We start from the raw sequence: 53,981 nt of genomic DNA, 5'->3' as shown, positions 1-53,981 counted from the left end.
CGGATGGGTCGGGCAGGAAGGCGCGCAGCGAAGGGGTGCGGTGGCGCTCCAGATCCTCACGCGGGACACCACGCGAAAGCAGGATCTGGGTGACGATGTCGTCCTCCAGCCCGCCCGGGAAGCCGGAGGAGGAATCCGAAATGTCCATGTTGCCACCTCGCCAGCGCCAGGATTTGCCGGTGAGGGAACGATCTATGCCGAGTACGGAAGGAACGGGTCGCGAAGCCATGCGAACCCGGTTAGACTAACAGCAGGGGCGCGGGAAGGCCGGCGGTTCGATAGTAAGTCGATCGGGACAGGAGAAGGTGCATGCTGGCGATAATCTGGCACAGCCGCACGGGCGCTTCGCGGGCGATGGCTGCGGCGATCGCGCAGGGTGGAGGCGATGGAGCCGTGCTGATCACGGCGGCCGAGGCGATGCCTGCGATCCTGCTGGGGGCCAAGGGCTATGTCTTCGTTTGCCCGGAAAACCTCGGCAGCATGTCCGGGCAGATGAAGGAAATGTTCGACCGCTGCTACTACCCGATGTTGGGCCGGGTCGAGGGGCGGCCCTATGCAACCGCGATTTCCGCCGGATCGGACGGGGTTGGCGCGCAGACCCAGATCGACCGAATCGTCACCGGATGGCGGCTGAAGCGCGTGGCCGAGCCGCTGATCGTGAACCTCGAGGCGCAGACACCCGAACGTATCCGCGCGGAGAAGACCGTGCCGGAAGCGCGCCTACAGGCCTGCCGCGATCTCGGAGCGGCCTTTGCCGAAGGCCTGCAACTCGGCATTTTCTGAAGATTGAACCGAACTGGTTGCACAAAGGACAAACGGGGCTCGACGTGCCGGACGAATTCGTGCCTAGTGGACGGGTGAGAACGCACGTCTCGGAGAATCTGGCTCTGCCCGGCAACTTGCTGCGTGAAAATGCGCCGCGCAACGGCGTGTCATTGCTGTTTCCCGCAGGGTTGCGGCCTTCCGCCGATAGAATAGCGGATTTGCTCGAAACGGCGGAGTCCGGCGGGGTAGCCGCCCGCGTCAGCTTTCGCCCACCCCCGGACGAAGGCTGGCTGGAACTGCTTTCCAGCGGGTTGACGTTCGATCTTCTGGGCCTGTCTCCCGCAGGCGCGGCTGCTGCGGTCGAGGCGCCGCACAGCTATGGTTTCGATGACATTCAGGCGCCCTGCGCGCTCGAAGCCGTGGACCTCGTGCCCGGCGGCCATATCGCTGGCGGCGCCGGATTGCTTCCGGTCGTGCGGACGCAGGTGGGTATCGCGGCGGCTTTGGCGCTTGAACTGCCGGTGGCTGCGGTCGCCTGGCAGTCTGCCGGCACGCTGATGGAGCCGCGCTATTTTGCGCGCGTCGTGATGAACTGGCTGGCCGGCGGGGCCTTCCCTGCGCTGGGGCTGACGGCGCTGGCTGCTGGCAGTGACGGAAGCATCGCAACGAAAGGGCTCTCCCGGTTCATCGGGCAGGAGATGCAACTAGAGGCGCGGGACGGGGAGCCGCCGGCTGATGCCATCAAGCTGGCGATCCGGGTGGTTGATTATCTGGTCCGCAATGGCCGCCTGACCGAACCGCGCGAGATCGAAGCGCCGGGCGGGAACCTGTTGGCCGAACCTTCGCAAGTGGGGCGGCAGATCTGGGTCTGGCGCGGCGGCTGACGGCGCGCGCTTCTGGGACAGTTCATTCCTTTCCGTGCGGTCAACCGCAAGGGGCTGCCTGACTATGACGCGGGGCTGCAACGCCACCACCTGCTGCCGAGACAGGTCCTTGTTCGCGGGGTTTTTTCGCCGATGTTCGGGGCGCTGGGCGAACGCAGGCGCTTCGCGGACTTTCGGGAGAACGGGTTGCTGCTGCCCTGTGATGAGCGGGCCGCACTGCGCATGGGCCTTCCGCTCCATCGGGGGCCGCACCGGCGCTACACCGAACTGGTGATAGAGCGGGTAGGGCTGATCGAGGCGGACTGGACGGTGCAGCGCCTGCGCGATCCGCGCGGCGCTGCAGTGCGTGCAACGATGAGGCTCGGGTTGTTGCGGCGGGCCTTGCGGCGCCTTCTGCTGGAGGACGGCAGGCGCAAGCCGCTGCTGAACCGGCACGATCCGCTGGGGCAGGGGGTGGACTTCTCCGAACTGGACGCGATGGCGGAGCGCCTGTGGAGCGGGACCGGCAGCGTGCTTGCCCCGCTCACAAACGATGACGTTCAGCCGATGCCCGCCCGGCCGCGCAGTTCTTCCTTCGCCGCACGGTACTGCGCGAGTAGTTCCTCGACCCGCGAAGAGACCGGTTCAACCGCCGAAATCGCGCCGATGCCCTGTCCCGATCCCCAGATGTCCTTCCAGGCCTTGGCCGCGGTATTGCCGCCCGAGCCGAAATCCATCTGGTTCTTGTCGCCCTCGGCAAGGTTGTCCGGGTCGAGCCCGGCCGCGATGATCGAGGGGCGCAGGTAATTGCCGTGAACGCCGGTGAACAGGCTGGAATAGACGATGTCCGCCGCGCTGCCCTCGACGATGGCCTGCTTGTAGCCTTCGATGGCGTTGGCTTCGGTGGTGGCGATGAAGGGCGTGCCGATATAGGCGAAGTCAGCGCCCATGGCCTGCGCCGCCAGGATCGAACGTCCGCAGGCGATTGCGCCGGACAGGGCCAGCGGTCCATCGAACCATGCGCGGATTTCCTGCATCAGTGCGAAAGGCGATTGCGGCCCGGCATGGCCACCGGCGCCCGCCGCGACCGCGATCAGCCCGTCGGCGCCTTTCTCCACCGCCTTGCGGGCGAAGCGATCGCTGATGACGTCGTGAAGCACCATTCCGCCCCATGAATGGACCGCGGCGTTCACTTCGGAAATTGCGCCAAGCGAAGTGATGACGAGCGGAACTTTATGCTTTTCCAGCACCTTGAGGTCCTCCTCAAGCCGGTTATTGCTTTTGTGGACGATCAGGTTGACTGCGAAAGGCGCCTCGCAACCTGCTGTTTTTTCTGAAATCTCATGAAGCCATTCGTCAAGCTGACTGGCCGGACGGGCATTGAGCGCGGGAAAGCTGCCGACGATCCCCGAGCGGACCTGCGCGACGACCAGTTCGGGGTTCGATACGATGAACATCGGGGCCGCGATCACGGGAAGGCGCAAGTTCGCGAAAGGCGCAGGCAGGGTCATGTGCGGTCCGTTTAAGTGGTCGATTAAACGGACATAGAGAGGCGCGGCGCGCCTGTCGAGAGGGGCGCCATACCGCCATGGCGTTGCAGCGCGCAGGCCTGCGGATAGCGCGTGACCTCCAAAAGCGGCGCATGTAATAGACAGCACTGTCGATCATAATAAGGCCGCCCGGCGGCCCGTACGAGAGGAAGTCTGCCATGTCCGATCAGGCCGCTGTGGAGTTTGATTGCTCCGATATCGATCAATATCTCGGCAAGGTCATCGATTCGTCGCCGATCCGGGAGCCGCTGGGCAACAACGATATCCGGCGCTGGGTCCAGGGCATGCACTACCCCAACCTGATCCATTTCGATCCGGCCTACGCCGCGGCAAGCCGCTATGGGCGCCTTGTCGCGCCGCAGAGCTTCCCGATCGTCATGGACGATGGTCACGGCACCTCGCCTTCCTGCGTGGGCTGCATTCCCAATTCGCACCTGCTCTTCGGCGGCGATGAGTTCTGGCACTATGGTCCGCGCGTCTTCGGCGGCGATACCATCACCAATGAACGCATTCCGTTCGACTATGTAGTGAAGAACACCGGCTTCGGGCCGACCTGCTTCCAGCGCGGCGACAATTTCTACCGCAACCAGCACGGCGAGCTGATCTCGAAGCAGCGCTCGACCGCGATCCGCTATCTCGCCCATGCCGGCGGCGATACCGTCAACACTGCCGAGTTCGAAGAGCCGGAATGGACTGACGAGGAACTGGAAAAGCTGGAAGAACGCAAGTTCGCGTGGATCCAGATGCTTCACGATCTCGGGCATGGCGAGCGCTGGTGGGATGACGTTCAGGTGGGTGACAACCTGCCCGAGCGTGTCTTTGGCCCTCATACCGTAGCCAGCTTCACCACCGAATGGCGCTCGTTCCTGTTCACCACCTGGGGCACGCTCGACCGCCGCGAACTGGATCTGGCCGCGCTCGGCTTCACGGCCGAAATGGCCGGGCACGAGAATGATCCTCACATGGAGCGGATCAACCCGGAACTGACCGATGGTGCCTACTTCGGCCCATCGCGCGGGCACCTGTTCCCCAAGTATGCCCGCAGGATCGGTATGCCGCGCGCTTATGGCTATGGTGCGTCGATGGGCGCCTGGGTGACCGACTATCTCGGCGGTTGGGCCGGTGAATGGGGCATGGTCGTCCACTCCACCGCCAATTATCGCGGCCCGGCCCTCTCGGGCGACGTCACGATCCAGACGGCCGAAGTCGTCGACAAGATGGTGGACGAGGAAGGCCGCCACCTCGTGCAGGTGAAGCACAAGATGATGAACCAGAAGGGCACTCTGATGTGCGCAGGCATCGCGGAAATCGCGCTGCCCAAGAAGCCGGACTGACCCGGGAAAAGGCGGGGCGGCTCAGGCTGCCCCGCCAACCGGCCGCGCGGGCCCGGCGCGCTTGCCCGGCCAGGCCAGCAACGCCAGGTATACGAGCCCGAAAGCCGGGAAGATCGCCCAGTCAACCCAGCTGACGATGTTCTCCACCGCGCTGCGCACGTTCCATCCGAAGGCGATCTGGAGACCTTCGAGCAGGAGTGCCCGCAATCCGCCGATGACGAGCGCCGCGCTCCACCAGCCGCTGCGACCGAAATCGTGCAAGCGTCGGATGGCGAGGGCTGGCGCGGGAACTGCGCAAACCAGACCGATGGCCAGCGCTGCCACGCCAGCGCTCCGGTCATCGACGAACCATGAGATGACTGTCGAAAGCAGCGCAGCGATCATGCTGGCGGCGAGCAGGTAGGCCCAGAGTTCGCCGCGTGATGCCTTGCCGGTGAAATCGAAGCTCGCTCGCAAGGTCGCGCCGATGCCGCGCAGATAGCTCGCCATCATGATACGTCCTCGCCATGACCGTGGTTCGAACGATCGAGACCGGCGCGTTCGGCATCTTCCGATACCCGCATCGGGAAGGCCAGCGAAGCCATGAGCGCGACGATGGCGGTTGCTGCAACGGACCAGGCAACCACCACACCAAGTCCGGACACCTGGGCAATAAGCTGTGAAATCATGGTGTTGCCGGGATAATATCCCACGCCTCCGAGGTCTACCGAGAGGAACGGCGCAAGCAGGAGCGCGCCGGCCATGCCGCTGAGCCCCGCCACGGCGAACACGTCCATCGCGTCGTCGATCTGCAGCGCGCGGCGAACGAAGCGCCGGGCCTGATAGCCGACCGCGGCGCCGACGATACCGAACAGGATCGCCGCTCCCGGCGAGACATAGCCTGCGGCAGGTGCGATCACGGCGATCCCGGCGAGCACGCCTTTACCGCTCGCCGCAGCGCTTACCCGGCCGGTGGCAAGGCGTTCGATCCCCAGCCACGTCAGCACGGCGGCCGCTATCGCGAGGTGAGCGGCGATGACGGCGGCTGCCGCATCGTCATTCGCGGAAAGCGCCCAGCCGCCGCACAGGCCGAATGCACCGGCCCACAGGAACGCGGTTCCGGCCAGAGCCATTACGGGATTGTGGGCTCGCCCGGTTTCGCGGGGAAAGCCGATGCGCCGGCCCATCATGACGGCGACGACCAGTGCAGAAACCCCGGCGCTGGTGAACATGGCGAGGCCGCCTGCCCAATCGAGCGTGCCCACCGTGCGCGAGAGCCAGCCGCCGCCCCAGATCCAATGGGCGATCGGTGCCTGAACGACCAGCGTCCAAAGCGCGCAGAACGCCACGACCCAACCGAAACGCGCGCGTTCGGCCCAGGCTCCGGCCATGAGTACCGGGGGCAGCGCGGCGACGGCGATCTGGAACAGCACGAACACGCTTTCCGGCAGTTGGGTGCCGCTACGCACATTCCCGAGGTCGATCAGCATCCAGGCGTTTCCGCCGCCGATCCAGCCACCCGAAAGGCCGCCGAAAGCCAGCGTATAGCCCACGACAGCCCAGAGCAGGGTAACGACCGCAACGATGGCGCCGGACTGGATCAGGACCGAAAGGGCATTGCGGGCGCGGACCGAGCCGGAATGAAGCAGCGCGAGGCCGGGGATCGCCATGAGCAGGACCAGTGCGCTTGCGGCCAGCATCCATGCGGTGTCGCCGCTATCGGCCACGTCGATCCGTCCAGCCTGCGCCATGGCCGGGCCGGGCAGCGCCGTGAGCGCGGCGAGAATGGGCAGCAGGCCCCGTCTGGTCATCGATTTTCCCCATGAGGCCGGGACCGCGCACCGGGCCGCCGTCGTCAGGGCGGGACTTAACGCAGTAAATCGGCCGGAGACAAGAATGGGATTAGGGAATTGCGCTTAGGTAAGCTCGGGAAGTACCTGATCGGGCGGACGGTGGCCGTCTACCCAGAAGCGGATATTGGCGATGATCCGCTCTCCCGCCGCGCCGCGTCCTTCGTGCGTGGCGCTGCCGAGATGAGGCAGGGCGACAACGTTGGGCAGGGCGAGCAGCCTGGGGTCCACTGCCGGTTCCTGTGCAAATACGTCGAGCCCGGCCCCGGCGATGCGGCCTGAGGACAGGGCGGCGATCAGGGCGTCTTCATCCACCAGCTTGCCGCGTCCGGTGTTGATGAGGCAGGCATTGGGTTTCATCAGGCCGAGCGTGCGGGCGTTGATCAGGTGATCGGTGCCGGGAACGGCAGGGCAGTGCAGGGTCACGACGTCGGATTCGGCGAAAAGCCGATCGAGATCGCCTTCGTAGCGTGCCGCGAACCCGCTCTCGATCGCGGCGGGCAGGCGGTGCCGGTTGTGATAGACGATCTCCATGCCGAAAGCTCTGGCACGGTGGGCGACCGCCTTTCCGATGCGGCCCATGCCGACGATGCCGAGTGTCTTGCCGGCAAGGCTTTGCCCCAGCATGGCGGAGGGGCCCCAACCGGTCCATTCTCCCCGGTAGAGCACTCTGGCACTTTCGCCAAAGCGGCGTGCCGTGAACAGGATGAGGGCAAGCGTCAGATCGGCGGTATCGTCGGTGAAGACGCCGGGCGTATTGGTGACCACGATATCGCGTGCCCGCGCGGCGGCGACGTCGATATGTTCGGTGCCCGCGCCGAAGCTGGCTATCAGCCCGAGTCGCGGACCGGCCTGTGCGATCAGTTCGGCATCGATCCGGTCGGTCACGGTTGGGACCAGCACTTCGCATTCGCTCATCGCCTGTGCGAGGGCGGCCCTGTCCATGGGCTTATCGTCCTCATTGAGAACGACATCGAAGAGTTCGGCCATGCGTGCTTCGACAGCAGGCAGGAGGCGCCGGGTGACGATCACGCGGGGGCGCTCGAACTGCGAATGGGCGAGGGGTGTTTCGGTAACCAGCGTCATTTCGGAAATGGGCTAGGCCTTCCACAGGCGGCCGGTCAAGAAACCTTGAAGAAGAGGCATTCGGCAGCGTATGAAATGGCGATGTTTCGCTGGAATATCCGACAGTCGATCGTTGCGGCCAGGTCCGTCATCAGGGGCCGTATCGTCACGGGAGCCGCAATTGCGTGCACCGCTGCCCTCTGCGGGGCGGTTGCGCCTGCCCATGCCGCCGATGACGACAAGGTTCCCTACTGGGCATCCATCGATACGGACCTGGCCAACCTGCGGGTGGGGCCGGGCGAATCGTACAGGATCGACTGGGTCTATCGCCGTCCACACCTGCCGGTGAAAGTGATCCGCCGCGAAGGCCCATGGCGCCTGATCGAGGACCCGGACGGCGACAAGGGCTGGATGCGTGACCTGTTGCTTTCCCGCCAACGCGCGGCGCTGGTCAAGGCGAAGGGGCTTGTGGAAATGCATGCCGAGCCCAATTCGTCGTCGCCGATGCTATGGCGGGTGCAACCGGGGGTGATCGGCCTGCTGGGCGACTGCAAGCAGGGATGGTGCCCGTTCGACGTGGAAGGGCACAAGGGCTTCGTCGATCAGGAAACGCTGTGGGGTGCAGGCGCGCCCTGAAGTATCTCCCGCAATAACCTGAACACAAAGAAAAACCCCGCCGGATTACGGCGGGGTTTTTCTTTTTCGGCCGAGTGGCGGTCCGGCCGGATCAGGCCAGTTCGATCGCCACCGCAGTCGCTTCGCCGCCGCCGATGCAGAGCGAGGCGACGCCCTTCTTCAGGCCCTTTTCCTTCAGGGCATTGATGAGGGTGACGATGATGCGCGTGCCGGAAGCGCCGATCGGATGGCCGAGCGCCGTCGCGCCGCCGTGAACGTTGACCTTGTCGTGCGGGATGCCGAGGTCGTGCATGGCGAACATGGCGACGCAGGCGAACGCCTCGTTCACTTCGAACAGGTCGACGTCCGAGAGTTGCCAGCCCACCTTGTCCATCAGCTTGGTGATCGCGCCGACGGGGGCGGTGGTGAACTTGGCGGGCTCCTGCGCATGGGCCGACACGCCCACCACCGTAGCGACGGGCGAGAGGCCCTTGTCGGCGGCGAAGCTGGCGCGGGTCATGACGACCGCGGCGGCGCCGTCGGAAATCGAGCTGGAGCTGGCGGCGGTGATCGTGCCGTCCTTGGCGAAGGCGGCGCGCAGGGTGCGGATCTTGTCGGGATTGCCCTTGGGCGGCTGTTCGTCGCTGTCGATCACGACTTCACCCTTGCGGGTCTTGACGGTGACGGGGACGACTTCGTTCCGGAACGCGCCGCTGGTGATCGCTTCCTGGGCGCGGCGCAGGGATTCGATCGAGTAATCGTCCTGGTTTTCGCGGGTGAGCTGGTACTCGTCGGCGGTCACTTGCGCGAAGGAGCCCATCGAGCCGCCTTCGTAAGCGTCTTCCAGGCCGTCGAGGAACATGTGATCGTAAAGCGTGTCGTGCCCGGCGCGCGCGCCCGAGCGGTGCTTCTTCGACAGGTACGGCGCATTGGTCATCGATTCCATGCCGCCGGCGATCACCACGTCGAGCGAACCGGACGCGAGCGCTTCCGCGCCCATGATGACAGTCTGCATGCCCGAGCCGCAGACCTTGTTTACCGTGGTGGCCTGGACCGACTTCGGCAGGCCGGCCTTGAGAGCGGCCTGACGGGCAGGGGCCTGGCCAAGACCGGCCGGCAGCACGCAGCCCATATAGATGCGTTCGATATCCTCACCGGCCACGCCGGCGCGTTCGACCGCGGCCTTCACCGCCGTTGCGCCGAGGTCGGTCGCCGAAACTTCGGCGAAAGCGCCCTGGAGGCCGCCCATCGGAGTACGAGCATAGGAAAGAATGACAATCGGGTCTGAAGCCGAGATTTGGGCCATTATTATGCCTTTCACGCTTGAAAATCAGGTATCCTTCGGAAGCGACGTAGTGTTGCACTGCACCAATTGCAATTGGTGACTCCTCCTCAGCGCAGGGCAAGCATGCTCCATCCCCATGGCGTTGGCCCAGCGCTTTGCAGGCCTTCGACAGCGGCGATTTTCGCAAGCTGGATGCTAAATCTTGCATCAATGAGGCGGCTTGCTGTTTTTGCTCCGAAATTGCCCAATCTCCCGACTTCTGCGGGTTTCGACTTGATGCGGCATCATGACGAACCGTGTCCCGCTCAGGGCTTGTTGCGAATGACTTGCAACACCGCAGAGTTCCGCCATTTATTCCCTTCGGACACCTTGCAGAGGGGGGAGGGCTGGCCTAAGAGCGCCCGCAACAACCGGGCACTGCCATTGGCATGAGTCCGGCTTGCCGTATCCGGTATGAAGGCCAGAACCATTGACTGATCTGTCACAATACCTGCCGATCCTGATCTTTCTCGCGATCGCGCTCGCGCTCTCGTCGGTGATCGTGCTGCTGCCGATGGGCGTCGCTCGCCTGACCGGCACCCACAACCCAAGCGCCGACAAGAACAGCGAGTACGAATGCGGCTTCCCCGCGTTCGAGGACCCGCGCAGCCAGTTCGATGTCCGCTTCTATCTCGTCGCGATCCTCTTCATCGTCTTCGACCTTGAAGCCGCGTTCCTGTTCCCCTGGGCCGTTTCGCTGAAGCTGACGGGCTGGGCCGGATGGCTGACGATGATGGTGTTCCTCGGCGAACTGGCCATCGGCCTCGCCTACGCATGGAAAAAGGGAGCTCTGGACTGGGAATGAGCACGCTCGTCAACTCCGCCGGCCAGCCCCTCGCTCCGGCACTCGCATCAGCCAACGTTCAGGGCGGCGCTATCACGCAGCCCGATCAGGCATTCTTCAAGGACCTCAACCAGGAAGTATCCGACAAGGGCTTCCTGGTCACCTCGACCGAGGAACTGTTCCAGTGGGCCCGTACCGGCTCGCTGTGGTGGATGACCTTCGGTCTCGCCTGCTGCGCGGTCGAGATGATCCACGTCAACATGCCTCGCTACGACATGGAGCGCTTCGGCGCCGCGCCGCGCGCTTCTCCGCGCCAGTCGGACGTGATGATCGTGGCCGGCACGCTGTGCAACAAGATGGCTCCGGCGCTCCGCAAGGTCTACGACCAGATGTCGGACCCGAAGTATGTCATCTCGATGGGCTCGTGTGCCAATGGCGGCGGCTACTATCACTACAGCTACAGCGTCGTGCGCGGCTGCGACCGCATCGTTCCGGTCGACATCTACGTGCCGGGCTGCCCTCCGACCGCCGAGGCGCTGCTCTATGGCGTGATGCAGTTGCAGCGCAAGATCCGCCGCGCCGGCACGCTCGAGAGGTAAGGGCACGATGACCGTTCTGCATTCCGCCCCCAAATTCGCCTCGAACGAAGGTGTGATCGAGACTCTCTCGGCCGCACTCGGTCCGGTGCTGACCGCTGCCCGCGAGGAGCACGGCGAAGTCGTGCTCACCGTCGCGCGCGACCAGATCGAGAACGCCCTGCGCCTGCTGCGTGACCATCACGAATACCAGCAGCTCATGGAAATGGCTGGCGTCGACTTCCCGTCGCGGCCCGAGCGTTTCGAAGTCGTCTACATGCTGCTTTCGGTGACGAAGAACCATCGCCTCATGGTGAAGGTTTCCGCGGCCGAGAACACGCCGGTTCCCACCGTGACCACGCTGTGGCCGAACGCGGGCTGGCTCGAACGCGAAGTGTTCGACATGTACGGCGTGATCTTCGCTGGCAACCCGGACCTGCGCCGCATCCTGACCGACTACGGTTTCGAAGGCCATCCGTTCCGCAAGGACTTCCCGCTGACCGGCTACGTGGAACTGCGCTATTCCGAAGAGGACAAGCGCGTCGTCTACGAACCGGTCAAGCTTGCGCAGGACCTGCGCCAGTTCGACTTCATGAGCCCGTGGGAAGGCGCCGAATACGTTCTTCCCGGCGACGAGAAGGCTGCGCAGCAGCCTGCGCCGCCGCCGGTCGAGAAACCGAAGACTACCGACAGCAAGGCTGATACCGGCGCCGGTGACAAGGCGAACGACAAGGCTGCCGAGAAGTCCGGCGATTCCGCGAAGGGAGACGACAAGTGAGCATCCAGCTCGAGCAGTCGCCGACCACCGGCGATGAAGTCATCACCAACTACACGATCAACTTCGGCCCGCAGCACCCTGCGGCGCACGGCGTTCTGCGCATGGTCATGGAACTCGATGGCGAGATCATCGAGCGCATCGATCCGCACGTCGGCCTGCTGCATCGCGGCACCGAAAAGCTGATCGAGCACAAGACCTACCTCCAGGCGCTGCCGTATTTCGACCGTCTGGACTACTGCTCGCCGCTGGGGATGGAGCATTCCTACGTCCTGGCGATCGAGAAGCTGCTCAACCTCGAAGTGCCGATCCGCGCGCAGTACCTTCGCGTGCTGTTCGCCGAGCTGACGCGCATCTGCAACCACATGCTCAACATCGGCTCCCACGTCATGGACGTGGGCGCGATGACCCCGAACCTGTGGCTGTTCGAAATCCGCGAGGATTGCCTCAACTTCTTCGAACGCGCTTCGGGCGCGCGCATGCACTCCGCGTGGTTCCGTCCAGGCGGCGTTCATCAGGACGTGCCGCTCAAGCTGCTGACCGACATCGCCGACTGGCTCGATACCCGCCTGCCGACGCTGTTCGAGGACGCGATGAGCCTCGTGGTCGACAACCGCATCTTCAAGCAGCGCAATGTCGACATCGCGCTGGTGAGCAAGGAAGACGCGCTGGCATGGGGCTTCTCCGGCCCGATGATCCGCGGCGCGGGCATTCCCTGGGATCTGCGCAAGTCGCAGCCCTACGACGTCTACGACCGCATGGACTTCGAGATCCCCGTCGGCACCAACTCTGACTGCTACGACCGCTTCATGGTCCGCGTCGAGGAAGTGCGTCAGTCGGCCCGGATCATGAAGCAGTGCCTCGCCGAGATGCCGGAAGGTCCGATCGCCTCCTCCGACCGCAAGGTTTCGCCGCCGAAGCGCGGCGAGATGAAGCAGTCGATGGAATCGCTGATCCATCACTTCAAGCTCTACACCGAAGGCTTCCATGTGCCTGCCGGTGAAGTCTACGTCGCCACCGAGAGCCCGAAGGGCGAATTCGGCGTCTATCTCGTCTCGGACGGCTCCAACAAGCCGTATCGCTGCAAGATCCGCCCGACCGCCTTCTCGCACCTCCAGGCGATGGACTTCATGTCGAAGGGCCACATGCTTCCTGACGCGACCGCCATCCTCGGCGCCATCGACGTCGTGTTCGGGGAGTGCGACCGTTGAGCCGCCTCGCAATCGCCGAAGCCATGATCGCGGCCTACAACGCGCAGGATGCCGATCTCTACGTGACCTACATGACCGACGAAGCCAGCGAAGCGAACTATCGCGGCGCTGTGGTTCGCGAGGGCAAGGAGGGCACGCGCTCGGGTCTCAAGGCGGCTTTCGCCAGGTGGCCCGAGAACAAGGCCGAGATCGTTTCGCGTGAAGAAACCGACAACTATGTCGTTTTCCGTGAACACGTGACGCGCGGTCCGGCAACGGACGGTTCCGATCTTGTCGAGCCTTTCGACGTTCTCGCGGTCTACAGCTTCGAGGGTGACAAGTGCTCGCGGGTTGAGTTCATCCGATGAAATTCAACACGCTCGAACTGACCCGCATCTGGGCCGCCGTCACCGGCGTGGCCCTTGCGGTTTGGTACTTTGCTGCCGTCTATATCGGTCTCCAGCCCACGGCCGTGCTGCCGATGCTGGTAACCGCGATCGGCGGTTTCGAATTGTTTCTTTTCGGCCAGGACCAGTGGCTGAAGCGCAGGGGTAAGCATGGCTGACCGCTATATCGAACCCGACTCGCCCGAACTTCGGGCCCGTTGGGGCAATTTCGCCTGGACCGCCGAAAACGCCGAAAAGGCGAAGGAAGTCGTGTCCCGCTATCCCGACGGGCGCCAGCGCTCGGCGGTGATGCCGCTTCTCGACCTCGCCCAGCGCCAGGTCGGTGCAGAGCTGAACACGCAGGGCTGGCTGCCGATCCCGGTGATGGAATACATCGCCGCCTATCTCGACATGCCGGTAATCCGCGTCGTCGAGGTCGCGACGTTCTACACGATGTACAACATCGCGCCGATCGGCCGCTTTCACGTGCAGGTCTGCGGCACGACGCCGTGCATGCTGCGTGGTTCGGACGACCTTCTCGCCACGTGCAAGTCGCGCGGCATGAAGAAGGGCCACATTTCGGAAGACGGCCTCTGGTCGTTCACCGAGGTCGAATGCATGGGCAACTGCGCCTCGGCTCCGATGGTCCAGATCAACGACGACAACTACGAAGACCTCACGTCGGACCGTCTGAACGCGGTGCTCGACGCGCTGGCGCGTGGTGAAACGCCGAAGGCCGGGACGCAGGATCCTGCCCGACACACCGTCGAGCCCGTCGGTGAGCCGACTAACCTGGCCGCGATGATCACGGCCAATCATGACTATCGGAGTGAGTGGTAATGGCTCTCGCCGACAAGGATCGCATCTTCACCAACCTCTACGGCTATCAGCCGTGGAACCTGAAGGAAGCGCAGGCGCGCGGCGCCTGGGACAACACCAAGGCGCTGATCGAGCGCGGCCGTGACGCCATCATCGACGAGATGAAGGCATCGGGTCTGCGCGGTCGCGGCGGTGCGGGCTTCCCCACCGGCATGAAGTGGTCCTTCATGCCCAAGCAGCCGCCGCTCGACCAGGCCGGCAACCCGAAGCCCAGCTTCCTCGTCATCAATGCCGACGAATCCGAGCCCGGTTCGTGCAAGGATCGCGAGATCATGCGCCACGACCCGCATCTCCTGTTCGAAGGTGCGCTGGTCGCCGGCTTCGCCATGGGTGCGCGCGCGGCCTACATCTACATTCGCGGCGAATACATCCGTGAAGCCGAGACGCTGTTCAAGGCGCGTGAAGAGGCTTACGCAGCCGGCCTGCTGGGCAAGAACGCCTGCGGTTCGGGCTACGATTTCGACGTCTTCGTCCACCGCGGCGCCGGCGCTTACATCTGCGGCGAAGAAACCGCGATGATCGAAAGCCTCGAAGGCAAGAAGGGCCAGCCCCGCCTGAAGCCGCCGTTCCCGGCCGGCGCAGGCCTCTACGGCTGCCCGACCACGGTCAACAACGTGGAATCGATCGCTGTTGCGCCCACCATCCTGCGTCGCGGCGCAGCCTGGTTCTCCAGCTTCGGCCGAGAGAACAACAAGGGCACCAAGCTCTTCCAGATCAGCGGGCACGTGAACCGTCCCTGCGTGGTCGAGGAAGAGATGTCGATCCCGTTCAGCGAACTGATCGAGCGTCATTGCGGCGGCATTCGCGGCGGCAAGGACAACCTGCTGGCGGTGATTCCCGGCGGTTCGTCGGTTCCGCTGGTTCCGGCCGCCGATATCTGGGACGCCCCGATGGACTTCGACGGCCTGAAGGCTGTCGGCTCGGGCCTCGGCACCGCTGCCGTCATCGTCATGGACAAGTCCACCGACATCGTCCGCGCCATCAGCCGGATCTCGTACTTCTACAAGCACGAGTCCTGCGGCCAGTGCACCCCCTGCCGCGAAGGCACGGGGTGGATGTGGCGCGTGATGGAGCGCCTGCGCACCGGCGACGCGGAAGTCGAGGAAATCGACATGCTGCAGCAGGTGACCAAGCAGGTCGAAGGCCACACCATCTGCGCTCTGGGCGACGCTGCGGCGTGGCCGATCCAGGGCCTGATCCGTCATTTCCGTCCGGAGCTTGAGCGCCGGATCGCCGAAAACGTCCGCGAGGCTGCCGAGTAATGCCCAAGGTCAAAGTCGACGGCGTCGAGATCGACGTCCCCAACGGCGCAACCGTGCTGCAGGCCTGCGAGCTTGCCGGCAAGGAAATCCCGCGCTTCTGTTATCACGAGCGCCTGAGCATCGCCGGCAATTGCCGCATGTGCCTGGTCGAAGTGAAGCCCGGACCGCCCAAGCCCCAGGCTTCGTGCGCGCTTCCGGCTACCGAAGGCCAGGAAATCCGCACGGATTCCGAAATGGTCAAGAAGGCGCGGGAAGGGGTGATGGAGTTCCTCCTCATCAACCACCCGCTCGATTGCCCGATCTGCGATCAGGGCGGCGAGTGCGACCTTCAGGACCAGTCCGTCGCTTACGGTCGCGGCGCTTCGCGCTACGACGAGAACAAGCGCGCGGTCACTGAAAAGTACATGGGCCCGCTCATCAAGACGACGATGACGCGCTGCATCCACTGCACCCGCTGCGTGCGCTTCTCGGAAGAGATCGCCGGTGTGGACGAGATCGGCGCGCTCTATCGCGGCGAGTCCATGCAGATCACCACCTATCTCGAACATGCTGCCAAGCACGAGATGTCGGCCAACGTGATCGATCTCTGCCCGGTTGGCGCACTTACCTCGCGTCCCTACGCCTTCGAGGCCCGCCCCTGGGAACTCAAGAAGACGCTGGGCATCGACGTGTCGGACGCCACCGGCGCCAACATCCGCATCGATGCGCGCGGCCGCGAAGTGCTGCGCGTGCTTCCTCGTAACAACGACGACGTCAACGAGGAATGGATCAGCGACAAGGCGCGCTACATGGTCGACGGCCTTACCAAGCGCCGTCTCGACAAGCCGTTCCTGCGCCGTGACGGCAAGCTCGTCGCGGTCAGCTGGAACGAGGCCTTCGCTGCCATCGCCACGTTGAACCCGGGCAACTCGATCGCTGCGGTCGCCGGCGACATGGTCGATTGCGAAACGATGTTCGCCGCCAAGAAGCTGGTCGGCGCGCTCGGTTCGACGCTCATCGAAGGTCGCCAGACCGGGATGGACTATGCAACCGACAGCCTCGCCGCCGTCAACTTCAACACCACGTTCGCAGGGATCGAGACCGCCGACGCGATCCTGATCGCCGGCAGCCACGTGCGCTGGGAAGCGCCGCTTCTCAACGTCCGCCTGCGCAAGGCGGTGAAGCGGGGCGCCAAGGTGTTCCTCGTCGGTCCCGAGTGGGAAACCACCTTCGGCGGCGAATTCCTCGGCGAAGACCTCTCGGTCCTCGGCAACCTTCCGCAGAACGTCGCCGATGCGCTGTCGAACGCGAAGCGTCCGGCGGTCATCCTTGGCGGTGCGGCGCTCGGCCGTGGCGGTCTGGAAGCGGGCCTCGCGCTCGCCGCCCAGTTCAACCTGGTTCGCGACCTTGAAGACGGCACCAACTGGAACGGCTTCAACGTCCTCCACATGGCAGCGGCCCGCATGGGCGGCCTGATGCTCGGTTACGCGCAGAAGGGCGGCATTGCCGATCTCGTCGCCGCCAAGCCCAAGGTTCTGCTCGCGCTCGGCGCCGACGAAGTGGACTTCACCCAGTTCGCCGGTTCGATGATCGTCTACATCGGTCACCACGGCGACAAGGGCGCTCATGCCGCTGACGTCATCCTGCCGGCTTCGGCCTATACCGAAAAGGCCGGCACTTACGTCAACACCGAAGGCCGCGTGCAGTGGTCCGACAAGGGCGTGTTCGCTCCGGGCGATGCCCGCGAGGACTGGACGATCCTTCGCGCCCTTGCCGACGCTTTCGGCGTCTCGGTCGGGTTCGACAGCTTCGATCAGTTGCGAAACGCAATGATCGAGGAAGTTCCTGCACTTGGCAGCGAAGGCCTCGCCGACTACGGGAGCGTTCTGCCTGCCGGGGGCGGTTCCGCTGCCGGCCAGATCGCCTATCCGATCAAGGACTTCTACATGACCAACCCGATCGCCCGCGCGAGCGCCGTCATGCAGCGTTGCTCGGCCGAACTGCTTCACGGTGAAGACCTGGCGGAGGCCGCGGAATGACCGCTTTCTTCCAGAATCTCGGGATGAGCTACGAGTGGGCATGGTTCGTGTCCACCGTCTGCGGCATCCTGCTCATAGCGCTGCCGCTGATGCTGGCCGTCGCCATGATCATCTATGTCGACCGCAAGATCTGGGCTGCCATGGCGCTGCGCCGCGGCCCCAACGTGGTCGGCCCGTTCGGCCTGCTTCAGTCCTTCGCGGACGGCCTGAAGGTCTTCCTTCAGGAAACCATCGTTCCCTCGGCTGCGAACAAGGGCCTGTTCCTGATCGCGCCGATCGTGACCTTCACGCTGGCGCTGCTGTCCTGGGCGGTGATCCCGTTCAATTCGGGCGCGATCCTGGCCAATATCAACATCGGCCTGCTCTACATCCTCGCGATCAGTTCGCTGGGTGTCTACGGCACGATCATGGCGGGCTGGGCTTCGAACTCGAAGTACCCGTTCTTCTCGGCGATGCGCGCTTCGGCGCAGATGATCTCGTATGAAGTCTCGATCGGCTTCATCCTGATCTGCGTCGTGCTGTGGGCGGGCACGTTCAACATGAACGACATCGTCTGGGCGCAGAAGGGCCACGTCTTCGGCATCATCAACGGTTTCGTCGCTAACCCGCTGCTGTTCCCGATGTGGGTCATGTTCCTGATTTCGAGCCTTGCGGAAACGCAGCGCGCGCCCTTCGACCTTGCCGAAGCGGAATCGGAACTCGTCGCCGGTTACCAGACCGAATATTCGTCGATGGCATTCGCCGCATACTGGCTGGGCGAATATGCCAACGTGCTCCTGATGTGCGCGCTCAATGCGACGCTGTTCTGGGGCGGATGGCTGCCGCCGCTCGACATCCCCGTTCTCTACCTCGTGCCGGGCTTCGTATGGTTCCTGCTCAAGGTCTTCTTCTTCTTCTTCGTGTTCAGCTGGATCAAGGCTACCGTTCCCCGGTACCGCTATGACCAGTTGATGCGCCTGGGCTGGAAGGTCTTCCTGCCCGTATCGCTGCTGTTCGTCGTACTCGTCAGCGGCTACCTCATGGCTACCGGACACTTCCAATGACCGTCGGACAACTCATAAAGAGCTTCACGCTCTGGGAGTTCGTGAAGGCGCACTGGCTGACCTTGAAGTATTTCTTCAAGCCCAAGGCGACGATCAACTACCCCTTCGAGAAGAACCCGCTTTCGCCCCGCTTCCGTGGTGAGCACGCCCTTCGCCGTTATCCCAACGGCGAGGAACGCTGCATCGCCTGCAAGCTTTGCGAGGCGATCTGCCCGGCGCAGGCGATCACGATCGAAGCCGCGCCGCGCGATGACGGTTCGCGCCGTACCACGCGCTACGACATCGACATGACGAAGTGCATCTACTGCGGCTTCTGCCAGGAAGCCTGCCCGGTGGACGCCATCGTCGAGGGGCCGAACTTCGAATATGCGACCGAAACGCGCGAAGAACTGCTTTATGACAAAGCCAAGCTGCTGGCGAACGGGGACAAGTGGGAGCGTGCTATCGCCGCTAACCTTGAAGCCGACGCACCGTACCGATAGGGGGCCGCGGACATGATCCAGACTTTCGCCTTCTACCTTTTTGCGGTGCTGACGATCGCTTCGGCGGCCGCCACCATCCTTTCCCGTAACCCGGTCCATTCGGTGCTGTTCCTGATCCTGGCGTTCTTCAACGCCGCCGGGCTCATGATGCTCACCGGTGCCGAGTTCATCGCCATGCTGCTCGTCATCGTCTACGTCGGCGCGGTCGCGGTGCTCTTCCTGTTCGTCGTCATGATGCTCGACATCGACTTCGCCGAACTGCGGGCAGGGTTCGTCAAGAACTTCCCGCTCGGGATGCTTGTAGCCGTGGTGCTGCTTGCCGAGATGGTGCTGGGCCTTGGTGCCTACAAGGCCGGCGCCCTGAACCTCGGCACGCCTGACGGTACGGCAGCGACGCCGACCGGTGCATCCAACATCGAGGCCATCGGCGGACTGCTCTACAGCCGCTATCTGTTCCTGTTCGAAGCGGCCGGCCTGATCCTGCTCGTCGCGATGGTTGGCGCCATTGTCCTGACTCACCGTCAGCGCGGTGACACGCGCGGCCAGAAGGTCAGCAAGCAGATCGCGCGTCGCCCTGATGAGGCGACCGTCAACGTCAAGCCGGAAGTCGGCAAGGGGGTTTCGCTGTGATCGGCGTCGAACATTACGTGGTCGTGAGCTCGATCCTCTTCGTGCTCGGCGTCCTCGGCATTTTCCTGAACCGCAAGAACGTCATCGTTCTGCTCATGGCGATCGAACTGATCCTGCTTGCGGTCAACATCAACCTCGTCGCGTTCAGCGCGTTCCTGCACGACCTCACGGGCCAGATCTTTGCGATGTTCGTGCTGACGGTCGCTGCCGGCGAGGCCGCAGTGGGGCTTGCTATCCTCGTGATCTATTTCCGTGGCCGCGGCAGCATCGCCGTCGACGACGTCAACCGGATGAAGGGATAAGGCCTTGCACCCGATCCTGATCATCGTCTTCCTGCCGTTACTGGCAGCGATCATCGCCGGGCTGGGCAACAAGCAGCTCGGCCACGTCCCCGCAAAGGTCCTGACGACCGGCGCGCTGTTTGTCGCCTGTGCGTTGAGCTGGCCGATCTTCATCGGTTTCCTGACCGGAAACGCCGAAGCTGCCGTTGTCCCGGTGCTCAAGTGGGTCCAGTCGGGCGCGATGACCTTCGACTGGTCGCTGCGCGTGGACTCGCTGACTGCGGTCATGCTCGTCGTCGTGACTTCCGTTTCCGCGCTCGTTCACCTCTATTCCTGGGGCTACATGAGCGAGGAGCCGGATCAGCCGCGCTTCTTCGCGTACCTGTCGCTCTTCACGTTCGCCATGCTCATGCTGGTGACCGCTGACAACCTGGTGCAGATGTTCTTCGGTTGGGAAGGCGTGGGTCTTGCCTCGTATCTCCTGATCGGCTTCTGGTTCCGCAAGCCTTCGGCCGGTGCCGCCGCGATCAAGGCCTTCGTGGTCAACCGCGTGGGTGACCTTGGCTTCATGCTCGGCATCTTCGCCACCTTCCTGGTGTTCGGCACGGTCTCGATCCCCGAGATCCTGCACGCGGCGCCCGGCATGGCCGGTTCGACCATCGGGTTCCTCGGCTATCGCTTCGACACGATGACCGTGATCTGCCTCCTGCTGTTCGTGGGCGCGATGGGCAAGTCGGCGCAGCTCGGCCTGCACACCTGGCTTCCGGACGCGATGGAAGGCCCGACCCCGGTGTCGGCGCTGATCCACGCGGCCACCATGGTCACCGCGGGCGTCTTCATGGTCTGCCGCCTGTCCCCGATGTTCGAGACCAGCGAAACGGCGATGCACGTCATGGCTTTCGTCGGCGCCTGCACCTGCTTCTTCGCGGCCACCGTCGGCTGCACGCAGTGGGACATCAAGCGCGTCATCGCCTATTCGACCTGTTCGCAGCTCGGCTACATGTTCTTCGCCGCCGGCGTCGGCGCCTATGGCGCGGCCATGTTCCACCTGTTCACGCACGCCTTCTTCAAGGCACTGCTGTTCCTCGGTGCGGGCTCGGTGATCCATGCGATGCACCATGAGCAGGACATGCGCTTCTACGGCGCTCTGCGTAAGCACATCCCGATCACCTTCTGGACGATGACGGCGGGTACGCTGGCCATCACCGGCGTTGGTATCGCGGGCTTCGTCGGCTTCGCAGGGTTCTACTCGAAGGACGCCATCCTTGAGGCGGCGTTCGGTTCGGGCACGGCAGTTGGCGGTTTCGCCTTCTGGATGGGCATCGCCGCTGCGCTGATGACCAGCTTCTACTCCTGGCGCCTGGTCTTCCTGACCTTCTTCGGAAAGCCGCGCTGGATCCAGTCGGAGCATATCCAGCACGCGGTGCATGATGCGCACGGCCACGGTCACGACGACCATGGTCATGACGATCACGCACATGACGACCATGCCGATGATGCACATGCTCACGCGGCTCCCGAACTCGGTTCGCGCGGTCCGGACTACACGGCGCATGGCGACGGTACGGGTGGCTATCACCCGCACGAGAGCCCGCCGGTCATGCTGTTGCCGCTGCTGATCCTGGCAACGGGCGCGGTACTTGCCGGCTTCGTCTTCCAGCATGCCTTCGTCTCGGAAGGGACGGGTGAGTTCTGGAAGGGTGCGCTGGTCTTCCACGAACACCTGATCCACGCCATGCACGGCGTGCCGACCTGGGTGAAGTGGGCGCCGTTCACCGTGATGTCGCTGGGCCTGCTGACCGCATGGTACGGTTACATCAAGAACATCTCGTTCCCCAAGGCAGTCGCCGAACAGCTCGGGCCGGTCTACACCTTCGTGTACCGCAAGTGGATGTTCGACGAGCTCTACAACATCATCTTCGTCCGTCCCGCATTCTGGCTCGGCAAGGTGTTCTGGAAGATCCTGGATATCGGCGTGATCGACAAGTTCGGTCCCGACGGTGCGGCCTGGGTCGTCGCCAGGGGTTCGACTTACGCGCAGAAGGTCCAGTCGGGCTATCTGTACAGCTACGCTCTTGTCATGCTGCTGGGCCTTGTCGGCGCCATCAGCTGGGTGATCGCGGGATAAGATGATGAGTGGTTTTCCGATCCTCAGTCTGATGTTGCTGGTGCCGCTCGCGGCGGCGCTGGCATGTCTCTACCTTGATGCCAAATCGGCACGCATGGTGGCGCTTCTCGCCACCCTTGCGAACCTTGCCCTTGGTGTCGTCCTCTGGCTGAACTTCGACGTCGGCGGTGCGCAGTGGCAGTTCCAGGAACGGCACGAGCTGTTCTCGGGCTTCTCCTACGCCCTCGGCATCGACGGTATCGCGCTGCTCCTGATCGAGCTTTCCGTCTTCCTCATGCCGATCTGCATCGGCGCGAGCTGGAACTCGATCGAGAAGCGCGTGGGCGAATACATGGCGGCGTTCCTGCTCGTCGAAACGCTGATGATCGGCGTCTTCACGGCCCAGGATATCTTCCTGTTCTACATGTTCTTCGAAGCCGGCCTCATTCCGATGTACCTGATCATCGGCATCTGGGGTGGCGCGGATCGCATCTACGCCTCCTACAAGTTCTTCCTCTACACGCTGCTCGGCTCGGTGCTGATGCTCGTGGCGATGCTGTGGATGGTCCACACCGCCGGCACGACCTTCATCCCCACGTTGATGACCTATGACTTCGATCCGCAGGTCCAGACCTGGCTGTGGCTCGCCTTCTTCGCCAGCTTCGCGGTGAAGATGCCGATGTGGCCGGTCCACACCTGGCTCCCGGCGGCGCACGTTCAGGCGCCGACCGCGGGCTCGGTGATCCTGGCAGGCGTGCTGCTGAAGATGGGCGGCTACGGTTTCATCCGCTTCTCGCTGCCGATGTTCCCGGAAGCTTCGGCCTACTTCGCGCCGCTGGTCTGGGGCCTGTCGATGGCCGCTGTCGTCATCACCTCGCTCATCGCGCTGGTGCAGGACGACATGAAGAAGCTGATCGCCTATTCGTCGGTCGCGCACATGGCGATCGTGACCATCGGTCTCTTCGCCTTCAATCCGCAGGGCCTCGAAGGCTCGATGCTGGTCATGCTGAGCCACGGTCTCGTCTCGGGCGCGCTGTTCCTCAGCGTCGGCATCATCTACGATCGCCTGCACACCCGTGAGATCAGCCGCTACGGCGGTCTTGCCATCAACATGCCGCGTTATGCGCTGTTCTTCCTGCTCTTCACGATGGCCTCGATCGGCCTTCCGGGCACCAGCGGTTTCGTCGGCGAATTCTTGAGCCTCGGCGGTATCTACCAGGCATCGAGCTGGACGGCGCTGATCTGCACCACCGGCATCATCCTGGGTGCCGCCTACATGCTCTACCTCTATCGCCGTGTCGTCTTTGGCGACCAGAAGAATGCCGATGCCGCCGCCATGGCCGACCTCGACCTGCGTGAATACCTGATGGTGATCCCGCTCGGCCTCGCGGTCCTGTGGATGGGCGTCTATCCCGAGAGCTTCATCGCTCCGATGCGCGCAGATATTGCCGCACTCGACGCCCGGCTCGCTCGCGCAAAGCCGGAAGGAGACGCCAAGTTGGTCATGGGCAAGGAAAAGCCTGCACATGAAGAAGCAGCCGCGCATGAGGGGGCACACTGATGGACTGGTCACAGTCGCTGCGCCTTATCGCGCCGGAAGAAACGCTTAGCGTCGCAAGCCTCGTCTTGCTCCTCATTGCCGCCTGGGGCGGTGACAAGGCAGCCAGGCTGATCTCCGTTCTCGCCGTGGCGGCGCTCGTCGCCGCCGGCATCCTGGTCGCCCCCGCGCTTTGCGGCGGCGCCATGGGTGCCGAAACCTCGGCCTTCTTCGGCCAGTTCCGTGCCGACGCCTTCGCGTCCTATGCCAAGATCCTGATCTACCTCTCGGCCGCCGTGTCGCTGGTGATCGCCCCGGCCTACTTCGACCGCTTCAAGGCGATGCGTGCGGAGTATCCGGTTCTCGTGCTCCTCGCCTCGCTGGGCATGGGCATGATGGTCTCGGCTACCGACCTGCTGACGCTCTACATCGGCCTCGAAATGAACTCGCTGGCCGCTTACGTCCTCGCGGCGTTCCTGCGCACTGACGGTCGTTCGGCCGAAGCCGGCCTCAAGTACTTCGTGCTGGGCGCGCTGGCTTCGGGTATCATGCTCTTCGGCATGAGCCTGACCTATGGCTTCGCCGGAACCACCTCGTTTGCCGGTATCAGTGCCTCGATGGTGCACGGTCTCTCGAACGGCGCGCTGTTCGGCATCGTCTTCGTCTTCGCCGGCCTTGCCTTCAAGATCAGTGCCGTTCCGTTCCACATGTGGACGCCGGACGTCTATGAAGGCGCGCCGACCCCGGTTACCGCGCTCTTCGCCACGGCCCCCAAGGTCGCAGCGCTCGGCCTGACCATGCGCGTTGCCGTCGAAGCCTTTGGCGACCAGGCGGCTGCCTGGCAGCAGATCGTGGTCTTCGCCGCGCTCGCCTCGATCGTCGTGGGTGCCCTTGGCGCCATCGGCCAGTCGAACATCAAGCGACTGATGGCCTATTCGTCGATCAACAACGTCGGCTTCATGCTCGTCGGCCTTGCCGTGGCAACCCCGCAGGGCATTTCGGCCATGCTGTTCTACCTCGCAATCTACGTTGCGATGACGGTGGGCGGCTTCGTCGTGATCCTCATGCTCAAAGATGCCGACGGTAACCCGGTCGAGGACATCGCCAAGATGGCCGGCCTTTCGCGCAGCCGTCCGGGCCTGTCCCTGGCGCTGGCGATGATCATGTTCAGCCTTGCCGGTATTCCGCCGCTCTTCGGGTTCTGGGGCAAGTTCCTGGTGTTCAAGGCGGCTGTGGACGGCGGCATGATTGCGCTTGCCGCCATCGGCTTCGCGGCCTCGGTGATCGGCGCTTTCTACTACCTCAAGGTCGTCAAGGTCGTTTACTTCGACGAACCTGCCGACGTGGTGCAGGGAGAGAGCGACATCTGGCACAAGCTGATCCTCGTGGGTTCGTGCGTGTTTATCTCGCCGCTCGGCTTCCTGCTCACCAAGTGGCTCGGCCACCTGACTGAAACGGCTTCGGCCGCTCTGTTCACCGGCCTTTGATCGAGGTCGTCGAAGAGACCGCTTCCACCAACGCGGACCTTTCCCGGCGCCTCGGCGCCGGGGAGGGGCTTGCGGAAGGTTTCTGGCTGCGTGCGGTCAGGCAGAGCGCCGGACGCGGCCGCCGCGGTCGCCAATGGTCTTCGCCTGAGGGCAATCTCTACGCCAGCACCGTTATCGCGCTGAGAGCCGATGACCCTCCCGTCCACACGCTGGCTTTCGTCGCCGCGCTTGCCGTGCGCGATCTCATGGCCCTGCGGCTTCGCGGGGGCACGGATTGCCAGTTGAAGTGGCCGAACGACGTACTGGTCGGCGGCGCCAAGATCTGCGGCATCCTGTTGGAGCGCACGGGCGATCATGTGATCGCCGGCATCGGCGTCAACGTGGTAAGCGCGCCTCGGCTGCCGGACCGGGCAACCACTTCGATCCTTTCGGAAAACCCTGCCCATAGCGGCGATGCACAGGCCGTCCTGGGCGATCTGGCGTCCTGCTTTGCCGCACGTCTGGTGCGGTGGCGATCCGAAGGACTGGCATCCACGCTGGCCGAATGGACCCGCCACGCCCATCCGCAGGGCACTCCACTGTTGGTGGCCATGGATGAGGAAGGGATGGTCCCGGGCGCCTTTGCCGGGCTTGACCCGGATGGAGCATTGCGCTTGCGTCTTGCCGACGGGTCCCTACGTGTCGCCCACGCCGGTGACGTCTCGCTCGCCTGAAGGAAATTCCATGCTGCTTGCCATCGATGCCGGCAACACCAATGTCGTCTTCGCGCTGTTCGAGGGCCGCACCTTGCGCGGTCGCTGGCGCATCGCCACCGATCCGCGCCGCACGGGTGATGAATATGCGGTCTGGCTGATGCAGCTTCTCTCGATCCGCGGCGTTGCCGCCGATGAGATCGACAGCATCATCATTTCCACCGTGGTTCCGCGTGCGCTGCACAACCTCGAAATTCTCTGCCGGCATTACTTCGATGTCGAACCGCTGGTCGCAGGCGTTGGCAAGGCGGACTATGCGATCGACATCGATGTCGATCAGCCCAAGTCGCTCGGCGCAGACCGCGCGGTCAATGCCATCGCCGCGCATGAACGCCATGGCGGCGATCTCATCGTCGTCGATTTCGGCACCGCGACGACTTTCGACGTGGTAGACTATCGCGGCGCCTACAAGGGCGGCATCATCGCGCCGGGCATCAATCTCTCGCTTGATGCTCTGGTGGGGAATACGGCCAAGCTGCCGCGTATCGCCATCGCGGTGCCTGCGACGAAGAGCGTGATCGGCCGTAATACCGAGGACCAGATGCTGATCGGCGTGTTCTGGGGTTACGTGGCGATGATGGAGGGCCTGATCGCCCGCATGCGCGCCGAAATCGGGCGCCCCGCCAAGGTCATAGCGACCGGCGGGCTAGCCGTATTGTTCGACGAGGCTTCCAGTATTTTCGACGCGGTCGATCCCGACCTGACGCTCGAAGGCCTCGCAATTCTTGCCGAAAGGGCATCCAAGAAGTGATTCCAGGTAACGAACTGCTGTTTTGTGCGCTCGGTGGGTCGGGCGAGATTGGCATGAACGTCAATCTCTACGGCTGCCAGGGCAAGTGGCTGATGGTCGACCTGGGCATGACCTTCGGGATGAACGAATACCCGGGGGTGGACCTCGTCTTCGCCGATCTCGACTTTATCGAAGGCGAGCGCGAGAACCTTCTGGGCATCGTTCTCACGCACGCGCACGAGGATCATATCGGCGCGGTTCCCTATTTCGCGCAGGAACTCGATGTTCCGATCTATGCGACGCCTTTCACCGCGCGCCTCGTCGCTGCCAAGCTGGAAGAAGCAGGTATCCTCGGCGAAGTCGAACTGATCGTGATCGATCACCTCGACGCGTTCCAGATCGGTCCTTTCGGTATCCGCTACGTTCCGCTGGCCCATTCGATCGCCGAAGGCAACGCGCTGCTGATCGATACGCCGTTCGGCCGCATCTTCCACACGGGCGACTGGAAGCTGGACGATGAACCGCAAGTCGGCACGCCTGCGACCAAGGCCGAACTCACGGCGATTGGCGATGACGGCGTTCTCGCGCTTGTCTGCGATTCTACCAACGTGTTCAATCCGCAGGCGTCCGGTTCCGAAGGCGATGTCTATCGCGGGCTGCTGGAGGAAGTGAAGATGCATCGCGGCAGGCGTGTCCTGGTCACTACGTTCGCCTCGAACGTGGCCCGTTTGCAGACGCTGGGCGAAGTCGCGCGCAAGACCAATCGCAAGCTTTGCGTGGCCGGGCGCTCGCTGGACCGCATAATCGAGACCGGTCAGGCCAGCGGCTATCTCAAGAAGCTGCCCGAACTGATCGACGTGGAAACCGCGATGGATCTTCCGCGCGGCGAAGTGCTTATCGTGGCCACGGGCGGGCAGGGCGAGCCGCGTGCGGCGCTCTCGCGTATCTCCGACGGCAATCATCCGATCAAGCTTGAGAAGGGCGACGTCGTCCTGTTCTCAAGCCGCCAGATTCCCGGCAATGAAATCTCCATCGGTCGTATCCAGAACCGCCTTTCGGACGCAGGCATCGTGATCGTCACGGACCGGCAGAGCATGATCCACGTTTCGGGTCATCCCGGACGGCCGGAGCTGGTCGCGCTCTATGGTTGGATACGTCCTGAAATCCTGCTGCCCGTTCACGGCGAAATCCGCCACATGCGCGAACAGGCCCGGCTTGGGCTTGAAAGCGGAATTCCCAAGGCGGTCTTCCAGAAGAACGGCGATCTGGTTCGGCTTGCTCCCGGAAATCCGGGCAAGTTCGGCGAAGTGCGCGCTGGGCGGCTGATCCTCGACGGCGACATCATTGCCCCGGCTGACGGCGATGCCATGATCATGCGCCGCCGGATCGCGTCCAACGGCGTGGTCTCGGTGGCTGCGGACCGGCGCGGGCATGTGAAGGTTGCGGCTATCGGCCTTCCGCTTGACGAGGACTATCCCAAGTTCGTCGAGGAAGCGCAGCGCGACGTTGCCGATGCACTCGGCCGCGCCAAGAAATCCGATCGCGAAGTGCGTGTCGAGGCTGCGCGCCTTGCCGCCCGGCGTGCCGCTACCCGCTGGTCGGGCAAGAAGCCGCAAGTGCAGGTGATGCTGCTGGAGGACTGACGATATGGCGATGCAGTGGACTTCGATGGTGGCGATCTACGGCCTGTTCTGGGTCCTGAGCGCCTTCCTCGTCATGCCTTTCGGCCTGCGCACGCCGAACGAAGTCGAGGGATATCGGGTTGAGAAGGGTCATGCGGACAGTGCGCCCGTGAACTTCCGCCCTCGCTTGATCGCGAAGCGCGCCACGGTTCTCGCCATGGTGCTGTTCGGCCTCTACTACGTCAATTATGCGCAGCAATGGATCACTGTCAGTGATCTTAATTTCTTCGGTAAGCCGCCGGTTCAGGACCTCGGTTACTAAGGAAATGGGCGGCTGAGCCAGCTCCAGCCGCCTTGACCTTTCAGCTCCGCAGCCGCTCGATGCCCTGGGCCAGCGCTACGTAGAGCTTGCCCATGTCGGACGAGAGCAGGGTAACGCCCAGTGCGTTGCCGTCGCGAGTGGACAGTATCTGCCGCAGGATCGACTCGAAATCGTGAATGTAGCGGCTCACATGCTCGCGGAAGGCATCGTCACGTTCGAAGAGCTGCTGGATCGACTTGACCTCGCCCGCGTCGAGCAGGGAAACCGCGCGGCGCGTGAAGATCCCGCGATCACCGCGAAGATAGGATGCCCAGGCCGTATCGGAAACTTCGCTGGACAGGGCTGAGGCGATGTCGATCGCATTGGAATTGAGCGATTCGGTGATGAGCGCGACACGACGTGCGAAGTCATTGTCCACCTGCTCCTCGGCACGCTCGCGCGCATGGGTGACGCGGCTTTCGAGATTGCCGACCAGTTCGTCGACCTTGGTGAGTTGGTCGCGAAGCTGGATCGTGGCCTCACGAGCGGCGCCGGAGGCATGCGCTACGGCTTGATCGAGCTGGCCGGTCACTTCCGCTACGCGGGTCCGCATGGACTTGTCGATGGCGCTGGCGCTTTCGGCTCCGAGCTCGTCAGCGACTTTTGCAATTCGCGCAGCCGCGTCGGTTTCGATATTCGCAACGACTTCGTGGATCGTCTTGTCCAGCGCGGCCAGTGCATTGCTCAACTCGCCGCTGGCCTTACCGGCAGCGTTCTGTGTCGCACTGTCGATATCGGCTATCGTGGTGCGAAGGACGTCCAGCAACTTTCCGTGGGCCACGCCGTGCTCTGAAAGCTCGGAGTGCATCGCCGAGAGTTCGTCTGCAAGCGACTTGAGGTTTTCGCCCGATTGTTCGACGCCGCCGGCCAGTTCCGCACCGCTCTGCGCGGATTGGCGAAGCGCTTCGAGCACGGTGGCGACGCCGGCCTGAAGCCGGTTGAGCCGATCTTCCGAAACTGCAAGAGCTTCGGGCAAGTCATGATGGGCGTACCGGGCGCTGCCCTGGATCAGTTCGAGCAGCCGCACGCTAGTCTCGGTCAGTTTCTCTGCATCGCCGTCTGTGGCGAGAAGCGTGGCACGGGCGGCAGTCAGCCGTTCGGTAAGCGAAGTCAGGCTACCGCGCAGACGGTTTTCCAGAGCCTCGCTGCTGGTGGCGATGGCGCCGAAGCGCGCCTCGTAAGTGCCCAGTTCCCCGGTGATGGCGGCAGCACGTTCGCCGAGAGTGGCCGCCTGCAGGCGTTGGCGTTCGAGCCTTTCGGACATGGCATTGTCGAGTTCGCCGAGCATGTGTTCGATGCGGGTAATGGCGCGGCGTTCCTGCTCGGCCTGGCGCAACTGGCGCTCGCTGGTGTCTTTGTCGAGCTGCTCGCGGCGCTCGGCAATCGCACGGTCAAGCGCCTGGGCATCATTGCCGATGGCGGCGACGGAGCCGCGCAAGGCGGAAACGGCGGCATCCTGGGTAAGAGCGATGCCGCGCGCGACTTCCCCCTGTTCCTCATGCAATTCGTCGAGAGCCTGGCGCCAGGCCGCTGCGGCGCGTCCTTCGCCGTCGCGCAGGGCTCGCGAAACCACATCGCTTTCCTCGCGCAGGGCGACGAGGCGGGCACGGAGAGAGGTCAGGCTTTCCGCTTCATGCAGATCAAGCTGTGCGCGGGACTGGGAAATCTCGTCTTCCAAGGCAGCAGCGCGAGTGCGGATCGAGGCGAGGGCTTCGACTTCGTGACGGTCCAGATCGAGGCGGAAGGTCTGGCCGCGTTCGGTAAGTGCGGCAAAGCGTTCATCGGCGAGGGCGCCGACCTGCTCGCAGCGCGCGGCGATCTCGCCCAGTGCACCATCGACCGCTTCTCGCAAGTTTGCGACCTGCCGTTCGCTTGCAGATCCATATTCGTTGAGGCGGTTGAAGCCGTTTATCATGTCTTCGAGCTGCACATGTGCTGCGCGCCCGGCATTGCCGATATTGTTCGTGACGTCCTTGGCCGAACTGGCGATGACGGGCAATTGCCCGCGGAGCTTCTCCATGTTGTCGAGCGCGGCCTGGCTGACGCCGCTGATCGAATCGACACGGGCGCCGTTATCGCGGATCAGGTCCTGGAGCCGTTCGGCATTGCTGGAGAGCCGTTCGGCGGCGATGCGGCCGAGCGCTTCGAGATCGCGGGACTGGGCGGCTATGAATTCGCGTGCGAGGCTAAGTTCGCGGTTCACGGCGGTGAGGCGTGTCTCAAGCTGCGCGGATTCGGTGGAAAGCATGCGCGCCACGTCGCCGAAGCGCTGCCCTTCGCGGGTGCTGTGACGCAGCGCCAGCAGCCAGCCTACCGCAATGAGAAGCAGCGGAACCGTCAACTGGACCATCAGCGGCGGAACCGCGTCGGCGGTGATCCCTGCACGCAGGACCGGCCACTGGGCATAGAGGAAGAATGCTGTCCAGCCGATCGCGGCTGCGCCGGCGAGTGCCGGCACGGTCCAGTCGAACCTGTGCGGCGGCGATGCCTCGCCTTCGGAGGCAACCCAGGCTTCGTGCCAGGCCTCTTCCGGGACGGTCATCTCGCCGTGCGCCTCGGAGGAAGGGGGAGCCCCTTCGGTCCGGTCCGGATTGCCTTCGACAGAATTGCCGTCATTGCCGTTCGCGCCGAACGCGATGATCCTGTTTTCCCCAGCCATGGCCGCAGGATACCACGCGCGAAGCTGCGATAAACCCTCCTTTCATCGGCTTTGGCGGTTTTCTGCGGGAAAGTGGCGAACCGAACGGAAAACTGCGGCGAATTGCGCCAAGCAGTTAGGCATGCTGGTTCAAACCGCGTTTCCCGCTCAGCCGTCTTCGCGATCGATGTTTCGGAGGCGGCGGTATGACCCGGATCCGCAACCTCACGACAAACGAGATCTTGGAGGCCATCGGCACCGGCAGCATGACCTTCCGCATTCTCCAACGGATCGAGAAGAAGCTGACCAAGCACCAGGGCGAGCACCTTCTGCTCGCGCAGCTGCGTCGTCGCCTGCGCGTCATGGAGCGTGATGGCCTGATCCGCATCAGCCCGCGCTTGGGCGCCGATAACTGCCTTTTCTGGGAGCCTGTACCATGACCATGCCTGAGACCACCCAGAGCGATCTTGTCGAGCGGCGCTTCCTGCTGGTGAAGCGCGGCCTCTACTACGCGCCGGACAACCACGGATACACTGGCTTCAAGGATAAGGCCGGCCGGTATCTCGAATCAGATGCCTACGAGGGCGTGCGGGCTATCCACGTGGATCAGGCCGAAGAATTCGCGCCCGCGTGCTTCGTCGACCTCAAGGTCGATTGTCTCACCAAGCAGCGCGACGATGCACGCGGCGAAATCACCCGCCTCCGCGCCCACTGCGAGGCCATGGCGAAGGCGCTGGAGACGACGCACAGCCTTCTCGAATGCATCGAGCAGCGTTCGGCCGACAACATGTGGCGGGTCAACGCCGACGATCCAGAGACCGCCTGCGGAGATACATATCATGCGGTGGGCACAGTCCTCACCGCCTATCGGAAGGGGAACACGGCATGACCCATAACCCCGAGCAATCAGAGAGGCTTCTTGGGCTGGCGGCGCGTGTCGAGGCGACGGAGGGGCCGGATCGAGAGTTGGATGCGCTGATCGTAACCACGCTTTGCCCCGGCGCGACTGTCTCCGAGTACATCGCAGGCGAAGGTGACGATATCGTATTCCACGCCGAAACCTTGGGCATTCGTAACAAGGATTGCTGCCCTTGGTACACACATTCCCTCGACGCGGCGATGACGCTGATCCCGATCGACCTGTTCCCAACGATCGATTTCGTCACGAAGCGGGTCTGGATCCGCGATGCAAAGGGGTTCGACGTGGCATGGGGTGAGGCTCACGGCTTTGCGGCGACAGTGCCTTTGTCGATCTGCGTCGCCGCCCTCCGCGCCCGCACCGGCCAATCCACCCCACACACGGGAGAGGAATGATGAGCCGGAGGCGCAGGCTCCGGCTCATCCCAAGCTTATGCGGCTCGCATCAGCTGTTGCGGATCGTCGCCGTAAAGTTCTCGCATCCATCTGTGAATTTGCTCATTCACGATCCGATGTAGCACCTTCAGACGCTTCACGTCGGATGGATGCGCCTTTTCGGCTTCTGCTTTCACTATCGCCTGCTCCAAGCGCTTGCGCTCTTGGCGCAGAAGTGTGAACAGCCTTTCCTGCATGATCAGACCTCCCGGGCATCAAGGCTGCGCATGGCAGACATTATGTCGACGAGACGGATTGGTTCGGACGCGCCAGGCGGTCGCCTCAGATCGGGACGATCTTCGACTGCACGGGCGTCGGAAGCCCACGACGCCAAGATTGCGCGTTTGACTTCCGGCTCAAGCTGGGGGCGTTCCATGAACTCGAATGGATGATGAAATTTGGAGAGGGACATACGTTGCCTCCTTTCTTCCAACTCTCCTCACATTGGCGGTGATTCCGCCGCCCAAAATATTTGTATTCTGGATCTCGAGGTCAAGGTCCTTTGCGCAGTTCCTGCAATCTGCCCGTAGCAAGTTCTGCGCGGAGGTGCCCAGAATGATCGTCACCACTTACAAGAGCGATGGCGTAGCCGGTGGCGCCTCTCCTTGGCGCATGAACCAACGCTCCAGCGTCCGATCAACAATCAACGGCCCGGTCCATGTCCGGCAGAGCGCAAAGGCCTCGTCTGGCGATCCATCGGTCCACGCTGCCCAGTCCGTCGCCGCGAGGATCGTCGGCATGCGGTCGTGCACGTCGGCCATCTGATCGCAGCCATCGACCATGACCATGGAATAAGCGTTGCCCCATTCGTCGGTCGGCCGCCAGATGCCGGCGACGGCGAATAGCTCTTGATCGGGCAGGGAGTACCAGGTGCGCGTCATCTGCCCGGTAGCGCCCTCAGCCTCCGCCCAGGCGGTGACGGGAATCAGGCAGCGACGATCGCGGAAACTATCCCGCCACATCGGGTTGCCGCGCAGCTTGTCGTCACGCGCATTGTTCGTTGCGGTGGGCTTCAGCGGCTTACCGGTCTTCTTGCTCACGGCATGCCGGGGGAAGCCCCACGTCATGGCGCGCACTTCGCCCTCGGCGACCACCAGCCCGGTGTATTTCGGATAGACCTCGGCGGCGAAGTTCGGCGCTCCGGCGCTCTTAGCGCGGAACAGGCGAGCTACCGCATCAGCGGGCTTCGTCAGCCGGTAAAGATTGCACACGCCCGGATGCTGCGCTTGGTGGGCGCCAACGTCAACCGTCGACTGGAGGGGGAGTTACCGCTAGGTGACGCAGTGTTCTCACCATGAACGCGGAGCAGTGTTCGCATTGTCCCATATTCGTCCGCGCGCAGAAGTTTGCTTTTCATAAATATTTTTAGCGGTATGAAGCCATCATGGCAGTAAATGTACGCAAGGGCGCTAAGCGCATTTTAATTCTCGTGCTTGTCGGGTGGTGGTTGCGTTGCGCTTACCACTTCGCCGATGGCTGCTGGCTACGAACCGGAGCCCCAATGACGTTCGACCAGTGTGCGACTTCTGACTGGTTGGACTTATTGTTTGGTGGGATTGCCATTCCAATAGGCTTGCTGATCGTGTTTGTCATTGCGAACATTATCGTGAATTGGCTGATCGAGGGCTTCACTTCGCCTGGAAAGTAACTTGAGAAGCAGGCCGTCCGCTCAGGTTCGTGAAGGACGGTATTCTCTGACGTTTATGCTCCGGCGTTGACAGAATTTTCGACGGAAGGCGAATTCGTCGTCCTTCCATTGGGGGGTGCTGCGTCTAACCATGATGCGAACATATAGAGAACATGCTATAGCGAGTCATTCGATTCGTGAGAGGGCCACCCCATGGCAAACGACCAATTGACACTCCCCCTGACCGATGAGGACCTGCTCAGGCTGGCCCGGCACCGGTATGCCCAGGCTGACAGGGAAGGGGCGACGATCGACGATTACGTGCAGCTCGTGGACATCTTCCCCGCCGTGCTCCAGCGGTTGCGGGAGAAGGCTGAGATCACTCGCGATCTGGTGACGATCAAACGCCTCGATCTGAACGGCCCCGAACCCTGGCAGCATCTGTTGTCAGAAGCCGCCGAGTGAGGCGGGCGCCGTCATGACGGATATCCAGAAGAGCACGCCCGAAGATCTCCGCCGAGAAATCACCCGCCTGCTGGGCAGCAAGGGGCATTTTGCCGGCGCCGATTACCGCGCGTTCACGCCGGCCCCGCCCGACACCCGCCTGCGCGAAAGCGGCAGGACGCTGCCACCGGCCGAGCGCGGCGCCTTCGGCCGATGGCTCCTTCGCCAGACCGAGGCCACAGGCCTGCTGGCGAACCTCGTGAAGGCCGCCCGGGCTGATCGCCAGTTCCCTCTCGACGGCGATCCCGAAGCGGTTCGAAAGCGGCTCAGGGACTGCGGCGCCGATGGGGATATGTTCGAGGCCGTCGAGGAAACTGAACTCGACTGGCTGAGCTACTGAGCAGCGAGCCCAGGCGTTACCGGCCATGCGCTACAACAAGGACGGATACCATGAGCCGTCATCGATCAAGGAAGCCGCCTTGTTCTGCTACGCGGTGGTTCCCGTGTGCAAATGCGGGCACCGCTGTTCCTTCGATCCGTGGGGCCTCTGGTATCATTTCGAGCGTTACCGATGGGACGGCCAATTCTCGGCCGCCAAGGCTCGCTTCTGGTGCAGGGTATGTGCATCCAGGGAAAAGTCGAGCGCCGCAAAGAAGCGAGTTCGGCCGATCCGCTTCGATCTAGAACGGCCGCAGAAACCCGATGTCTGCCTGCCCACGCCACCCGATCATGAATGGCGGCGGGTAGTCAGTCGCACACGCTGCTAATGGAGCAGTAAGGCCGCCCTGCATGCTGCAGGACGGCCTTTGGTACCAAGGGACCTATCGGGGGAGGACAGGCCCTTGGGGGAATCGCCGCATCTGTGTGCGTTCAAAGTGATAATCTGCTGGCGATAACAGGTCCCGTTCATTTGGAATACATGGGTTAACGCGTTTTAATGGGGCTTCTCCTTATGAGAAGCCCGGGGGGCGTATTATGACGTTAGTGCCGCAGCCGCTTCGCTGCCTGTTCAACAGGCACGCCGTTGCCAAAGATCAAGTTCAATGGGATGGCACCCACTATCACAGCCATTGCTTGCAATGCAGGCGAGCGGTCCGACGTGAAAAGCGGGGCATTTGGAAAAGAGATTGGCTGAGGCCGAAAAGCTAGGCTGCCCGTTCCGCCCTCGCGAGCATCGCTGTTGCACGACCAAGGCTCCGTTTAATTGCGGAGGCGACAACTGGCTCCCAAAATTTTGCAATCGCCCAAGCCAAAGCAATTGCTGTCGCTGACCCTATCAGGAAGGCATACAGAACACTGAACCCCAGAATTATCAATCCGTAAGTTACAGCGCCCGCGACGGTCGTATGGCAAAGGTAAAGAGGATATGTCAGTCTCCCAAGGTTTGTCATCCAGCCAGAACGAATGGCCGCAGCATTGGCAAGGGAGTAAATCATAACGAAGAAAGAGGCGATCCAAATGGCAATTGGAGCGACGCTATCGTAATTTATACTCTTGTAAACTTCAGTTTTGAGAATCAATTCCGCTATACATAGGCATAGGGCGAATGGCCCTGCCATCCATGTCAATCTCGTCGCACGCTTCTCGGACCAAAGCCACATCAAAATTCCGAGAGCAAAAAAGGCAGCAAAACGTAGCAATGAGATGCGCTCTATTGAAGAACTAAATTCCACCCCTGAAAGCGTCAGAAATACCCAAACGCCCGACCATGCCGTCAAAAGTACTGCTACAACCTCTATGCTAACACGCTTTTGCAAGGTCCACATAGTTATTACTACATAGAATATAGTTTCCACCCCCAATGTCCAGAACACTGGATCTATCCAGGGCCCTTTAGGCAGAAGAACCATCGATTTCAGGAAACCGGCCTGCCACCCCGATTCAAGCGCTCCAGTCAAGACTAGCAGAAACAACGCCAAGGGCGCGCAAACCCAAACCGAAGGGTACAGGCGCGAGGCGCGACCAATTACAAACTGTGTTGCAGTGCGGTCGAAGGCCGAATTAGCAATCACGATGCCGGAGATAACAAAAAATATTTCAACTCCAACCCAGCCAGGCTGACCGAAATTGGAAAAAAATGGCACCGGCTCAGGCAAATGGGTTATAAGGCCAGGGAAGCTGCCGGGGTGATGCCAAGCTTTGGAAGCGACGTGATGAACCAGCACCAAGGTCGCCGCGACAAATCGCAGAAGGTCTATCAGATTGTAGTATTTTTTCATGCGATCTCGCTAGCAATCCCACAACGTCATCGCGGGGATATGCATAGATACCTACCAAAGACGCAACCCCTTGCGTCCGCCCTCCGACATATTGCGCGCAACGAAGTAGCGGCCGTCTACCACGCTTAGGGCGTTGTGGGATCTGCCATTCTAGCGTAATGATCAGGAATGCCCCTCCTGCTTTTAATCCGCAAAATCTGGTCGGACCTTGTCCGAAGAAACCAGACCGTTTGCCAAAACGGGAATGCGCGATGCTCTTGGCAAAACGAGTGTACCGACTGTTTCCTCGATAGGCAGTACTAGCGACGACGCTCTTAGGAAATCAGCGCCAAGTTATTGCATCATACTCGGAAGTAGCATCAATTTCAGTCGCGAAATCTTCAAGCGCGGCTTTATGGTGACTATGGCTTTCCACGAAGCAGCCCGTCGTTATCGGCAGATCTGGCTCGGCGATTTACGCATAACCGATCATAAACTTGGTTGTGACCGACGATCTCGGCAAAGGTTTCTTCCGTATCGAACCTGTTCCCGGTATCATCCTGTCCGGCCGCCGGCGCAGGCTCAGCGGTCAGTCGCTTGCTCACGAGGCAGAAATCGCTCGCAGTTCGCGGGGGTTCGAGCTGTCCGCAGGCACTGGTCATAGACAGCAGCGCTGCGGCCATCGCCGCGGTTGAAGGCATCCTGGATTTCCACACGCGCCGCATTTCCTTGCTCCGCCCGATTGATGATTTCGCGCAGGTCACCCTCGCGCTGGGCGGAAGCACCCGCCGCCTGTTGCTTTTCGTCATGAGATCGCGCCCAGAGCCACAGTAGCGCGAGACAGGCTGCCCCAAGCGCGAACACTAAGAGGACGCGATGAACGCGCCCAGTGAGGCCCAGGCGGGTCAGGAGCGCAATCATACCGCTTGCTCTGCCGTCGTGGCACCGGATGCCTTGTCGATCGAGCGCGCCGTGGCAACGTTGCGATCCTTTACCGCCACCGCCACCGCCGTACCGCCGGCGACGATCGCCAGCCCGGCCGGGAACAGCGTGCAGTATCCGGCAAGGTCGAATTCGCGCTGGTGGGCCAGCATGTCCCAGGCGATGAACACATGGGCGCCGGCAATGTAGGCCATGCCCCCGATGAAGCCGACCACGCGGTTCAGCTCGATCTGGCCGCCGGCACCGCGAAGGGCATTGGTCCAGCTCACGCCGCACCCCCGGCATAAAGCGCCGCCTCATCCGCGCGGCGACGCTTCAGCCCCTCCATCACCGCACCGTCGTTGTAGATCCACTTGCCGAACTCGACCGCCGCCCCGGCATAGTCGCCGGCAATGTGGCGCTTCGTCAGCGTGGCCTTGCCGATCGCGCCGGTATTGTAGTGGAACGAAACCAGCGCATCGAACTGCGCCTGCGTGGTGGGAGAACTGCCGATCGCCGCGCGCACTTCCTTTTCGTATCGCACCAGGTCGTTCACGAACCGCGCATCGCACTGCGCCTGAGACCAGACCGTGCCCGGGCCGATATCGCTGCCGGTGGAACCCCACCCGATCGTCCAGGGCTCGCCATCCTTGCTTCCGGGATCGGGATAGGCCTCGAACTGGCCATCGCCGCGCTTGCGCGCGCAGCCCTCCCACTTGTGCATCAGGGCGATGCCGGCCGCGCTGGTGCGAAGCCCGGTCGCAACCGGCCGCGCCACGCCGAACGCATCCAGCAGGTTGTCCAGCGCCAGCACATTGCTGGCATCATTGAAAAGTCCTTTCGGCGCCGCACCGCGCACGGCATCGAAGATCGGCTTACGAACGTCCATCTCAGTTCCCCTGTTGCCGCGCCGCGACCCGCTCGGCCGAGACGATCAGTTGTGCATGTTCGCGCGCTTCGCCGAGGCCCTGCCGCTGGGCGAGCAACTGGATCACTTTCGCTTCGGCGCTCGCGTGCGCCTGCCGGCATTCCGCCACTTCGGTTTCCAGCGTGGTCACGCGGTCGAACAGGCGGGCGACCTCGGCCTTCAGGTTCTCGATCACGAAGCGCGTGTCCTGGTCCAGCGCAGCCTCCCGCGCGTCCGTCCGCCCGGCGATGAATTCCAGCAGCCATTTCACGGCAAAGAACCCGCCGCCGGCACCGAACCCACCGGCGGCCCAACCGCCAAATGCTTCGAGGATATTCGCCATGATCCGCGTCAATCCTATCTCAGCGTGCGAGCTGCTTCTGCATCAATGCTACGGCTTCGGCGCGGAGCGCATCGTTCGTTCCATCGAGCGAGGCAGTGAGCATCAAGGCTTCAGCGACGGTCCCTTTCCACCTTGAAGCAACGGCAGCAGCGGCGACATTGCCGACAGAGAAGTGACCAGTGATCGCCACAGAGCCGGCTGTCAGCGCACCGCTTTGTGTTCCCGTCAGCTTCGTCGCTGCGCCAGTCTTCCCGGCCAGATAGAGATTGAGCGTAAGCGCGTCAGTCCCACTGGCGTTCAGGTTCATCGTCCCGATGACGATCGACTCATCAGACGTTGGCCATGGGGTGGTCGTCGATAGAGTGATCGACGCATCCGCATTGGCGCGTTTGCCAACCAGGGTAATCATCCCTGTATCCGAGCGCTGAAGCGCAAGAACACTATACCCCGTAGATGTATTGCTCAGCTGTTGAAGAGGCACTTCCAGAGCGCCAACTGCACCCTGAGACTGCCCGGAAACGGCAATAGTCAAGCCGGCACCACTTACTGTCTGAGCCCGCCGGACGCTCGCCTGGTCAAGGCTTGCGTCCCCGCCATTCCAGAAATCGAACACCTTGCGACCGCTGCCAAGCGATCGCTGAAGCGGCTTTTCCGTGACGTATGAGAGCGCCCCTCCCCCATCTACACCATATGCCGTCGAGATCAGGTTGGATCCATCCGCGTTGACGAAAGCAGGACGCACCCAGGTCAGCAATGCCGCCTTCAACGCAGCCGAGGCAGCTCCATAGTCATCCAGCATTTCCAGTGTGGCGTCGCGATCGAAGTTAACGCCTGCAGCAATAGCCGCTCGCAGTGTCGCAACACCAGGCGCTGAATAGGAACCAACATTGAGAAAGTGAACCTTGGGGTTGCCGTTAGCGTCAACGTCAGGGAGCAAGTTCGGATAAGGATAAACGATCATCAGGAGTACTCCAAAACCCAAGCGTCATTGAATTCGATAAAGAGCAACACGAAGTATTGCCCCACGGTCCCATCTTTGCGGACGACCTGCGCTTCGATCAGAAGCCCAGTCTTCCCGGGACCTGTGCTCCACATGACCCCGTAGTCGGTACGGTGAGTGAGTGAGACCGGTGCAGCCAACGGAACGCCTTCGAAATCGGTGGTCACGTCTTCGGTCAGCGTCGGATAGATCAGCCGCGAAGCGGCATATGACTTGAAGCCATCCAGCGAAAAACGGATCGTCGCGTTCTGTCGATCATTCGGATCGGCAACGTTGTAGTAGAGCCCTCGGCCCGCCTTTCCATCGCCCGGCAACGACAAGCGCAACAGGCTTTCGAACACCGCTGGAGTGGGATAGGTCGTATCTCGGTAACCGCCAATCCAGCTACGCCCTTGATCGAAAGACGTGGCAATTACCCGGCCGCCCCCCGTCGTGGTTCGGCAGTTGATCCGCAGGCTCCCATCGTCATTTTCGGCCACGGTGGCCTCATTGAGGTTCACGACACCCGATGGGTAAGGGACAGCGCCACCTGCGCTCCAGGAGCGGGACATTCGGTCGTACCGAAGCGCGATACTGTATGACAGGCCATCCGCGCCGCGCACCCAACCGGGCGCAATCAGGAAGCCGTCCGACATGCAAATGCCTGTTCCAGGGCCGGAGTAGAAAAGGTTCCAGGCAGCCTTGCGACCCTGCAAGACCTCATCGCAATCTGATGCCTTGAACGGCAAGGTCAGCACTGCGTTGTTGGAAGGTTTCCGCCAGGCGCCATCGCGATAGACGACATGCATCATCCGGCCAGCCTTGGCCGGGTCGCCAGCCTCTTCTGCCTCGGTGACCCCGCCAGTCACCGCCCCCCACAGCAAGTGAAGGTCCCCTGTGATCTGGTCGTAGATCGGGCAAGGATTATGATAGTCCATACCGGCCTCGTCGGCGAGCAAGGTGGTCGCCCCCCACACGCCGCCAGTCCGCTTGGCCCACGCAAGACTGATGTATCCCGTGTCACTGGCGCTGTTGCGCCGCGCTTCTGCGAATGCATGATCGTCGCCGCGCACGTTCACGCCTGCGGGAATTCGGAAGTACCGAGACACGCCTGCCCTGGCGGCTCCGATCTCCAGCGTACTGACGAACAATGGGGTTACAGCAAAAGAGGGGGCTATCCGGGATAGCCGCTCCTTTTCGGCTGCAAGCGCAACCGCGCCTTTCCCATCACTGCTCCCGCCAAAGGTAGAGGAAACATATCCACGCGCGTCTAATACAGCGCCGGAAGGCACTCCGGTTCCCGTTATGTACGGGTAGGTCCTTGGAGTTCGCATCTCCAGATCTCGAATGGATTCACTGTAATTCAGCCCTAAGCCGTCTATCACCGCGCCACCGTTGTTCTGAGCGACGAGGTATCCGCGAGGATCCAAGGTCACCTGGGTCGAGGGAGAAAAATTGCTGTACCACTTGGGCAGCAGGCCAAGCGTTGGCCTCCCCAGCTCATCGAGCGTCGCCTCGACTTCAGTGGCTGCTTCCGTCGCTGAAGCGGCAGATATCGCTGCGCTGGCCGCGTATCCCTCAGCCTCATCGACAAGGGGCTGAACCACACTGGCGACGCCGGCGTAAAAGCTCGCAGCCAAGCGAGCCGAGCCTCCAGCGTACTCGTAAACGCCGTTCGCCGGATCGGTGGCGGATCCATTGTTGTTGTTGACGTAGACCAGCTTCGCCTGGTTCGCTGGCACGGCAAAGAAGGCATCGCGCGCGGCGATGTTTGAAACAGTCGTAAGCCCGGCCTGTGCGGCATTGATCGCGCGTTCGATCAGGTAACCGATCGGGCGGATTTCCGCTTTGTTCGGATCGTTTTCGCCAGTGGCAGGGATACCGTCCGTCGCAAAGTCGCGCCATGCCGAGTTCCAGCGTTCGGTGATATCGCCCATCAGGCATAGCTCCCGGTCATATCTTCGACGAAGCGGATTGGCTGTCCTTCGGCGAAACCCATGGTCCGTGGGGCTCGCATGTCGCCCTCGATACGCATGACGCAGCGTGGGGACGCGAAATCCAGGGTGGCACCGGCGGCAGCGGCCTCGCGTAGAGGAGGGCGGATGGAAATCGTTGCCGTTGTCTGGGTCTGCTCTAGGATTTCGGCGACCTTGTAACAGCGGTGGCGCCATGCATCGTGATCGATGCTGAACCAGCCCAGTGGATTGCCATTCAGGGCGGCGATATCGATTTGGATCAGCGTCGCCCGCAGAGCTGCGTCTGCCGCTAGTGTCACCGCAGTGCCGGGTGTCTGGTAAAGCGTCTCATCGGAGAATGGTGTGCCGTCGCTGTGCGGAGTGCCTGCATAGTTGAAAGCAGGCTGATGAACTGCGTCGCACAGCGGCACGATCATCGCCCGAAGGCCGCCGTCCATGTACGCGTCGATCGCGTCCCAAGCTCTGGCGATCTCGGGATCGTCCAGATCGAAATCTTCGAACTCCGCGGCGACCCGGCCGCCGCCGTCCGTACCAATCAGCGTTTCATCGCCGCTAAGCGCGGTCCCGCCGCTGATTGTCCGACGCTCAATGTAAGCCTCGGTGCCATTGGGCGCGAACAAACAGGTGGGGAAGACCTTCATGCGCGTCAGCATGGGGCGCCAAGCACGCGCGCATTACCGTCGTCAGGTCACAGTCACCTCGATCGGGCCGGTGCGTGCCGACGCCGTGTCGCTGGTATTGAACGCGATCGACCAGACGTAATATGTGCCAGTGGTGAGCAACTCGTCGAACGCCTCGCTCACACCCGGGCCACCGGTAAAGTCGGAGCCAACCTGCGATGCGCTGCCAAAGCTGGTTGTCGTGCCGATCCAGAGTTCAGAGTGGCCGAAGTTCGATGAAGTGCTGTTCGACCAACCGCCAGCCGCGTGGCCGATGTCTCCAGCGGCGGTGAAGGCTGTGTTGGGCTCCGGCGCTAGATTCGCCGTGCTGGTGCTGATAGTCGACGATGCCGACCATGGCGATACGCGCCCGTCACCGACGGAGTAGGCTACCGCGACGTCTACTGCGATCTCTACCGGCACAACGCTGGTGACCAGCAGGGCAGCAGGGCCTGCGTCGATATCGGTGTATTCCTGCTCATTCCACGAGGCATCGGTAGTGGAGCGCCATCTGGCATACCAGGTTATGTCGTCGCGCTCGTAGCCTTCAACGATGATCCGCACGCGGGCGCCGGTACCCGATGCGTCGAGTTCTGCGGTAGCCGAAGTGATGGTGGGCGTTCCGAGGGCCTGAGGGGCCACACGGTTGCCCACGGGCGCGGGCTCGCCTTCTTCAGTGGCAGGGTTCCATGCGTCCACATTCGGATCGGCCTTGATCCAGTCGAAGGTTACGCCGCCGGTTTGAAGGTTTCGGCGCAGGCGGACAATTTCCGCCGTGCCCGAGAAGAAGACCGCGCCAGCCTCCTCGATGTGCAGCGGAATGAAGCGCTTTCCTCTGATCTTTCGGCCGCGCGCGTTTGTAGTGACCGATCCGCGATTGGCGGCCATGGTCTTCGCTGTCAGTCGCTTTGCGAGCCGGCGCGCCTGAGCGTGGCTGGGGACGGAGTTCTCCAGCGTCGTGCTCTTGGTTTCTCCGGACACGCTGATTGCGTCGAGGTCCTGCCAGGCGGAAGCGTCGACGGTTGTGTAGTCATGGTTGGCTGATAGGTAAGAGATCGCGACCTCGTTGAACTGGTCTTCATCGACGACGCCGTAATCCCATGAGTAGGATACGATCTCATCGGAGCCGATCAGGTCGTCAGGGTCGGGATCGACGTATCGGCCGGACCAAGCAACAAGCGCGCCGTCCGCGCGAGGTGCAACAAATCCATCCCAGCAGGCAAGCAGGTTGCCGATCGTCACCTTGTGGGCATCGGTGTGCTTGTGGGCGAGGGCGACCCGATAGCGGGGCTCAGTGCCGCCGCCCTCCCACTGCATGTATGTGCCCTCCGGATAGTCGTCGACGAACCCATTGACGAAGGTCACGGCATTGCCAGAAATAGACTGGACGGTGTTCGTTTCCGAGGAGGAAATGGTGACCGCCTTGCCGACGGTCAGCCCGCGGACGTTCTCAAGAGTTACCGTGTGATCGCCATCGTCGGCATCGGCCATCGTGATCGAGGAGCCATAGAACAGCGGCATGGCGACGTCGCAATCATTGGCCGCAGCGGTCCAAGATTCGAGCGTCGGCAGGAAGTGGGTCGCCCAATCTTTATAGGCCCGATTCATGTAGTAGTGGGCGGTACAAAGGGCTGCGTTGTCGCTGAACTTCCATGTGCCGGGATCGTCTGCGTCTTGCGCCGGATCGCGCCAATCGAAAACCCGCTGGGCCTCGACTACAAGCGAAAGCACGTTGGAATCCGGCCCACCAGACGGGTAGACGTCATTGAAGTTCTTCGACTTCACGGGCTTGGAGATCATGCAGCCGGTGACCACGCCGTCGCCGCGGTGGTTCGCCGACCATACGCCGGGGATGCGAGAGATCAGCTCGGAAAAAGCCGTCTCAGTAGCCAAGCCGAGACGGGTCCCGATCCTGATGGTGTCGCCGTCGCCGAACTCGCCGTTCTTCTTCTGGACGAAACCGCTGCCATCGATCGTGACGCGCACATCGCGGAGGTAGCGCCGCAGGATTGCGTTGACTCTCCCGTCATGGAATGCCCAGGCGTCGCAGGCAAAGCCGTCCTCATTGGTATCATAGAGGATGTACGCGCCATAGAGCCGCACGGTGCCGTAGGCAGACACGCGCGCGGGTAGCGCAGTTTTGATGGCCCTCTCTTGCTGCTCCGGCTTCGGGCCCTTGGGTTTAAAAAGGGTGGCAAGGGCCAGGGCTGCGGCAGCAGCGATGGGCTGTCCGCCTGGAATGAAGTTGGCGACCACGGCAACGACCTGCAGCACCATGCGGCCGAGATCGCGGTCAATAATGCTGAGCGGTGAGACAATCGCGCGGGCTACGGCACCCATCAGACCCTCCATACCTTGAGGGGTTCACCGAGCCCGAAGGCGGTCCCGGAGCGGTGGACAGAGGCCCAGCGCTTGCCCGTCCAGATGCCGCACGTCTGGTCCTCGCCGTCGTCGGTGGGAATGGACAGAATCGCGACATCGCCGAGTGCTGCCGTTTCGACCTCCGGTAGCCCGATCGCTTGCAGCCCGGCCGTCCAGAGTGCCAGAAGACCGCCGCCGCGGCCAATGACCACCTTAGCTTCTCGCTCGCTGGCGTAGTCGATGCCCGTCACGTCCATGGGGGAGGGGTGGCCGGACATGCGCAGGTAGCGATCAAGCCACCGGCTGCAGTCGTGGTTGCAGTAATCCCAGGCGGGCTGCGCGGAGCGGAGGAAGTCACCCAGCATTATCGCGGCCCAAAGGTGCGGGACGTGCCCTGGTTGATCCCGGAGACATTGCTGAAGATCGCATCGTCGGCTGACCGGCGTCGCTGATCCTGATCGGTGAAGTAGGCCATCGGCGCGCGGTTGCGATTCGTGTCCTCGGTCCCGATCGAAAGCGTGATCGTGCGGGTACGGCCGTCGTCGCTGTCTTGGCTTGAAACCGTGATCTTGTCGGCGCGGAAGACGGCCTCGTATTCGACCTCCACCAGTTGCCAGTCTGTATCGAAGCGCATCGTGATGAAGTGGACGCGGGCGTTCGTGACGCTGGCGGCTTCTTCGAGGGCCATCTGGATCATCGGCGTGGAAGCGCCGGAAAGCTGGATCTCGATGCGCTCGGCGGTGTAGTTGATACCTTGGTCGAAATCAGGCGCGTTCAGGAGTTCGCCAGCGCCGATGTAGCGAGCTGGCTCGGCTTCAACGATGTCCGCCGGGATATCCAAGTCGCCATGACCGCTCCACATGCGGAATGGGTCATCCGTTCCAATGCGCAGGGCGAAGCTCTCGCGAAGCTGCATCTCAGCCCTTCAACTGGTTGTATTTGTTGATGGTGCCGGGCGCGGACTGCTGACCAGCGGCGTAGGATGCGCCAGCGGCGTTCCTGGACTGTCGGCTCGCGATCGGCGTAGCGATTTTCGCCGCACGTCCATCCACACGTGCATCGAAATAGTCGTTGGCTTCTACCTTCACGACCACTGGCTGCTGCACGGAACGGCCTGCCACGCCCGCCGCAGTGACGCCGGCCATGGAAGCCGCCGCGCGAGTGTTGAGCATGTTGTTCGGTACGATCTTGCCGGATGAGGGCGCGGTGAACAGCTCAGGGCCACGCTCACCGACCAGATACGTTCTGCCACTGGATACAGGGCCGCCATTCGCGCGGGCGCCGGATATGCCGAGGAAGCTGCCAATACTGCTCAGAAAGTTGGAGTCGCCCCCGGGGCCGCCAGTACCGTCGGGCAACAGGTTCATGATGGCCTGCTTCGCCGCCAGCTTTACGAGATCGCTAATGATGCCGTTTATGACGTCACCAGCGATGCCGCCCAGCTTCAAGTACTGAGCTGATGCCTTGCCCAATCCGTCGGTAAGGCGGTCGATTGCATCCACCTCAATGTTCTCGATTGCGTCGCCCATGTTCGCGGCAGTCTCGCGGACTTGGCGGCGGCGCTGTTCGAGGGGGGATTCGTGATCCTGCTGCGTAGTAGTCCGGCGCGCTGCCTGAGTGCGCGCGAGGTCGGCGCGAGCCTTCTCGGCATCAGCGATCTCGCCCACTGCGATCTGCGCTTCGAGGTGCAGCTTCTCCTGAGCTTCCAAGCTGTCGAGAATGCGGAGGTTGGCAGCGAGGCTGGCCTGCCGGGTGGCGGCCAAGCTGGCGTCGGCGCGCAATGCCTCTTGCGCGTACTGGGCGCTGTTATCGGCGGCCCGACGCTGGCTCTCCTGCGCCTCCCGCAACGCCTCGGCGCCTACGGCCTTGCGGCGCTCCTCGGCAATGCGATCGTTTTGGAGGAGGAGCTGCTCCTTTTGGGCGTTGGTCGTATCCGTGTCGGCCTTGATCTGCCGTCTGTTCCGCGCGCGCTCGTACTCAATCTGGTCGTGCTCGAGTCCCCTGCGAGCATCTGCGGTGCCGATGGCGTCGGCCTGAGCCTGAAGGATCGCCATCTGTCCAGCAGCGAGATCATCGTCGAACCGGCGTGCAACGTCCGCCGGATCGGGGCCGGTCTTTCCGGAGGCCTTCTTGCCGCCTTTTTTGGTGTCGGTTGCTGGTGGGGCAGCGGCGGGAGCGGGCTTGAATGACGCTAGTGGCTTCTCAACTTCCTCGTTGTACTGCTTCCGGAAATCCACGACATTCTGGACAGCATCGTCATACAACTTCTTTTCGGCGCCAGCGGCTTTCCGAGCACTCGCGAGCGCGCCCGCAGGATCGTTCAGAACGCCCTTGCTAAGACCTCGCTCTGCAATGGGCCGGTTGGCGGGATTGTCGAGTTCACGTTGGACGCGAGCGTTGTAACTGTCGCGCGCCTGGATCGCAGCTGTGCGCGCTTTCGAAAGAGTTGCCCTTGCCTGTTCGACCGACGCAGCTTTCGCCTGAGCTGCGACGCGGCCCCAGGCTTCCGCCAGCTTATCAGCCTCCCCTGTTAGATTTGCTGTGGCCGTAAGCGCGGCCCGCTGTTCGCTTGTCAGCTTGTTGGTCTCGGCGGCGGCTGTCACCTGCGCGGCACGAACACTTTCCAGCGAGGCTGTTTGCGCATCGATGGTAGCTTTCAGGGATCCGGCGGCAGCATCGGCCTTCGCCGTCTCATTGTACAGATAGCCTATGCCGACAGTGAGGGCGGTGACAGCAAGCCCGACAGGTCCGCCGAATGCAGCCAACAGCGATCGTCCAGCCGTGCTGCCAGCGAACGCAAGGGCCTCCATTGTAGTTGCGGCACCGGCGGCTCGGGCTTGCAGCGCAAAGATCGCAGTCGATGCAACGCCTGTGGCAGCCGCACCGCCCACCATGCCCGCAACAAAACGTCCAAGCATGACCGCACTGAGAACGGCAAGCGCCTCGGTGACTGTATCGAGGTTATCGGCGAGAAGGTTTATGGCGCCGGTGATCGTGGCTGTTGCCCCGTTCGCACTGTCCGTCTCGCCTATAAACTTCGTGATCGCATTCGTCAGGTTGGTGAAGGCGCCACTGATGGTGAGGGTGGTGCTGGCGGCCTGCTTCTCCAGATCCGACATTGCCCGGATGATCGCGCGGAATAGCTCGACGTTGGAGACGCCTGGTCCCTTGGTATCCTTGATCTTCTGCGTCAGGCCGGCGAGCGAGCCGCCGGTGCCGTCGATGTATTGCGACGCCTGCCGAAGCAGGGGTTGCATCGTGTCGAGCAGGCTGTTGAACTCTTCCGCCTGTACACGCGGGCTGCCTAACGCCTGGCCGAGCTGGAGCAGGGCACCCGAAGCTTCGTTCGTGCTGGTGCCGCTGATGCGCAGCGAGGCGGAGACCGCCCGTGTCAGGTCGACGAGATCACTGGTACTGGCGCCGAGTTCCTTTTGGTTCTGCGCGGCGCGGCTGTAGAGCGTGCCGACAGCTTCCAGTTCGACGCCATTTTTCTGGGCGACTTGGAAGAGGCGCTCTTGCGTGCCGGCAAGGTTCCCGCCCTCCAGACCAGCGACTTTCAATTGGTTGGTAAAGCGGGTGTAGCTGTCGGCCATGGCCGCAACCTCGCGGGCGGAAAACCCTGCGGCGAGCGAGGTTGCGATTGCCCGTGCACTGGTGCTGATTTTGGCGGAGGAAGCCGAAAACTGGCGCTCAAGCCTAACTACCGCTTGTCCTTGGCTATCGAGCTGGGTGTTGACCCGGCGTGTCGTGTTCTCGACATCGACACGGTACTTCGCAACGTCCGCGCGAAGCTGAAGGATGACAGGGTCGATTTCGGCCATTGCGGCAGGCTAGGGCCGTAAGCTATGGACAATTACCGCTTTTGGGGAACGGCATGCTGCAAATTATTGGCTGGCTTGGGTGCCTATATCTCGTGGTGAAGGCCTTGGAAATCATTGCGAACCCGGCATATCGCGATGCCAATGGCATGATGAATACCGCAGCTATATGGGCGTCTCTGTTAGCGTGCTTCGGGGCTATAGGGTTCGCTCTATGGCTGGCGGCGCAAGGTGGCGCCTTCCCACAGAAGTCGAGCGCCGAACGAGCTTCCGATGAGCTTTCAGCGTCAATCATTCGTCAGTGCATTGAGTTGGCTAAGACGCCAGAAGATGCAGCGAAATGCGGCAAGTGGTAATTGGAGCGGCCCTAGTGCCGCTCCACAGCAATCATTTTGTCGGCGTTTGGGCCCCTGGGATCGATTCAGGCTTCACTTCTGCAGGCTGAGGCACCTGAATGATGATAGGAGGCTGCGGCTCAGGCTCGATCGTCGATGGCTTGAACGGCGGTGCCGGGGTGCCCGGCTTGGCAATCTGGAAGGTGAACGGGTACTTCTGGCCGTTCCAGTCCACGATCATGGTGACCCGCGCCGGCAGCTTAGGCAACTTCACCTTGTTGAAAACGATCTTCCCTGCGTAGCTCTCGTGAGGATCCACGGTGCTCATCTGGATGATCTGATCGCCCAAGTCGTTCAGCGTGCGATCAAGCTGGTTCTGGATCGATGCGATTCCGTAGGCAGTACCGCCAGCAATCGCAACAGCTTGTATCTGACCAGCGGTGCTAGGCGCGCTGTAGGTGTAGTGATAGGCCCCACGCGGCGTGTAAAGGGTGCTGCGATAGTGATCGCGCTGTGATGCTGCAGCAGCAGCGCCAAGGCCACCTGCAAGCGCAAGGCCAACGGTTGCCCAGGTCGCGCGGTTCTTCGCCTTGCGTTCCAGTTCGTCCACGGACAGCGCGGCGACGGTTACACCCTCGGAAGTGAGCGAGAAGCTGCCGACATCCACATTCGCGCTCTGGCTGGCGTCGTTATAGACCGCGACATTGAAAGCTAGGCTACCGTGGTCCATCGGCGCGGGCCTGACCTGCACCGAGCCGGATTCCGAGAAGATATCGACGGTCGCAGAGCCGTGATCGTATCGGATGTGTTCGTCAGCCTGCTGGATCGGCTGAACAATGATCTTCGGTGCAGCTAGTGCTTGCGTGCTGATCGCCACGGCAATCAGCGACGCAACGATGCGCGCAGCTTGATTCATAATTCCCCCGTTTCGGATGATTCGCCCAATTCGACCGATACGTGGAATCGCTTAATTCTCCGTGATCGAGATCACACTGTGGCGCCTACGAGAAATTGGCTGTCCGGTGCGCCTCCACAAACCGCCGCAGTCTTTCGGGATCAGCTACCGAGCGCCCATCTTCGCCCGGCGCCGCATGCGCCTCGTTATGAGCCTCCAGCGCCTCGAAATATCCTGAGAGGGATAGTCGCTCCCAATCCAGATGCATGCCGCCGCAGTTGGCGATCAGCTGTCCTTTTCGGAGGGGCTGGGGGCCAGCGGCTCCTCCCCCGCGCCGTCCGCTTTTTTTAGGTCGATGCCGACGATCGCTGCATGAAGGATGGTCCAGGCGATATGGAGGCTTTCGACCAGCGGGCGCGCAGGGAAGGTGTAGGTATCGACGAGATTGATCTGCCCCCTTCTGAGTGGCCCAAAATCTGTTTTAGATTTGGCCACGAAGGAGGACTTGAATGGCGAGGAAGCACAAGCCGGAAGAGATCATCGGCAAGCTGCGTGAAGCGGAGATCGTGCTGGCGCAGGGCGGAACGGTGGCGGATGCGTGTCGCCGGATCGGCGTCACCGAGCAGAGCTACTACCGCTGGCGCAAGGAGTATGGCGGCCTGAAGATGGACCAGGCTCGGCGCATGAAAGAGCTTGAGAAGGAAAACGCCCGGTTGCGGCGGGCGGTGTCAGATCTGACGCTGGACAAGTTGATCCTACAGGAGGCCTCGCGGGGAAACTTCTGAGCCCCGCGCGCCGCAGGCGCTGTATCGATCATATCCGGGGCATGATGCCGGTGTCCGAGCGGCGGGTCTGCCGCGTGCTCGGGCAACATCGATCGACGCAGCGCAAAACGCCGCGTGGGGCGGATGACGAAGCAGCCCTGACCGAGGATATCATCGCGCTTGCCCGGCAGTATGGCCGCTATGGCTATCGCCGGGTGACGGCCTTGCTGCGCGATGCCGGTTGGCATGTGAACCGCAAACGGGTGGAGCGCATCTGGCGCCGTGAAGGGCTCAAGGTGCCGCAGAAGCAACCGAAGCGTGGAAGGCTCTGGCTCAACGACGGATCATGTATCCGCCTGCGACCGGAATATCCGGGCCATGTGTGGTCTTACGACTTCGTCGAGGGACGCACACATGATGGCCGCAAGTTCCGCATCCTGTCGATCATCGACGAGGCCAGCCGCGAGTGCCTCGCCTTACCCATCGCGCGACGGCTGCGCAGCGAGGACGTGCTGGCGGCTCTCGCCGAGTTGTTCGTCACACGGGGGCCGCCGGCGCACATACGGTCAGACAATGGCCCTGAATTTATCGCCAATGCCGTGCAGCAATGGCTGGCGAAGATCGGCGTGAAAACGCTCTACATTACACCCGGCAGCCCATGGGAAAATGGCTACTGTGAGTCCTTCAACGGCTCGATGCGTGATGAGCTCTTGAACGGGGAGATCTTCTACACCTTGGCCGAGGCGAAGATCCTGATCGAGGCCTGGCGGCGGCACTACAACACCGTCAGGCCTCATAGTTCGCTGGGGTATCGACCGCCGGCCCCGGAGACGGCGACGGCGCCATGGCTGCCCTCCGGTTCCGCTACGCTGCACCTACGGCCAGCCATGGCGCCGGAGGCAATCTTACACTAACAAACAACCCGGACCACTCGGTGGGGGCCGGTCAAGATTGCGAGCAGTGTTCGGCCCGACTTCGATTTCAGTCCCGTCGACCAAGCCAGAGTTACCGCCGATAAGCCCGAGGCGAATTGTTTCACGGATCTCCGTGACCATGGCCGTACCGCCACCCATGTAGACGGGATCGTCGCCGACCGTGCCGAGCCCGGCGCCCATCGCATCGTACATGGCAAAAACCGACTTGCCGCCGCATTTGCGCTCAAGCTCAACCACATGGGGCAGGGCGAGCCAGAACGAATAGCGACCGTCGGCGAAATCGAGTTCGACCCGAGTGTCCGGCATTACGGCGCGACGGTCCAGACCAGCAGGCCTTCGCCTTCAAGGGTGACCTCGGTCGTGCCGCTGTCGCCGTCCTGCGCATAGGCCTGGTTGCGGGTCGTCAGGATCGCGGTGCCGGAATAGGTGCCCATCAGCTCGCCGCCGTCGGTGCCGTCGTCCTTGTAGAGTTCGACGTCGTAGATCTTCCGCACGCCAAAAGCGTCGGTCCACTCGGTTTCGAGGTCGATGTTGTCGTTGCCTGAGCCGGTGACCTGCCACGAGGAGCCGGTGACGCGCAGCTTGCGGGTGCCGGGACGGTTCGGCTTGGCGCAGTCGCGGCGATAGCGCTCGCTGGTCTGGGCGGTGCGGTTGATGTTGACGCCTTCGATACCGCAGAGCAGCGTGAAGACAGCCGGCGGACCGGCGGCGGTCTGAATTTTGATGAGGGCGAAGTCGGCGCTATTCGGCTCGGACACGGCAAATCTCCAGCGTGGTTTGCTGGAGCATGGCGCGGATCAGTCTTCGCCCTTACCGCCCTCTATGGTGTGGAACCGGGCGCGGGCACGGTCGGCGTTCCAGTCCGACAGTTCCGGTGTGGCTGCCTCGACGATCAACGCCTTGAGCGCGTGGGCCGCTTCCTCGTCGCCGTCGCGCGACAGCCTATCGGCCGCCTCGATGATGTCGTCAGGATCGACGGCCTCTGAGCGGATCATCTGTGTGAGGAAGGCGCGCAGCATGCGCTCGGCGAGGGGCTGGTCCATTCCGGCCAGCGTATCAGCCCTGGAAGGCGCGCGCCACCACAGATGCAATGCCGTGCCAAGCTTCCGCCTCTGCGCCATCGCGCATCAGGCGGGACGAGCGGACAATGAAGCGATAGCGCCGCCCTTCCACGGTGAAGGCATGATTGTGGACCGCCTCCACCACCGCGCTGTTCAGGCGTCCCGCGTGGTCCTTGGCCGTCTCTATCATCACCCCGGCCTGATCGTCATCGACGTATCGTGGCTTGGCGAAGCTGTGCAGCATGAAGCTGATCTCGGCGCGGGCGGTGCAGCCGCGCCCGGCCGGGATCGACTGCGTTCCGTCTAGGCGGACAAACGGCCATTCCGGCGCTTCGGCGACGGGATCGATCGATGTCTTTGCCACTATGTCCAGCAGCGCGGCATTTGCCTTCAGGCTGATGACGGCGGCGCGCTCAGTCGGTCGCAGCAGGTCGCTTGGCACGCGGTTTTTCCTCCTTCTTCAATGCGCCGGCCTTCCTGGCGGCGGTGACAACGGCATCCGTCACCTCGATCTCGACGTTGGGCGGATAGCGCGCCTCGCGGTTGTTCCCCAGCGGGTACCGGAACTCACGAGCGAAGGTCACCGTCTGCATTACGAATCTCCTGACTTGCTCTGGCGCACGACGTTATCGACGGCGCGGCGAACGAGCTGTTCGACCTCTTTCCTTTTAGCGTCACGGGCAGGGGCCATGTACGGCCGGGCGGCCATTTTCGATGTGCCGAACTCCAGATCACCCGCGTAGGGCGCGTTGCTGCTGACCTCGACGACAAGCGGGGCCGTCTGGTTTGTCTCGATGTTCCCGGCCAGCGTCCCGGTGTCGTTGTTCGGTGCCTGACCGGGCGCCGAAGGTACGTGCTTCTTCCCGCTGACCGCTCCGGCGGTGATGCTGATTTGCGCCTCGACCTGGATCATTTCACCGGCGGCAAACAGGGCCTTTCCGACCTCGCGGACCATCTTCTCCCCTGATAGCTTCTTGAGGCGGTTTGCGTGGGCCTTGGCGCCTATGAGCCGAGACTTAGGCACGGCGACCGCGCCCGACCCACCCGGCGGCGGCAGTGTCCCGCTCGATCAGCTCGACCGACCAAATGCCAGCATGCGGCCCGTCGGTGATCTGAATGCGGGCCTCGGTGTTCAAGGTGCCTTCCAGCGTGTCAGCCAGGACGATGAAGGCGATATCGGTGTCCACGTAACCCTCGGCTTCGCGCATGCGCTGGGTGGCCGTGTCGATCTGCGCTTGGCAGGGGCGATAGGCGACACCGCCGGGCGTGATGATGGTGTTGCCGTCGTCATAGACCGGAGCGACCTGCTCGATCGCGCGCGCAGGCCAATACGGCCCACCGAACAGCGAGGAGAAGCCAAGGCCGATCTCAGCGAAGGCGGCCGGAAGGTCCATCAGCAGGGCGTCCCGGTGAAGCCGACCAAGCGCGGTCCGCCGAACAGACGGCGCTGGATCTCGGCGAACTGCTGGCCCCAGACGGTGGACTGATACCCGCCCTTCGAGCGCTGGGCGACGACGCTAT

Annotated in this window: 64 protein-coding genes and 1 pseudogene (2 of these 65 running past the window's edge); 35 read left to right on the top strand and 30 right to left on the bottom strand. The window is 62.7% G+C overall.

The annotated features are described in order from the left end of the window. Positions 1–229, bottom strand: partial view of a single-stranded-DNA-specific exonuclease RecJ gene (recJ, locus tag U9J33_RS12225; protein WP_324695606.1) — the beginning only. Its footprint begins 1,574 nt before the window's first position; the window shows 229 of its 1,803 coding nt (coding positions 1–229); it begins with the start codon at positions 227–229; its stop codon lies beyond the left edge, outside the window. 80 nt (positions 230–309) lie between these two features. Here recJ and U9J33_RS12220 point away from each other — a divergent pair, with 80 nt between their 5' ends. The 3 genes and pseudogenes from U9J33_RS12220 to U9J33_RS12210 all read left to right on the top strand — a co-directional run. Further along, the gene (locus tag U9J33_RS12220; protein ID WP_054437670.1) at positions 310–783 is read left to right on the top strand and encodes a flavodoxin family protein; all 474 of its coding nucleotides are present in this window, start codon (positions 310–312) and stop codon (positions 781–783) included. A 17-nt stretch (positions 784–800) separates the two neighbouring features. Continuing rightward, a complete protein-coding gene (locus U9J33_RS12215) occupies positions 801–1,649 on the top strand; it encodes a hypothetical protein (RefSeq protein ID WP_231635875.1) in 849 nt (282 codons plus the stop codon). A gap of 12 nt (positions 1,650–1,661) precedes the next feature. Further along, positions 1,662–1,910 (top strand): annotated as a pseudogene (locus tag U9J33_RS12210) (AHH domain-containing protein); the annotation flags it as partial. A gap of 278 nt (positions 1,911–2,188) precedes the next feature. On the opposite strand, the gene U9J33_RS12205 reads toward U9J33_RS12210, so the two are convergent. After that, positions 2,189–3,139, bottom strand: a complete 951-nt coding sequence (locus U9J33_RS12205) for a nitronate monooxygenase family protein (RefSeq protein ID WP_324695602.1) — start codon at positions 3,137–3,139, stop codon at positions 2,189–2,191. Between the two features lie 197 nt (positions 3,140–3,336). Between U9J33_RS12205 and U9J33_RS12200 the strand changes: the two genes are divergently transcribed. Next, complete coding sequence (locus U9J33_RS12200) at positions 3,337–4,512, top strand: FAS1-like dehydratase domain-containing protein (RefSeq protein ID WP_054437666.1); 1,176 nt, start codon at positions 3,337–3,339, stop codon at positions 4,510–4,512. Between the two features lie 21 nt (positions 4,513–4,533). Here U9J33_RS12200 and U9J33_RS12195 read toward each other — a convergent pair whose 3' ends face one another. The 3 genes from U9J33_RS12195 to U9J33_RS12185 form a co-directional block, all read right to left on the bottom strand. After that, positions 4,534–5,004, bottom strand: a complete 471-nt coding sequence (locus tag U9J33_RS12195; protein ID WP_324695600.1) for a DUF805 domain-containing protein — start codon at positions 5,002–5,004, stop codon at positions 4,534–4,536. After that, positions 5,001–6,302 (bottom strand): ammonium transporter, encoded by a 1,302-nt coding sequence (locus U9J33_RS12190; protein WP_324695598.1) that lies wholly within the window; start codon positions 6,300–6,302, stop codon positions 5,001–5,003. The genes U9J33_RS12195 and U9J33_RS12190 overlap by 4 nt, the downstream gene beginning before the upstream one ends. 105 nt (positions 6,303–6,407) lie before the next feature. After that, entirely contained in the window at positions 6,408–7,427 is a 1,020-nt protein-coding gene (locus U9J33_RS12185; RefSeq protein ID WP_324695596.1) for a D-glycerate dehydrogenase, read from the bottom strand. 81 nt (positions 7,428–7,508) lie between these two features. On the opposite strand from U9J33_RS12185, the gene U9J33_RS12180 reads away from it, so the two are divergent. After that, positions 7,509–8,042, top strand: a complete 534-nt coding sequence (locus U9J33_RS12180) for an SH3 domain-containing protein (protein WP_185998771.1) — start codon at positions 7,509–7,511, stop codon at positions 8,040–8,042. Between the two features lie 91 nt (positions 8,043–8,133). On the opposite strand, the gene U9J33_RS12175 is transcribed toward U9J33_RS12180, so the two are convergent. After that, entirely contained in the window at positions 8,134–9,327 is a 1,194-nt protein-coding gene (locus U9J33_RS12175; protein ID WP_132469004.1) for an acetyl-CoA C-acyltransferase, read from the bottom strand. A 448-nt stretch (positions 9,328–9,775) separates the two neighbouring features. Between U9J33_RS12175 and U9J33_RS12170 the strand changes: the two genes are divergently transcribed. The 20 genes from U9J33_RS12170 to U9J33_RS12075 are packed head-to-tail and all read left to right on the top strand — an operon-like array spanning position 9,776 to position 28,207. Further along, a complete protein-coding gene (locus U9J33_RS12170; protein ID WP_054437662.1) occupies positions 9,776–10,150 on the top strand; it encodes an NADH-quinone oxidoreductase subunit A in 375 nt (124 codons plus the stop codon). Then, complete coding sequence (locus tag U9J33_RS12165; RefSeq protein ID WP_054437661.1) at positions 10,147–10,728, top strand: NuoB/complex I 20 kDa subunit family protein; 582 nt, start codon at positions 10,147–10,149, stop codon at positions 10,726–10,728. Before U9J33_RS12170 ends, U9J33_RS12165 begins: the two co-directional genes overlap by 4 nt. 7 nt (positions 10,729–10,735) lie before the next feature. Then, the gene (locus U9J33_RS12160; protein ID WP_054437660.1) at positions 10,736–11,482 is read left to right on the top strand and encodes an NADH-quinone oxidoreductase subunit C; all 747 of its coding nucleotides are present in this window, start codon (positions 10,736–10,738) and stop codon (positions 11,480–11,482) included. Beyond that, complete coding sequence (locus tag U9J33_RS12155; RefSeq protein ID WP_054437659.1) at positions 11,479–12,690, top strand: NADH-quinone oxidoreductase subunit D; 1,212 nt, start codon at positions 11,479–11,481, stop codon at positions 12,688–12,690. Before U9J33_RS12160 ends, U9J33_RS12155 begins: the two co-directional genes overlap by 4 nt. Beyond that, a complete protein-coding gene (locus tag U9J33_RS12150) occupies positions 12,687–13,037 on the top strand; it encodes a nuclear transport factor 2 family protein (protein ID WP_054437657.1) in 351 nt (116 codons plus the stop codon). Before U9J33_RS12155 ends, U9J33_RS12150 begins: the two co-directional genes overlap by 4 nt. Next, a complete protein-coding gene (locus U9J33_RS12145) occupies positions 13,034–13,234 on the top strand; it encodes a hypothetical protein (RefSeq protein WP_054437656.1) in 201 nt (66 codons plus the stop codon). Before U9J33_RS12150 ends, U9J33_RS12145 begins: the two co-directional genes overlap by 4 nt. Further along, positions 13,227–13,895 (top strand): complex I 24 kDa subunit family protein, encoded by a 669-nt coding sequence (locus tag U9J33_RS12140; RefSeq protein WP_185997316.1) that lies wholly within the window; start codon positions 13,227–13,229, stop codon positions 13,893–13,895. Before U9J33_RS12145 ends, U9J33_RS12140 begins: the two co-directional genes overlap by 8 nt. Continuing rightward, entirely contained in the window at positions 13,895–15,196 is a 1,302-nt protein-coding gene (gene nuoF, locus U9J33_RS12135; RefSeq protein WP_324695587.1) for an NADH-quinone oxidoreductase subunit NuoF, read from the top strand. Before U9J33_RS12140 ends, nuoF begins: the two co-directional genes overlap by 1 nt. Then, positions 15,196–17,214 carry an NADH-quinone oxidoreductase subunit NuoG gene (gene nuoG, locus U9J33_RS12130; protein ID WP_324695584.1) on the top strand — a complete coding sequence of 673 codons (2,019 nt, stop codon included), beginning with the start codon at positions 15,196–15,198 and terminating at the stop codon, positions 17,212–17,214. The genes nuoF and nuoG overlap by 1 nt, the downstream gene beginning before the upstream one ends. Continuing rightward, positions 17,211–18,257 (top strand): NADH-quinone oxidoreductase subunit NuoH, encoded by a 1,047-nt coding sequence (nuoH, locus tag U9J33_RS12125; RefSeq protein WP_054437647.1) that lies wholly within the window; start codon positions 17,211–17,213, stop codon positions 18,255–18,257. Before nuoG ends, nuoH begins: the two co-directional genes overlap by 4 nt. After that, positions 18,254–18,739: an NADH-quinone oxidoreductase subunit NuoI gene (nuoI, locus tag U9J33_RS12120; RefSeq protein WP_054437645.1), complete on the top strand. Its 486-nt coding sequence runs from the start codon at positions 18,254–18,256 to the stop codon at positions 18,737–18,739. The genes nuoH and nuoI overlap by 4 nt, the downstream gene beginning before the upstream one ends. 12 nt (positions 18,740–18,751) lie before the next feature. Then, positions 18,752–19,369, top strand: a complete 618-nt coding sequence (locus U9J33_RS12115; protein ID WP_054437644.1) for an NADH-quinone oxidoreductase subunit J — start codon at positions 18,752–18,754, stop codon at positions 19,367–19,369. Next, a complete protein-coding gene (gene nuoK / locus U9J33_RS12110; RefSeq protein ID WP_054437643.1) occupies positions 19,366–19,671 on the top strand; it encodes an NADH-quinone oxidoreductase subunit NuoK in 306 nt (101 codons plus the stop codon). The genes U9J33_RS12115 and nuoK overlap by 4 nt, the downstream gene beginning before the upstream one ends. 4 nt (positions 19,672–19,675) lie before the next feature. After that, on the top strand, positions 19,676–21,778 hold the full coding sequence (gene nuoL / locus U9J33_RS12105) for an NADH-quinone oxidoreductase subunit L (RefSeq protein ID WP_324695579.1): 2,103 nt from the start codon (positions 19,676–19,678) through the stop codon (positions 21,776–21,778). Positions 21,779–21,782: 4 nt separating this feature from the next. Further along, entirely contained in the window at positions 21,783–23,318 is a 1,536-nt protein-coding gene (locus U9J33_RS12100) for an NADH-quinone oxidoreductase subunit M (RefSeq protein ID WP_054437687.1), read from the top strand. Continuing rightward, complete coding sequence (gene nuoN, locus U9J33_RS12095) at positions 23,318–24,781, top strand: NADH-quinone oxidoreductase subunit NuoN (protein WP_054437642.1); 1,464 nt, start codon at positions 23,318–23,320, stop codon at positions 24,779–24,781. The genes U9J33_RS12100 and nuoN overlap by 1 nt, the downstream gene beginning before the upstream one ends. Continuing rightward, complete coding sequence (locus tag U9J33_RS12090; RefSeq protein WP_324695576.1) at positions 24,778–25,494, top strand: biotin--[acetyl-CoA-carboxylase] ligase; 717 nt, start codon at positions 24,778–24,780, stop codon at positions 25,492–25,494. The genes nuoN and U9J33_RS12090 overlap by 4 nt, the downstream gene beginning before the upstream one ends. Before the next feature lie 10 nt (positions 25,495–25,504). After that, positions 25,505–26,284: a type III pantothenate kinase gene (locus U9J33_RS12085; RefSeq protein WP_054437641.1), complete on the top strand. Its 780-nt coding sequence runs from the start codon at positions 25,505–25,507 to the stop codon at positions 26,282–26,284. Next, on the top strand, positions 26,281–27,906 hold the full coding sequence (locus tag U9J33_RS12080; RefSeq protein WP_324695574.1) for a ribonuclease J: 1,626 nt from the start codon (positions 26,281–26,283) through the stop codon (positions 27,904–27,906). The genes U9J33_RS12085 and U9J33_RS12080 overlap by 4 nt, the downstream gene beginning before the upstream one ends. Positions 27,907–27,916: 10 nt before the next feature. Next, positions 27,917–28,207, top strand: coding sequence for a DUF1467 family protein (locus tag U9J33_RS12075; protein ID WP_054437634.1), 291 nt, complete (start codon positions 27,917–27,919; stop codon positions 28,205–28,207). Positions 28,208–28,247: 40 nt separating this feature from the next. On the opposite strand, the gene U9J33_RS12070 is transcribed toward U9J33_RS12075, so the two are convergent. Continuing rightward, positions 28,248–30,905 carry an ATPase gene (locus U9J33_RS12070; protein ID WP_324695572.1) on the bottom strand — a complete coding sequence of 886 codons (2,658 nt, stop codon included), beginning with the start codon at positions 30,903–30,905 and terminating at the stop codon, positions 28,248–28,250. 185 nt (positions 30,906–31,090) lie between these two features. Here U9J33_RS12070 and U9J33_RS12065 point away from each other — a divergent pair, with 185 nt between their 5' ends. Genes U9J33_RS12065 through U9J33_RS12055 form a run of 3 tightly spaced genes read left to right on the top strand, consistent with a single transcriptional unit; the run spans position 31,091 to position 32,198 of the window. Then, entirely contained in the window at positions 31,091–31,324 is a 234-nt protein-coding gene (locus tag U9J33_RS12065) for a winged-helix domain-containing protein (protein WP_324695570.1), read from the top strand. Next, on the top strand, positions 31,321–31,773 hold the full coding sequence (locus tag U9J33_RS12060; protein WP_324695568.1) for a hypothetical protein: 453 nt from the start codon (positions 31,321–31,323) through the stop codon (positions 31,771–31,773). The genes U9J33_RS12065 and U9J33_RS12060 overlap by 4 nt, the downstream gene beginning before the upstream one ends. Next, on the top strand, positions 31,770–32,198 hold the full coding sequence (locus U9J33_RS12055) for a hypothetical protein (RefSeq protein WP_324695566.1): 429 nt from the start codon (positions 31,770–31,772) through the stop codon (positions 32,196–32,198). Before U9J33_RS12060 ends, U9J33_RS12055 begins: the two co-directional genes overlap by 4 nt. Positions 32,199–32,233: 35 nt before the next feature. Here the strand turns inward: U9J33_RS12055 and U9J33_RS12050 are convergent, their stop codons facing one another. Further along, positions 32,234–32,434, bottom strand: a complete 201-nt coding sequence (locus U9J33_RS12050; RefSeq protein WP_324695564.1) for a hypothetical protein — start codon at positions 32,432–32,434, stop codon at positions 32,234–32,236. A 372-nt stretch (positions 32,435–32,806) separates the two neighbouring features. Beyond that, positions 32,807–33,448, bottom strand: coding sequence for an SOS response-associated peptidase (locus U9J33_RS12045; RefSeq protein ID WP_324695562.1), 642 nt, complete (start codon positions 33,446–33,448; stop codon positions 32,807–32,809). A gap of 173 nt (positions 33,449–33,621) precedes the next feature. On the opposite strand from U9J33_RS12045, the gene U9J33_RS12040 reads away from it, so the two are divergent. The 4 genes from U9J33_RS12040 (at position 33,622) to U9J33_RS12025 (ending at position 35,075) form a co-directional block, all read left to right on the top strand. Then, positions 33,622–33,885, top strand: coding sequence for a hypothetical protein (locus U9J33_RS12040; protein ID WP_207906163.1), 264 nt, complete (start codon positions 33,622–33,624; stop codon positions 33,883–33,885). A gap of 192 nt (positions 33,886–34,077) precedes the next feature. Next, positions 34,078–34,329: a hypothetical protein gene (locus tag U9J33_RS12035; RefSeq protein ID WP_324695559.1), complete on the top strand. Its 252-nt coding sequence runs from the start codon at positions 34,078–34,080 to the stop codon at positions 34,327–34,329. Between the two features lie 13 nt (positions 34,330–34,342). Beyond that, entirely contained in the window at positions 34,343–34,708 is a 366-nt protein-coding gene (locus U9J33_RS12030; RefSeq protein WP_324695557.1) for a hypothetical protein, read from the top strand. 25 nt (positions 34,709–34,733) lie between these two features. After that, positions 34,734–35,075 (top strand): hypothetical protein, encoded by a 342-nt coding sequence (locus tag U9J33_RS12025; protein ID WP_324695555.1) that lies wholly within the window; start codon positions 34,734–34,736, stop codon positions 35,073–35,075. A gap of 378 nt (positions 35,076–35,453) precedes the next feature. Here U9J33_RS12025 and U9J33_RS12020 read toward each other — a convergent pair whose 3' ends face one another. Beyond that, a complete protein-coding gene (locus U9J33_RS12020; protein WP_324695553.1) occupies positions 35,454–36,527 on the bottom strand; it encodes an acyltransferase in 1,074 nt (357 codons plus the stop codon). Between the two features lie 482 nt (positions 36,528–37,009). Here U9J33_RS12020 and U9J33_RS12015 point away from each other — a divergent pair, with 482 nt between their 5' ends. Then, a complete protein-coding gene (locus tag U9J33_RS12015; protein WP_324695551.1) occupies positions 37,010–37,201 on the top strand; it encodes a hypothetical protein in 192 nt (63 codons plus the stop codon). Between the two features lie 222 nt (positions 37,202–37,423). Here the strand turns inward: U9J33_RS12015 and U9J33_RS12010 are convergent, their stop codons facing one another. From U9J33_RS12010 to U9J33_RS11965, 10 genes are read right to left on the bottom strand one after another with little or no spacing between them, the layout of a single operon-like run. Continuing rightward, positions 37,424–37,717: a hypothetical protein gene (locus tag U9J33_RS12010; RefSeq protein ID WP_324695549.1), complete on the bottom strand. Its 294-nt coding sequence runs from the start codon at positions 37,715–37,717 to the stop codon at positions 37,424–37,426. Next, positions 37,714–38,316 (bottom strand): lysozyme, encoded by a 603-nt coding sequence (locus tag U9J33_RS12005; protein ID WP_324695546.1) that lies wholly within the window; start codon positions 38,314–38,316, stop codon positions 37,714–37,716. The genes U9J33_RS12010 and U9J33_RS12005 overlap by 4 nt, the downstream gene beginning before the upstream one ends. 1 nt (position 38,317) lies before the next feature. Continuing rightward, positions 38,318–38,677, bottom strand: coding sequence for a hypothetical protein (locus U9J33_RS12000; RefSeq protein ID WP_324695544.1), 360 nt, complete (start codon positions 38,675–38,677; stop codon positions 38,318–38,320). A gap of 19 nt (positions 38,678–38,696) precedes the next feature. Then, positions 38,697–39,638: a hypothetical protein gene (locus U9J33_RS11995; RefSeq protein ID WP_324695542.1), complete on the bottom strand. Its 942-nt coding sequence runs from the start codon at positions 39,636–39,638 to the stop codon at positions 38,697–38,699. Then, a complete protein-coding gene (locus U9J33_RS11990) occupies positions 39,638–41,593 on the bottom strand; it encodes a sialidase family protein (protein WP_324695540.1) in 1,956 nt (651 codons plus the stop codon). Before U9J33_RS11990 ends, U9J33_RS11995 begins: the two co-directional genes overlap by 1 nt. Then, entirely contained in the window at positions 41,593–42,285 is a 693-nt protein-coding gene (locus tag U9J33_RS11985) for a hypothetical protein (protein WP_324695537.1), read from the bottom strand. The genes U9J33_RS11990 and U9J33_RS11985 overlap by 1 nt, the downstream gene beginning before the upstream one ends. A gap of 30 nt (positions 42,286–42,315) precedes the next feature. Continuing rightward, the gene (locus tag U9J33_RS11980) at positions 42,316–44,631 is read right to left on the bottom strand and encodes a hypothetical protein (protein ID WP_324695536.1); all 2,316 of its coding nucleotides are present in this window, start codon (positions 44,629–44,631) and stop codon (positions 42,316–42,318) included. Further along, on the bottom strand, positions 44,631–45,017 hold the full coding sequence (locus U9J33_RS11975; protein ID WP_324695534.1) for a DUF6950 family protein: 387 nt from the start codon (positions 45,015–45,017) through the stop codon (positions 44,631–44,633). The genes U9J33_RS11980 and U9J33_RS11975 overlap by 1 nt, the downstream gene beginning before the upstream one ends. Next, the gene (locus tag U9J33_RS11970; RefSeq protein ID WP_324695532.1) at positions 45,017–45,568 is read right to left on the bottom strand and encodes a hypothetical protein; all 552 of its coding nucleotides are present in this window, start codon (positions 45,566–45,568) and stop codon (positions 45,017–45,019) included. Before U9J33_RS11970 ends, U9J33_RS11975 begins: the two co-directional genes overlap by 1 nt. Before the next feature lies 1 nt (position 45,569). Next, a complete protein-coding gene (locus U9J33_RS11965; RefSeq protein WP_324695530.1) occupies positions 45,570–48,473 on the bottom strand; it encodes a tape measure protein in 2,904 nt (967 codons plus the stop codon). 53 nt (positions 48,474–48,526) lie between these two features. Here U9J33_RS11965 and U9J33_RS11960 point away from each other — a divergent pair, with 53 nt between their 5' ends. Beyond that, positions 48,527–48,826: a hypothetical protein gene (locus U9J33_RS11960; RefSeq protein WP_054436295.1), complete on the top strand. Its 300-nt coding sequence runs from the start codon at positions 48,527–48,529 to the stop codon at positions 48,824–48,826. Between the two features lie 31 nt (positions 48,827–48,857). Here the strand turns inward: U9J33_RS11960 and U9J33_RS11955 are convergent, their stop codons facing one another. Together U9J33_RS11955 and U9J33_RS11950 are read right to left on the bottom strand one after the other, a co-directional pair. Next, entirely contained in the window at positions 48,858–49,721 is an 864-nt protein-coding gene (locus U9J33_RS11955) for a hypothetical protein (protein ID WP_054436294.1), read from the bottom strand. 264 nt (positions 49,722–49,985) lie between these two features. Further along, on the bottom strand, positions 49,986–50,195 hold the full coding sequence (locus U9J33_RS11950) for a hypothetical protein (RefSeq protein WP_324695527.1): 210 nt from the start codon (positions 50,193–50,195) through the stop codon (positions 49,986–49,988). 14 nt (positions 50,196–50,209) lie between these two features. On the opposite strand from U9J33_RS11950, the gene U9J33_RS11945 reads away from it, so the two are divergent. Then, positions 50,210–51,378 (top strand): IS3 family transposase gene (locus U9J33_RS11945; protein ID WP_292637164.1). Its coding sequence is split into 2 segments (ribosomal slippage): positions 50,210–50,471 and positions 50,471–51,378, totalling 1,170 coding nucleotides; the frame shifts between segments, so codons are not numbered across the junction. Here U9J33_RS11945 and U9J33_RS11940 read toward each other — a convergent pair. The 8 genes in view from U9J33_RS11940 to U9J33_RS11905 are tightly spaced (at most 39 nt apart) and all read right to left on the bottom strand, a layout consistent with a single transcriptional unit that may run on beyond the window. Further along, on the bottom strand, positions 51,370–51,705 hold the full coding sequence (locus U9J33_RS11940) for a GTA-gp10 family protein (protein ID WP_324695525.1): 336 nt from the start codon (positions 51,703–51,705) through the stop codon (positions 51,370–51,372). The genes U9J33_RS11945 and U9J33_RS11940 overlap by 9 nt on opposite strands. After that, the gene (locus U9J33_RS11935; protein ID WP_324695522.1) at positions 51,705–52,157 is read right to left on the bottom strand and encodes a hypothetical protein; all 453 of its coding nucleotides are present in this window, start codon (positions 52,155–52,157) and stop codon (positions 51,705–51,707) included. The genes U9J33_RS11940 and U9J33_RS11935 overlap by 1 nt, the downstream gene beginning before the upstream one ends. A gap of 39 nt (positions 52,158–52,196) precedes the next feature. Further along, on the bottom strand, positions 52,197–52,442 hold the full coding sequence (locus tag U9J33_RS11930; RefSeq protein WP_324695520.1) for a hypothetical protein: 246 nt from the start codon (positions 52,440–52,442) through the stop codon (positions 52,197–52,199). A gap of 13 nt (positions 52,443–52,455) precedes the next feature. Next, positions 52,456–52,902 (bottom strand): tail completion protein gp17, encoded by a 447-nt coding sequence (gene gp17 / locus U9J33_RS11925; RefSeq protein ID WP_324695518.1) that lies wholly within the window; start codon positions 52,900–52,902, stop codon positions 52,456–52,458. Beyond that, on the bottom strand, positions 52,874–53,053 hold the full coding sequence (locus tag U9J33_RS11920) for a hypothetical protein (protein ID WP_054436290.1): 180 nt from the start codon (positions 53,051–53,053) through the stop codon (positions 52,874–52,876). Before U9J33_RS11920 ends, gp17 begins: the two co-directional genes overlap by 29 nt. Continuing rightward, complete coding sequence (locus U9J33_RS11915) at positions 53,053–53,484, bottom strand: HK97-gp10 family putative phage morphogenesis protein (protein WP_082370240.1); 432 nt, start codon at positions 53,482–53,484, stop codon at positions 53,053–53,055. The genes U9J33_RS11920 and U9J33_RS11915 overlap by 1 nt, the downstream gene beginning before the upstream one ends. Beyond that, on the bottom strand, positions 53,477–53,854 hold the full coding sequence (locus U9J33_RS11910) for a hypothetical protein (protein WP_324695512.1): 378 nt from the start codon (positions 53,852–53,854) through the stop codon (positions 53,477–53,479). Before U9J33_RS11910 ends, U9J33_RS11915 begins: the two co-directional genes overlap by 8 nt. After that, a protein-coding gene (locus tag U9J33_RS11905) for a DUF4054 domain-containing protein (protein ID WP_324695510.1) crosses the window boundary here: on the bottom strand, positions 53,854–53,981 show its end. 268 nt of this gene lie beyond the right edge of the window; the window shows 128 of its 396 coding nt (coding positions 269–396); its start codon lies beyond the right edge, outside the window; the stop codon is at positions 53,854–53,856. The genes U9J33_RS11910 and U9J33_RS11905 overlap by 1 nt, the downstream gene beginning before the upstream one ends.

The sequence above is a fragment of the Novosphingobium sp. RL4 genome, from assembly GCF_035658495.1.
Lineage (GTDB): Bacteria > Pseudomonadota > Alphaproteobacteria > Sphingomonadales > Sphingomonadaceae > Novosphingobium.
This window is presented reverse-complemented; position numbering and strand designations above follow the sequence as displayed.

Excerpts from the sequence above, each read along its gene's own strand:
- U9J33_RS12195 (WP_324695600.1), bottom strand. The coding sequence starts at position 5,004 with ATGATGGCGAGCTATCTGCGCGGCATCGGCGCGACCTTGCGAGCGAGC.
- U9J33_RS11990 (WP_324695540.1), bottom strand. The coding sequence starts at position 41,593 with ATGGGCGATATCACCGAACGCTGGAACTCGGCATGGCGCGACTTTGCG.
- U9J33_RS12085 (WP_054437641.1), top strand. The coding sequence starts at position 25,505 with ATGCTGCTTGCCATCGATGCCGGCAACACCAATGTCGTCTTCGCGCTG.
- U9J33_RS11940 (WP_324695525.1), bottom strand. The coding sequence starts at position 51,705 with ATGCCGGACACTCGGGTCGAACTCGATTTCGCCGACGGTCGCTATTCG.
- U9J33_RS12040 (WP_207906163.1), top strand. The coding sequence starts at position 33,622 with ATGGCAGTAAATGTACGCAAGGGCGCTAAGCGCATTTTAATTCTCGTG.
- U9J33_RS12025 (WP_324695555.1), top strand. The coding sequence starts at position 34,734 with ATGCGCTACAACAAGGACGGATACCATGAGCCGTCATCGATCAAGGAA.
- U9J33_RS12115 (WP_054437644.1), top strand. The coding sequence starts at position 18,752 with ATGATCCAGACTTTCGCCTTCTACCTTTTTGCGGTGCTGACGATCGCT.
- U9J33_RS12145 (WP_054437656.1), top strand. The coding sequence starts at position 13,034 with ATGAAATTCAACACGCTCGAACTGACCCGCATCTGGGCCGCCGTCACC.
- nuoI (WP_054437645.1), top strand. The coding sequence starts at position 18,254 with ATGACCGTCGGACAACTCATAAAGAGCTTCACGCTCTGGGAGTTCGTG.
- U9J33_RS12160 (WP_054437660.1), top strand. The coding sequence starts at position 10,736 with ATGACCGTTCTGCATTCCGCCCCCAAATTCGCCTCGAACGAAGGTGTG.
- U9J33_RS12075 (WP_054437634.1), top strand. The coding sequence starts at position 27,917 with ATGCAGTGGACTTCGATGGTGGCGATCTACGGCCTGTTCTGGGTCCTG.
- U9J33_RS12050 (WP_324695564.1), bottom strand. The coding sequence starts at position 32,434 with ATGCAGGAAAGGCTGTTCACACTTCTGCGCCAAGAGCGCAAGCGCTTG.
- U9J33_RS11985 (WP_324695537.1), bottom strand. The coding sequence starts at position 42,285 with ATGCTGACGCGCATGAAGGTCTTCCCCACCTGTTTGTTCGCGCCCAAT.
- U9J33_RS12185 (WP_324695596.1), bottom strand. The coding sequence starts at position 7,427 with ATGACGCTGGTTACCGAAACACCCCTCGCCCATTCGCAGTTCGAGCGC.
- U9J33_RS12030 (WP_324695557.1), top strand. The coding sequence starts at position 34,343 with ATGACGGATATCCAGAAGAGCACGCCCGAAGATCTCCGCCGAGAAATC.
- U9J33_RS12000 (WP_324695544.1), bottom strand. The coding sequence starts at position 38,677 with ATGGCGAATATCCTCGAAGCATTTGGCGGTTGGGCCGCCGGTGGGTTC.
- U9J33_RS12060 (WP_324695568.1), top strand. The coding sequence starts at position 31,321 with ATGACCATGCCTGAGACCACCCAGAGCGATCTTGTCGAGCGGCGCTTC.
- U9J33_RS11920 (WP_054436290.1), bottom strand. The coding sequence starts at position 53,053 with ATGCAGACGGTGACCTTCGCTCGTGAGTTCCGGTACCCGCTGGGGAAC.
- U9J33_RS11975 (WP_324695534.1), bottom strand. The coding sequence starts at position 45,017 with ATGCTGGGTGACTTCCTCCGCTCCGCGCAGCCCGCCTGGGATTACTGC.
- U9J33_RS12035 (WP_324695559.1), top strand. The coding sequence starts at position 34,078 with ATGGCAAACGACCAATTGACACTCCCCCTGACCGATGAGGACCTGCTC.
- nuoH (WP_054437647.1), top strand. The coding sequence starts at position 17,211 with ATGACCGCTTTCTTCCAGAATCTCGGGATGAGCTACGAGTGGGCATGG.
- U9J33_RS11970 (WP_324695532.1), bottom strand. The coding sequence starts at position 45,568 with ATGCAGCTTCGCGAGAGCTTCGCCCTGCGCATTGGAACGGATGACCCA.
- U9J33_RS11960 (WP_054436295.1), top strand. The coding sequence starts at position 48,527 with ATGCTGCAAATTATTGGCTGGCTTGGGTGCCTATATCTCGTGGTGAAG.
- U9J33_RS12020 (WP_324695553.1), bottom strand. The coding sequence starts at position 36,527 with ATGAAAAAATACTACAATCTGATAGACCTTCTGCGATTTGTCGCGGCG.
- U9J33_RS12190 (WP_324695598.1), bottom strand. The coding sequence starts at position 6,302 with ATGACCAGACGGGGCCTGCTGCCCATTCTCGCCGCGCTCACGGCGCTG.
- U9J33_RS12100 (WP_054437687.1), top strand. The coding sequence starts at position 21,783 with ATGAGTGGTTTTCCGATCCTCAGTCTGATGTTGCTGGTGCCGCTCGCG.
- U9J33_RS12205 (WP_324695602.1), bottom strand. The coding sequence starts at position 3,139 with ATGACCCTGCCTGCGCCTTTCGCGAACTTGCGCCTTCCCGTGATCGCG.
- nuoN (WP_054437642.1), top strand. The coding sequence starts at position 23,318 with ATGGACTGGTCACAGTCGCTGCGCCTTATCGCGCCGGAAGAAACGCTT.
- U9J33_RS12165 (WP_054437661.1), top strand. The coding sequence starts at position 10,147 with ATGAGCACGCTCGTCAACTCCGCCGGCCAGCCCCTCGCTCCGGCACTC.
- U9J33_RS12055 (WP_324695566.1), top strand. The coding sequence starts at position 31,770 with ATGACCCATAACCCCGAGCAATCAGAGAGGCTTCTTGGGCTGGCGGCG.
- U9J33_RS12200 (WP_054437666.1), top strand. The coding sequence starts at position 3,337 with ATGTCCGATCAGGCCGCTGTGGAGTTTGATTGCTCCGATATCGATCAA.
- U9J33_RS12070 (WP_324695572.1), bottom strand. The coding sequence starts at position 30,905 with ATGGCTGGGGAAAACAGGATCATCGCGTTCGGCGCGAACGGCAATGAC.
- U9J33_RS12175 (WP_132469004.1), bottom strand. The coding sequence starts at position 9,327 with ATGGCCCAAATCTCGGCTTCAGACCCGATTGTCATTCTTTCCTATGCT.
- U9J33_RS12140 (WP_185997316.1), top strand. The coding sequence starts at position 13,227 with ATGGCTGACCGCTATATCGAACCCGACTCGCCCGAACTTCGGGCCCGT.
- nuoG (WP_324695584.1), top strand. The coding sequence starts at position 15,196 with ATGCCCAAGGTCAAAGTCGACGGCGTCGAGATCGACGTCCCCAACGGC.
- U9J33_RS12180 (WP_185998771.1), top strand. The coding sequence starts at position 7,509 with ATGTTTCGCTGGAATATCCGACAGTCGATCGTTGCGGCCAGGTCCGTC.
- U9J33_RS11955 (WP_054436294.1), bottom strand. The coding sequence starts at position 49,721 with ATGAATCAAGCTGCGCGCATCGTTGCGTCGCTGATTGCCGTGGCGATC.
- U9J33_RS11930 (WP_324695520.1), bottom strand. The coding sequence starts at position 52,442 with ATGGACCAGCCCCTCGCCGAGCGCATGCTGCGCGCCTTCCTCACACAG.
- U9J33_RS12005 (WP_324695546.1), bottom strand. The coding sequence starts at position 38,316 with ATGGACGTTCGTAAGCCGATCTTCGATGCCGTGCGCGGTGCGGCGCCG.
- U9J33_RS11965 (WP_324695530.1), bottom strand. The coding sequence starts at position 48,473 with ATGGCCGAAATCGACCCTGTCATCCTTCAGCTTCGCGCGGACGTTGCG.
- U9J33_RS11980 (WP_324695536.1), bottom strand. The coding sequence starts at position 44,631 with ATGGGTGCCGTAGCCCGCGCGATTGTCTCACCGCTCAGCATTATTGAC.
- nuoF (WP_324695587.1), top strand. The coding sequence starts at position 13,895 with ATGGCTCTCGCCGACAAGGATCGCATCTTCACCAACCTCTACGGCTAT.
- U9J33_RS12220 (WP_054437670.1), top strand. The coding sequence starts at position 310 with ATGCTGGCGATAATCTGGCACAGCCGCACGGGCGCTTCGCGGGCGATG.
- U9J33_RS11910 (WP_324695512.1), bottom strand. The coding sequence starts at position 53,854 with ATGGACCTTCCGGCCGCCTTCGCTGAGATCGGCCTTGGCTTCTCCTCG.
- U9J33_RS12065 (WP_324695570.1), top strand. The coding sequence starts at position 31,091 with ATGACCCGGATCCGCAACCTCACGACAAACGAGATCTTGGAGGCCATC.
- U9J33_RS11995 (WP_324695542.1), bottom strand. The coding sequence starts at position 39,638 with ATGATCGTTTATCCTTATCCGAACTTGCTCCCTGACGTTGACGCTAAC.